Origin of the sequence: Streptomyces sp. NPDC051136 (assembly GCF_044455745.1) — a bacterium.
In the GTDB taxonomy this organism is placed as follows: domain Bacteria; phylum Actinomycetota; class Actinomycetes; order Streptomycetales; family Streptomycetaceae; genus Streptomyces.
This window is the reverse complement of sequence record NZ_JBITFE010000002.1, coordinates 776,381-822,808: the sequence shown is the minus strand read 5'-3', so window position 1 is coordinate 822,808 and position 46,428 is coordinate 776,381. Positions and strand designations below refer to the sequence as shown.

Genomic DNA, 46,428 nt, shown 5'->3' with positions numbered 1-46,428 from the left:
TTCAGCTCACCGTACGACCACTCCACGTCACCGCAGACCACCGCCCGCGCGTCCGGAGCCGACACCACCCGCCGCTCCACCAACTCCACCAGGGATGCGGCCGGCCACGGGGCCCGGGTGTCGTTCACCTCCGTCACCAGCCGCCCGTGCTCACCGGGCAGCAGCACGTCCACGGCGCCCACCGGCACGGCGGGGTCGGTGACGACGGTGCGCAGCACGCGCACGAACCGGTCGGCGAATCCTGCCGCGGTGTCGTGGTCGAAGAGTTCCGTCGCGTACTCGAGCGTGCCGGTGAGGCTCTCCCCCGAGGGGTCGAGACCGAAGGCGAATTCGAGGTCGAACTTGGCGGTGTGCGTGGAGACCGGCTCCATGACGGCGGTCAGCCCCGGCAGGTCGAGGGCGACCAGCGCGGTGTCCTGCCAGGCGAACATCACCTGGAACAGCGGGTGGTAGGCGCTGGACCGCTCGGGGTTGAGGAGTTCCACGAGCCGCTCGAAGGGGGCGTCCTGGTTGTCGTAGGCCGCCAGGGCCTTGCCGCGCACCCGCTCCAGCACCTCGGAGAAGGCCGGGTTGCCCGACAGGTCCGTCCGCAGCACCCAGGTGTTCACGAAGAAGCCCACCAGATCGCCCAGGGCCTCGTCCTCCCGGCCCGCGATGGGCGCCCCGATCGACACGTCCTCGCCACCGCCCAGCCGGCCCAGCAGCACCGACAGGGCGGCCTGGAGCACGATCGGCGCGGAGGCGCCGCGGGACCGGGCGAGGTCCTGGACACCCGCCCAGGTGCCGGGGTCGACGGAGAAGCTCACGACACCGCCCTCGTGGCCGGGCACGGGCGGCCTGGGGCGGTCGGCGGGCAGCTGGATCTGCTGGGGTGCTCCGGCCAGCTCCTTCTGCCAGTAGGCGAGTTGTGCGCTCAGTTCGCTCTCGGGGTCGGACTCCTCGCCCAGCGCTTCGCGCTGCCAGAGGGTGTAGTCGGCGTACTGGACCGGCAGTTCGTCCCAGTCCGGGGCGTCGCCGTCCAGGCGCGCGGTGTACGCGGTCGACAGGTCACGGGCCAGCGGCGCCATCGACTCCCCGTCGAAGGCGATGTGGTGCATGACCAGGACCAGGGCGTGCTCCCGCGTCCCGAGGCGCAGGAGCGTGGCGCGGAAGGGGATCTCGCGGGAGAGGTCGAAGGCATGGCGGGCGGCCTCGGTGACGGCGGCCTCCTCGTCCTCGGGGGCGACCTCGCGCGCCGGCAGGTCCGGCGCCGCCTCGTCGGCCGGGACGACGCGCTGGAACGGCACACCGTCCTCGTCCTCGTCGAACACGGTCCGCAGGCTCTCGTGCCGCTCCACCACGTCCCGCACCGCGGCGGTGAGCGCGTCCACGTCCAGCGCGCCCGAAAGCCGCACGACGACCGGGAGGTTGTAAGTGGCCGAGGGACCCTCGAAACGGTGCAGGAACCACAACCGGCGCTGCGCGAAGGACAACTGGATCATTTCGCCTCTACTTCCTTGGTCATCGTTTCGCGGACGCGGTCGGCCGGCACGGGACAACGGGCCGGCTCATCGGTGGCCCTGCGGATATCGCGGGTTCGGCAATCCGGACAGCGGAAAAGCACGCTGGTTCAGGAATCAGAGAATGTCGTCCGGGTGCGCTCGTCCGGCATTCTCTTCGGACCGCGCACGCCTTGAGAGCTTCCGGTGTTCCCGGCGGTCGGGTCAAGCGCCTTTGGCCCGGGGCATCACCCTCCGTGCCGACGGCGTCCTGTCGACGGGACAGCATGTGCGCCGTCGGCCGGGCACGGGCCCGCCTCGGGCCAGTACGCTGCGTGGACGCGGGGTGGCACCCGGAACGCCGCCGCAATCATCAGGCCGGAGCCCGTCCGGCGCACCTGTTGCGCGAATGCGCCCGCCGCAAGCGGGGCCGTTTCTCGATGCCGGTTCTCGATGCCGGTTCTCGATGCCCCCGCTCTCTGCGCGTTCGGTCGGCGAGCGACGGAAGCTCCGTAATTCCACGCACATTCACATTGCAGTGACGCACGTGTTGACCCAGACCTTGACCCAGACACAGAGGTGCAGGAGATGGCCCGTCAGTCGAATACCACAGCGGTGGCAGCAGCGCACTCGATGCCCGACGCACAAACCGACGAAAGGGGTGCAACCGACCTTCCGCCCGCGGTGGCGGGCGCGCAGAGGGCCGCGCTGAGCAGCGGCATGGACGTTCTGCACCGCACCGACCCGGAACTGGCCGAGATGCTCGACACCGAGGTGCACCAACAGCGGACGACGCTGGCGATGGTGGCCTCGGCGAGCATCGCCGATCCCTCGGTGCTGGCGGCCGGCGGGGCGGCGCTGTCCAACGTGACGGCCGAGGGCTACCCCGGAGCGCGGTACCATCCGGGCGCCGCGCAGTTCGACCGGGTCGAGCGCCTGGCCGTGGCGCGTGCCAAGCACCTCTTCGGCGCCGAGTACGCCAACGTGCAGCCGCACTCGTGCTCGTCCGCCAATCTGGCCGTCCTGGCCGCACTGCTCCCGCCGGGCGGCACGCTGCTCGGCCTCGACCTGGACTCCGGCGGCCACCTCACACACGGTTCGCCGGCGTCGGTGACGGGGCGTCACTACCGCGCGGTGCACTACGGCCTGGACGACAGCGGCCGGATCGACTTCGGCCAGGTGGCGGAACTGACGGCGGAGCACCGGCCCCGCGTGCTGATCGCCGGGGCGAGCGCGTATCCGCGCACACTGGACTTCCCCCGGTTCCGGCAGATCGCCGACTCGGTGGGAGCCTACCTGCTGGCGGACATCTCCCACATCGCCGGCCTGGTCGCTGCGGGTGAGCATCCGAGTCCGGTCAACGTCGCCCACGTGACGACGATGAGCACCTACAAGCAGCTGGGCGGTCCTCGCGGAGGCCTGATCCTCAGCGGACAGGAGCACCGCTCCCCCGGACCCGACGGAGCCACCCCGCTGTACCGGCTCCTCCAGCGGGCGGTCTTCCCGCACACCCAGGGGACGCCGAGCCCGGGGCTGATCGCGGCCAAGGCGCGGGCTCTCGCCCTCGCCTCGGGACTGGACTTCCTGCGCACGGCCCAGCTGATCGTGGACGACGCGCGGCGACTGGCCGCCGAGCTGGAGGAGCTCGGCCACCGGGTGCTGACCGGAGGGACCGACAACCACATGGTCCTCCTCGACGTCCGCCCCCACGGGCTCTCCGGGGTGGTGGCCGAGCGCGCCCTGGAGCGGTGCGGCATCCTGGCCAATCGCAACAGGATCCCCGGTGACACGAAGCCGCCGCTGGTCACCAGCGGTCTGCGGCTGGGCACCAACATCCTCGCGCAGCGCGGTATGGGGCCCGAGGAGATGCGGGAGTGCGCGCGGCTGCTGCACGCGGTGCTGACCGCGACGACGGCCGTGACCGACACCGAGTACCGGCTCGATCCGCGCACGGCCGCCGAGCTGCGTGCCGAGGTCGAGGCCCTGTGCGCCCGCCATCCGCTGCCGGCCGACGCCGGTCCGCTCGCCGCGGCTCCCCTCGCCACGGAGCCGCACGCCACGGAGCCGCACGCCACGCCGGCACGCGCCGCGGAGGCTCTCGCCGCGGGGGCCGAGCAGTGAGCGGGCCGGCGCTTCCCGGGAGCACGACCGCGGCGCTGCCGCCCGTGCTGATGCCCGCGGACCGGCCGCGCCACCCCGCTTACGTGCCCGCCTGTTCGGCCGTGGTGCGCCGCGGACTCGGACTCGCGGCGAAGGAACTGGGCGACGACTGGCCCCGTCTGGTGCTGGCGGGATGGGCCGCCCTGCTGTCCCGTTGCACGGGACTGCCGCGGATCGCCCTGCTCAGGACGGACGACACGGGCCGCGCCGAGGGGACGGGAGTGACCGTCGACCCCGACGCGCCCCTGCGCGCGCAGACCGTCACGGCGGTGGACACGGCGGACGCGGTCACGGCGACGGTGGGCATCCGTTTAGCGGACGCGGCCGGAGCCGCCACCGGCACCCCGGCGGGTGAACTGGAGCTGGTCGTCCGGGCGGAGCAGGACGGCTCGCTGACCGCCGCCCTGCACCACGACCCTCGCCTGTTCGACGAGGCCACCGCCGCGCGCTGGCTCGACCACTTCCGGACGCTGGTCTCGGACGCGGTGGCGCGCCCCGACCGCCCGGTCTCCCGGCTGCGCCTGCTGACCGAGGCGCAGGCGCGGCGCACCCTCGTCGAATGGAACAGGACCGAGGCGGAGCTGCCGCACGACGTCTGCCTGCACGAGGCGTTCGAGGCACACGCGCGGCGGGCGCCGGACGCCGTCGCGCTCGTGCACGGCGGCGAACGGTGGACCTACCGGCGGGTCGACGAGGACGCCAACCGCCTGGCGCACCGGCTGCGTTCGCTCGGCGTGGGCCCGGACGTCCGGGTCGGGCTGTGCCTGGACCGCTCCCCGGGACTGCTGACGGCGCTGCTCGGCGTGCTCAAGGCCGGCGGAGCCTACGTCCCGCTCGACCCGGCCTACCCCGCGGCCCGGATCGAGACCATGGTGGAAGGCACGTCCTGCGCGGTGATGGTCAGCCGCGGCGACCTCGCCGGCAATCTGCCCCGGGCGGGCGCCGACACCCCCCTCGTCCTGCTCGACCGGGACGCCGAGGCACTGGCCGCACTCAGCCCGGCACCCCTCGCCCCCACGGCGGGGCCGGAGAACCTCTGCTACATCATCCACACCTCGGGCTCGACCGGAGTGCCGAAACCCATCGCGCTGCGCCACCGCGGAGTGATGAACAACATCGCGGACCTCAACTCCCGCTTCGGCGTGGGTCCGGGTGACGCGGTGCTCGCGCTGTCCTCACCGAGCTTCGACATGTCCGTGTACGAGTTCCTCGGTCTCACCGCGGCCGGCGGCACGGTCGTCGTCCCGGACCGGGACCGCGTGCAGGACCCCGCGCACTGGGCGGAACTGATCGGGTCGGAGCACGTCACGGTGTGGAACTCGGCCCCGGCCCTGCTCGGGCTGCTCGCCGACCACCTGGAGCAGACCGGTACCGGTCCCCTGCCGTCGCTGCGGCTGGCCCTGCTCGGCGGCGACTGGGTGCCGGTCCCGCTGCCCGACCGGGTCCGGGCCCATGCACCCGGCCTGCGCTTCGTGGTGATGGGCGGCGCCACCGAGGCCTCCATCCACTCCACGCTCTACGAGGTGGAGCGGGTCGATCCGGCGTGGAAGAGCATCCCTTACGGCCGCCCGATGGCCAACCAGCGCACGTACATCCTCGACGAGCACCTCCAGCCGGTGCCTCCGGGGGTGCCGGGCGAGCTGTTCCTCGCGGGCGTCGGGCTCGCCCGCGGCTATCTGGACCAGCCCGAGCGCACCGCGGAGCGGTTCGTCGACTGGTCCTGGGACGACGTCGTGCGGGAACGCCTGTACCGTACGGGCGATCTCGCCCGGTTCGGCGCCGACGGGATGATCGAGCTGCTCGGCCGCACCGACTTCCAGGTGAAGATCAACGGGCTGCGGGTGGAGCTGGGCGAGATCGAGGCGCTGCTGCGCTCGGCACCCGGGGTGCGGCAGACCGCGGTGGCCGCGCGCGACGGACGGCTCGTGGCCTACGTCGTCCCGGACGATCCCGGTACGGCCGGCGAGGACCGGGAGGAGCAACTGCGCGCCCTGGTGGCGGCCCGGCTGCCCGAGTACATGGTGCCGCACGCGATCATGACCCTGGAGGCGCTGCCGCTGACCCCGAACGGCAAGCTCGACCGCAAGGGCCTGCCCGCGCCGCAGCGCACCGGCGCCGTCTACCGGGCGCCCGCGACCGCCGCGGAGAAGGCCCTGGCAGTGATCTTCGCGGAGGTCCTGGGCGCTGACCGGGTGGGGCTGGACGACGACTTCCTCGCTCTGGGCGGCGACAGCATCGGCGCCATCCGGGTGGTCACCCGGGCCGGCGCGCGAGGGCTTGGCCTGACGGCCCGTCACGTACTGGAGCGGCGTACGGTGGCCGCGCTCGCCGAGGTCGCGACGGCGGTCGCCGAGACCGGGACCGCCGGCGGTGCCGCGCCGCGGGAACCGCTGTTCGCCGCCGGCGCCCAGGACGTGGAGGAGTGGCGCCGCGCCCATCCGGGGCTCGCCGGAGTCTGGCCGCTGACTCCGATGCAGTCGGGCATGCTGTTCGACTCGATGCTCCGGGAGACGGGCGAGGACCCCTACCATCTCCAGACGCTGTACCGCCTGTCGGGGCGGATCGACGCCGACGTGCTGCGGTCCGGCGCCCGGGCGCTGCTCGACCGGCACCCGAGTCTGCGGGCCGCGTTCGTGCGGGACTCGGCCGACCACCAGGTGGCGCTCGTGACCGACGGGCTGGAACTGCCGTGGCGCGTCGTGGAGTACGGCGAACTGGACGAGACGGGCCGCGAGGAGGCGCTGCGGCGGTTCCTCGCCGAGGACAGGGCCGAGCGCTTCGACCTTTCCACCCCGCCACTGGTGCGGATGACGCTGCTTCGCTTCGGACCGGGAGCGGCGGTGCTCGTCCTCAGCGCCCACCACGCGCTGTTCGACGGCTGGTCGGAGCAGGTGCTGGCCGGTGATCTGGTGCGGCTGTGCGCCGCGGGCGCCGACGGCACCGCTCTGCCGGCGCCGCGTGGCTTCGAGGACTTCCTGGACTGGCTCTCCCGGCGGGACCAGGAGGCCGCAGCCCGTGCATGGCGGGAGGAACTCGCGGGCGTCGAGGCGCCGACGCTGCTGGCACCCGCCGTCCGGCCGGACGCCCCGGCAGGCGGCACCGGCGAGGCCGTCCTGCCGCTGACGGCGGGCCGGTCGGGGAGCGTGGCGCAGGGAGCCGCCCGTCTGGGCGTGACGGCGAACACGGTGGTGCAGGGCGCGTGGGCCATGGTGCTGTCCGCGCTGACCGGGCGGACGGACGTGGTGTTCGGCGCCACGGTGTCCGGCCGGCCCGGCTCGCTGGCCGGTGTGGAGTCGATGGTCGGCCTGTTCATCAACACCGTTCCGGTGCGCGTGCGGTGCGAGCCCGGACAGCCGGTGGCGCGGCTGCTGACCGAGCTGCACGAGCGGCAGACCTCACTGCTCGACCACCACCACCGCGGGCTCACCGACGTCCACCGGGACGCGGGGCTCGGGGCGCTCTTCGACACGCTGGTGGTCTTCCAGTCGTACCCGGCCGACCGCCCGGGCGCCGAGGCCGTCACCGCTGCCGGGTTCGAGGTCACCGGTGTCGGCTCCGTGGGCGGCGTCAGCTACCCGCTGGCCCTGTTCGTGGAGCCGGACCGGCTGGTGGTGCAGTACCACCCCGACCGGTTCGACCGGCGATTCGCCGAGCTGGTCGCCGACCGCTTCCGCGCCGTCCTCGACCAGGTGCTGACCGAGCCGGACCGTCCCGTGGGGATGGTGGACGTCGCACTGAGCGCCCCCGACGTGCGCGAGCACGTCGCGAACGACGGGCCGCGGCCGGCCTCACCGCCGCCCGGCAGGGACGCCGAAGCGGCCGCCGACGGCCGGGAAGCCGAGGTGAGCCCTCGGGAGGCGGCGATGTGCGAGCTGTTCGCCGAGGTTCTGGGCGTCGAGCGGGTGGGCGTCCACGACCGTTTCTTCGACATCGGCGTCAACTCGCTGATGGCCGGCCGTCTGGTCAGCCGGATGCGCAGGACGCTCGGCCTGACGGTCTCGATCCGGACGGTTTTCGAGCACCCGACCATCGCGCAGTTGGCCCGGCAGGCCGGCACCGGGACCACTCGCTCCCGTCCCGGGCTGCGCCGCATGACCCGCTAGACAGACCACCGGCCCCTGCCCACCGCCCCCGGGGGCCGGGGCCGGGCGACGAGGTGGCCGACGGCGCGATCCGCCGTCGGCCGCCTCGCACGTGATCCGCCACCCTCCCGCCCCGACGCCGGGCCCGGTACGGAGAGGCGGACAACGGCAGCATCGGGAGCCGTCCGCGGGCTTCGCACTCCGGGAAGATCCTGTTTGGCCGTATCTCGCTCCTCGGTCCCCCTGCTCGGGCCGGACCCGCCCGATCACCAGGAAGGGGGTCGGGTCGTGCCGTTGTCCCGCACGGCCCGAGGTGACCGGATTGCAGCGCCGTCACCCGCAGTTTCCGACCCCGTACGGTATGCACTCCCCGGATGGCGCTAATCTGGCACCACGTGGCGTCACCCGCTCCCGGCGGGGCGTCGCCGGCAAGAGGCGCGGGCGCGTGTCCGGCGCGCGCTCCACACGGCTAACGCGAGGTGTCCAACGTGGTGAGGCTGGGTCGGATTCGGATGGGCCGTCCGGCGGTGCACATGCGCGCCCCGGTTGCGCGTGCTCCGGGGATGCAGCTGCGCACACGCCACGCAGCAGGGACCTGTGTCGTTCCGGCCGGCGGCTCAGACTCCGCGGCCGCAGTCCTCCCGGAGGCGGCCCGCGATGCCGACGTTCGACACACCCGCGCCTGTCCGGGTGATGCTCAGCCTGGTGTTCGGAGAGGTGCGGATCATCGCGAGCGAACGCGCCGACACGACGATCGAGGCCTACCCCCGGGAGGCCGGAGACCAGGGGGACGTGCGGACGGCCCGGCAGCTGCGCATCAACTACGCCGACGGCCGGCTGCTGGTCAACGTGCCGGAGACCGACAGCAACGGCGGGGCGGTCGTCGTGGTGATCGCCGTGCCGACCGGATCGAGTCTGCACGGACGGGCCATGGCCGCGGACTTCCACGGTGTGGGTCAGCTGGGTGACTGCCGGCTCTCCACCGGCCTCGGCCACATCCGTCTCGACCGCACGGGCAGCCTGCAACTGACCGCCGCCCTCGGGGACATCACGGTGGACAGCGCCGCCGGCTCCGTCGAGGCCACCGTCGAGCGCGGTGACGTGCGCCTGGGCCACGTGGAGGGCAGGGCCACCGTCAGCTCCACCAGCGAGGGCGACGCCGTCCTGGGCGAGGTGCACGGGGTCGCCCGCCTGCACGCCGAGAGGGGTGACATCAGGATCCGGTGGGCGCACGCCGGGGTGGAGGCCCGGACGTCCCAGGGCGACGTCGACATCGGCAAGGTGGTGCGCGGTTCCGTGGTCGCCGACACCACCTTCGGCAACATCCGTATCGGCGTGGCGGAGACCAGCGGCGCCCGCCTGGTCCTCGACTCCACCGCGGGCACCGTCTACACGTCCCTCTCCCTGCTGGACACCGACGAGTCGGTCGACGAGATGGTGCACGTCCACGCCCGGACCGTCATCGGCGACATCGTGGTGGAACGCGCCGGCTGCGGCGCGGAATGACCGGGCACGGGCGCCTGCGCCCCGCCGGGCCCGGGGCGTACACGCCCCGCCCCGTGGGCTGCCCCTGCCCCCGGTGTCCCATGCGCCGCCACGAGCGAAAGGCCGAGCACCTCCCGGCCTTCGCCGGCGTCGCCGCGGCCGTCGTGGCTGCCGCCGCCCCACCGACCGAAACGACGCCTCGCCTAAGCGCCGGCGGAGCTGCTGTCCCGTCGGCGGGACAGCAGCTCCGCCGACGAATGGCGAGTCACTGACGCCCGAGAAATCGAGAGGGCCTTGAAAGGCCAATCGAGCGCCAGTACGTTGATTCCTTGCCGAGCCCGGGAAATCTCATCGCACCCTCCCAGAATTCTCGGCCCACATCCTCTTCGGCTACCGTCACGGCCCGTAGAAGATTCTTGCAGCAGCCCTGTCACAGCCACGCCAACGGGAGAATTTTCCATGGGTACTTCCGACAACGAGATCTACGACGTGGTTGGCGTCGGGTTCGGTCCGTCCAACCTGTCACTCGCCGTCGCACTGGAAGAACACCGGGCCAGTAACGCCGAAAAGCCACTCAGTGCCGTTTTCTTCGAACGGCAGCCCTCGTTCGGCTGGCACCGCAACATGCTGCTGCCGCAGACGACGATGCAGATTTCCTTCCTGAAGGACCTGGCGACTTTCCGAAATCCGGCGTCCCAGTACAGCTTCGTGTCCTACCTGCATGCCGCAGGACGACTGACGCAGTTCATCAACAACCAGGATTTCTACCCGTCCCGCCATGAATTCCATCAGTACCTCGAGTGGGTCGAGTCGAGTTTCACCCATCAGGTTTCCTACGACTCCGAGGTCGTCGCCGTACGGCTTCCCGAGCACACCGGCGGCGAGGCGGACCACGTCCAGGTGGAGATCCGCCGCACCGGCGGAGGGCAGCCCCGTCTGGTCAACGCACGCAATCTGGTGATCTCCACGGGCCTCGTACCGCGCATGCCGGACGGAGTGCGGCAGGACGAGCGAGTGTGGCACAGCTCGGCGTTCCTGGAGCGGTTCCGCGGCATGAACCCGAACGACCTGAAGAACGTGGCGGTGGTGGGCGCCGGCCAGAGCGCCGCCGAGATCACCCGGTTCTTCCACGACGCTCTTCCGCACGCCCAGGTGACCGCCGTCATCCCGTCCTACGGCTACTCCGTCGCCGACGACACCCCCTTCGCCAACCAGGTCTTCGACCCGAGCGCGGTGGACGACTACTACTTCGGCACGGACCACACCCGTGACGCGTTCTGGCGCTACCACCGCAACACCAACTACTCGGTGGTCGACGACGACCTGATCCGGGACCTGCACCGGCGCGCCTACGAGGAGGACGTGAGCAAGACCAAGCGCCTGCGCTTCATGAACCTCACGCGGGTGACGGCGGTCAAGCGGGCCGGCACCGAGACCCGGGTCACGGTGAAGTCACTGGTCGAGAGCGAGCCCCGGGAACTGGAGACCGACGTCCTGGTCTTCGCCACCGGATACGCCTCCATGGATCCGGGTCGCCTGCTGACCTCGCTGGACGGGCACTTCCTGCGCGACGACGCCGGGCGCTACCAGGTGGAGCGCAACTACCGGCTGGCCGCCGCCTCCCCGCTGCCCGCCGACGTGTACCTCCAGGGCGGCACGGAGCACACGCACGGTCTGACCTCCTCCCTGCTGTCGAACCTGGCCGTGCGCAGCGGTGAGATCGTCGAGTCCATCGTGCAGCGCGGGACCGAACGGGAGCTGACCCGGAGCCTCCCGGTCGCCGCCGAGCGGGCCGCCGGCTGACCCCTCCCCCCATCCGACAGGGCGCTCCCCGATCGTCGGGGACGCCCTGTCGGCATGGCGTCATGTACTCGCCCATGGCGCCACATGGGACCAGGCCCCTCACGGGCTCCCGGCCGCTCGATGGGGGGCAAAGCCCAGGTTCGCGACCGAAAAACGCCGGGGCTTGCACCGGAGCCAAAGCGGTGCCATATTGGTGCCATGGACCTGACCCGGTACATCGACAACTTGCGACGAGAGGTCTCGGTCGCTGCCGAGGCGGAAGGCGAAGAAGGCCGCCTTCTCGCCGAGCGGCTCGTGGCCCAGCTCTCGTCGGCGCTCCAGCTGACCTTGCTGGAAGCACTGTCGGATGCCGCGGGCGAGATCACCCGGGAGCTGGTACCCGGTTCGGTGGAACTTCGGCTGCGCGGACTCGACCCCGGGTTCGTGGTCACCCTGCCGCCGGAGGACCGGGCGTACGAAGCCGAGGCGGACGCCGAGGAGTTCAAGCACGCCCCTTCCTCCGGGACAGCGTCCATGCATCCGGAATCAGTACAGCTGGGCGGCGAGGGCAGTGGCACCGCCCGTATCAACTTCCGTCCTCCGGAGTACCTGAAGACCAAGATCGAGGAGGTCGCGGGCCGGGAGAGGCTGTCGGTGAACGCCTGGTTGATCCGAGCGGTCTCCTCGATGCTGGAGAGCGACGAACACGGACGCCCGGAAAGACGGGCCCCGCGCAGCGGGGCCCTGCGTCAGGTCCAACGCTACACGGGCTGGGTCAGATAGGTCCTCGGCTCCGAGGCCGAGCACCATCCGTCCGTCCATCCTCAGGGACACTCTGCCATCCCACCACGGAGTGCAGTCATGCCTGTTTTCCAGACACCTCTACCAGTCGCCGTGAGTATGGACCTCGGCGTCGGGCACGTGCGGCTGCACGCCGAGCAGCGTGTTGACACGGTCGTCGAGGTCACCCCGACCGACCCCGGTAACGAAGCGGACGTCAGGGCAGCCGACCAGACCGTGGTCGAGTACGCCGACCAGAAGCTCACGGTCAGGGGGCCCCGGCAGCGCGGTCTGTTCTCCCGCTCCGGCTCGATCGACCTGACGATCGAACTGCCGGACGGCTCCGAACTGTGGGCCGGCGCCCGCGAGGCGTCGTTCTACGCGAGCGGCCGGCTCGACAGCGTCCGCATCAAGACCTCGACCGGCGACATCCATCTGGAGGAGGCGGGACGGCTGGTTCTCAACACGGGCGTCGGCGACATCACCGTGGACCGGGCCGGAGGCCCCCTGGAAGCGGCCACCGGATCCGGCACCCTGCGGGTCCGCGAGTCGGCCGATTCCGCGGTGCTGAAGAGCTCCAACGGCATGATCGTCGTCGACAGAGCCCGGGACAATCTCGAAGCCAAGGCGGCCAACGGCGACGTCCGCGTGGGCAGTGTCGCGCGCGGCTCGGTCGTCCTGGGCACCTCGATCGGGCAGGTGGAGATCGGCATCGCGCCGAACACCACCGCCCTGCTCGACGTGCGGTCCGTCTCGGGCAGCATCCACAACTTCATGACACCGGCCGACGCTCCCGATCCGTCCGCACAGACGGTGAAGGTCGTCGCCAACACCACCATGGGTGACGTCGTCGTCCGGCGCAGCGTCTGAGCCGCCGCCCCGCCAGAGCACGGTACCGCTGCGCCCTCGTCGGCGCGTCGGTGCCGGTATCACGGGCCCCGGAGAGGACATCCCCCGCTCTCCGGGGCCTGCGCACCCAGAGAACACCGGCGTACGAGGTGGCCGCCTCGCACGCAAGGGGTCGGGATCGACTCCCTTCCGGTGCTCCCTGCTGTTGCACCGTGCCGGAACATGCCCGCTTGCATCCCGGTCCGTGTCCCGGCACGGTGCCCTAACGCACAAGGAATTCATCATGACAGAAGCAAGCAAGTCAACCACGGAGCACAGCGGTTCCTTAGACGGCGCCGTACCGGCCGCGAGTGCGGGCAAGACGTCCAGAGCAGCCTGGCTGAGTCTCGCCACGGTTGGCGTCGGCATCATGATGGTGCAGCTCGACGGAACGGTCGTGGTGGTCGCGAACCCGGCGATCGCCAAGGACCTCGACGCCGGACTCAACAGCCTCCAGTGGGTGATGACCGGCTACCTTCTGGTCCTGGCGGGCCTGCTGATCCCGGCCGGCACCCTGGTCGACCGGATCGGCCGCAAGAAGGGGCTGCTGATCGGCCTCGTCGGTTTCACGATCGCTTCCGTACTGTGCGCGCTGTCGAACACCATCGAGCTGCTCATCGGCGCTCGCGTTCTGCAGGGCGTGTTCGGCGCCATGATGATTCCGGCAGCCCTCGCGGTGATCAAGGCCGCGTTCCCGCCGGAGAAACTCGCCACCGCCATCGGCCTGTTCAGCGGTGTCACGGCCGTGTCCCTGGCCGGCGGTCCGCTGCTCGGCGGCGTGATGGTGGAACACCTCACCTGGCAGTGGGTGTTCCTGATCAACCTGCCCTTCGGCGTGCTCAGTGTCGTCATGGCCGTGCTCTTCGTCCGCGAGTCGCGGCAGGAGCAGCCCGAACCCCTTGACCTGCCCGGTGGTGTCGCGCTGACGCTGTCGATCGTCAGCCTGGTGTGGGCGCTCACGCACGGCCAGGAGGACGGCTGGACCTCCGTGCGCACCCTCGGCTACATCGGTCTGAGTGTGGTGCTGCTGATCGTCTTCGTGGTCGTCCAGCGGATGCGCCGCTTCCCGATGATCCCGCTGGAGTTGTTCCGCATCCGCTCCCTGTCCGTGGGATGCCTGCTGATGGTGGTCACGATGTTCGCCTTCTACGCGATCATCTACTACCTCAACTTCTTCCTGCAGGGCCTGCAGGGCAAGAGCCCGATGTCCGCGTCGGTGGCCCTGCTGCCGCTGACCCTGACGTTCATCGTCTCGGCGCCGCTGGGCGGCTGGGCCGTGGACAGGTTCGGTGTCAAGCAGTCCCTGGCCTTCGGCGCCCTGTGCATCACCGGGACCTCCCTGCTCCTGCTGCGGCTGGAGGCCGACTCCGGTGTGGTCACCGTGGGCCCGCCCCTGGTGCTGGGCGGCATCGGGGTCGGCTTCATGATGGTGGCCGCCACCCAGGCGATCGTGGGCAGCGCGCCGGTGCAGAAGGCGGGCACGGCCTCGGGCATGCAGCAGTCCATGTCCCAGCTCGGCAGCCTGCTCGGCACGGCGGTCTTCGGCGCCTTCCTGGCCGCGTTCGTCAACAACCGTTTCGCGCAGGACCTGCGGGAGGCGTTCGGCGGCAAGGGTGGCCAGACCGTCGAGCAGCTGGCCGACGACAAGCAGGTGCACAAGCTGATCGAGCTGGGCTTCCCGCCGAGTGCGCAGGAGGCCCTGGAGAAGGAGCTGACCAATGCCGGAATGTCGGCGGGTCAGGTCAAGGAGTTCTCGGCGACCATGACCCAGGCTGCCCACGACACCTTCCTGAACGGCCTGCACACCGTGTTCCTGATCAGCGCGGGCGTCGCGGTCGCCGCCGCCCTGCTCTCCCTGCTGGTGTCCAACGAGGACACCAAGGGCGACCAGATGGCCGCCTTCCTGTAACCACCCGCGGCGAAGCCCCCGCGACACCTGTCGCCGGGGGCTTCGCCGCGCTCCGGCGGGCCTGCTCGTGAGGTGGAGCGCGGAGCGTGGAACGACGGTGTCCTGTACGCCGGCGGACCGGCTTTCCGCGCGTCGGCATGGTGGCCGCACGCATAACCGGCCCTCGAACTGTGTGGTCCCGTCACATGTGCACCTGACCTGCGGATTCCTACGGTGTGGCGACACGCAAACGTCCCCGTCACACCCCAGGAAGTGGTGCCGATGTCGTCGCCCTCAGCCGCTCCACCAGCCTCCGCCGGCCTCAAGCGCGTCGTCGCCGCGTCCCTCGTCGGCACCACGATCGAGTGGTACGACTACTTCCTCTACGGCTCCGCCGCCGCCCTCGTCTTCGGCCGGGTCTTCTTCCCGGAGTCCGACCCGCTCACCGGCACCCTGCTCTCCTTCCTCACCTACGCCATCGGCTTCGCCGCCCGCCCCGTCGGCGCCGTCGTCTTCGGTCACTTCGGCGACCGCATGGGGCGCAAGAAGCTGCTGGTGATCAGCCTGCTGATGATGGGCGGCTCCACCACCCTGATCGGCTGCGTCCCCGGCTACGACACGCTGGGCGTCGCCGCTCCCCTGCTGCTCACCACGCTGCGCCTGATCCAGGGCTTCGCGCTGGGCGGGGAATGGGGCGGGGCGGTCCTGCTGGTGTCCGAGCACGGCGACGCCGGGCGCCGCGGCTTCTGGGCCTCGTGGCCGCAGGGCGGCGCACCCGCGGGCAACCTGCTCGCCGTCGGTGTGCTCTCCCTGATGACCACCGTGCTCAGTGACGAGGCGTTCAACTCCTGGGGCTGGCGCGTGCCGTTCCTGCTCTCCGGCGTCCTGGTCGTGGTCGGCATGTGGATCCGGCTGTCCGTCGACGAGTCCCCGTTGTTCAAGCAGGCGCTGGCGCGGTCCAAGGAGCGCGAGGCGGAGCGGAAGGCCGAGCGGCTGCCGTTCGTCGCGGTGGTCCGCGACCACTGGCGGGACATCCTGGTCGCGATGGGCGCCCGCATGGCGGAGAACATCTCGTACTACGTGATCACGGCGTTCGTCCTGACGTACTGCGTGGAGCACCTCGACATCGCCAAGCAGACGGCGCTGAACGCGGTACTGATCGGCTCGGCCGTGCAGTTCTGCCTGATCCCGCTGTTCGGCGCCCTCTCCGACCGGGTCGGGCGCAAGCCGGTGTACCTGGTGGGCGCGATCGGGGTGGGGGTCTGGTCCTGGGCCTTCTTCGGGCTGCTGGACACGAAGTCCTTCCCGGCGCTCGTCCTCGCGGTCACCGTCGGACTGGTCTTCCACAGCGCGATGTACGCCCCGCAGGCCGCGTTCTTCTCCGAGCTGTTCGCCACCCGGATGCGCTACACCGGTGCCTCCATCGGCGCCCAGCTCTCCTCGGTCGCGGCCGGCGCCCCCGCCCCGCTGATCGCCACGGCGCTCCTCGGCTCCTACGGCTCCTCCGTGCCGATCTCGGTGTACGTCGCGCTGTCGGCCGTGATCACGGTGATCGCCGTGATCGCCGCCCGGGAGACCCGCGGCACGGACCTGGCCGCGGTCGGGCCGGACGACGGTGACGCCGGGGCTCGTGGGGCCGCCGGTCCGGTCGGTCCGAAGGAGACCGCGTCCACCTGATCCGCCCCGGTCACCTTCCGGGGCAATCCACCACCGAGGGGGCGGGCTTCCCGTCCCCTCGTGCCGTCGCGGTTGCGGGGGCTGCCCGCCTTCCTCACAATGGTCCGCCCATGCCCAAGAACCCGTCCGTCGCCGCCCACCTGCGCCGGCTCCTCGAACTGCTCGCCTCCGGCGCCCCCGCCGAGGACCTCGGCACCGTCGCCGCCGAGGCGCGGCGCGGCGGTGCGGGCGCCGACGACCTCGCGGAGGTCGAGCGGGCCACCCGGGCGGCGTTGCGCGTGCACAGCGCGCTGCGGCAGCACCAGCGCCGGGAGGCGGAGCTCACCGCCCTGTTCGACACCGCCGGCGACCTCGCGGCGCTGCGCGACCTGGACGCCGTGCTGCGGTCCATCGTGCGCCGCGCCAGGATGCTGCTCGGCACCGACACGGCGTACCTGACGCTGCCCGACGAGGAGGCGGGCGACACCTTCATGCGGGTCACCGACGGCTCCGTGTCCGAGCTGTTCCAGAACCTGCGCCTGCAACTGGGCGAGGGGCTCGGCGGCCTGGTCGCGCAGACCGCGCGTCCCTACGCCACGCCCGACTACCGCACGGACGAGCGCTTCCACCACACGCACAGCATCGACGCCGGTGTGCTGGACGAGGGTCTGGTCGCGATCCTCGGCGTCCCGCTTCTGCTGGGATCGGGGAGCGGCGGCAAGGTGATCGGCGCCCTGTTCGCCGCCGACCGCACGCCGCGCGCCTTCTCCCCGGACGAGGTCGCCCTGCTGTGTTCGCTGGCCAACCACGCCGCCATCGCCATCGACACGGCGAAGGCCATGACGGACGCGCGGGTGGCGCTGGCCGAACTGGCCGAGGCGAACGCCGTGATCCGGGAGCGCTCGGCCGCGATGCAGCGCGCCGAGGAGTCCCACGACCGGCTCAGCGACCTGGTGCTGAGGGGCGGCGACGTGGCCGACGTGGCCGCCGCCGTCGCCGACCTCCTCCAGGGCGACGTCACGGTGTTCGACGCGGGCGGGTGGCCGCTCACCCCGACCGCGCGCGGCACCGACCGCCCGGCCGGGAACACGGCGAGGGGCCGGAACGCCGCGCACGCCCCGGACGACGCGGGCGGCCCGAGCGGCGCGCAGGACCCGCGCGGCACGCATGGCGCGGATGACCCTGGCGGCGCGGACGACTGGGACGACTCGACGGGCACGGACGGTGCGGCTGCCCTGGTGCGGGCCGCGGAGGAGTCGCGCGCCACCGCCCACGCGGTGGTCCACGACGGGCGCTGGGTGTGCGCGGTGCTGGCCGGGCAGGAGATGCTGGGCAGCCTGGTGCTGTCGGGGCGGCCGGACCTGGACGGCCCCGACCGGCGCCTGTTCGAGCGGAGCAGCGTCGTCACCTCGCTGCTCCTGCTGCTGCGGCGCTCGGTTGCCGAGGCTGAGAACCGGGTGCGCGGCGACCTGATCACCGACCTGCTCACCGCGCCCGACCGCGACCCCGCCGGTCTGGTGGCCCGCGGACGCAGTCTCGGCATCGACCTGAACCGTCCCCACCTGGTCCTGGTGGCCTCCTCGGACGCGGACGTCCGCGACCGGCTGGCCGTCGCCGCCGTGCAGTACCTGTTCGGCGGCGACGGTGTCAGCGCGGAACACGCCGGTACGGTCATGCTCGTCCCGGTGGGCGGCGCCACGCCGGGCGAGGCGGCCCGCTCCGCCGCCGAGCAGCTCACCCACCTGGTGGGCGCCCCGGTCACGGTGGCCGGCGCCGGGCCCGCCGCCGGACCGCGCGCCCTCGCCGACGCCCACGCCGAGGCCTCGCGCTGTCTGCAGGCGCTGCAGGTGCTCGGCCGCCGGGGCGCCGGGGGCAGTGCGGGCGAACTGGGCTTTCTCGGCGTGCTGTTGGGCAAGGACCACGACGTGGAGGGCTTCGTCAGGGCCACCCTCGGCCCGCTGCTCGACTACGACGAGCGGCGCGGCACCCAGCTGGTCCGCACCCTGGCCGCGTACTTCGGCTGCGGCGGGAGCCTGACCCGGGCCAAGGAGGAGCTGCACGTGCACATCAACACGGTGGTGCAGCGCCTGGACCGCATCCAGGCGATCCTCGGCCCGGGCTGGAACAGCCCGGAGCACGCGCTGGAGCTTCAACTGGCGCTGCGTCTGCGACTGTTGTCCCTCAGCTGACGCCCGCCGCGGTCAGCAGGTGCTCGGCCACCACGCGGGCGCCCGCGTCGCCGACGACGATCGTGTAGTGGTTGGTCCCCGGGACGGGCAGGGGCCGCAGCGGTGTGCGGTCGACCCCGGCGGCGGCGAGCCGCTGTTCGTCGTACAGGCCCTGCGGCTCGTCCATCAGTCCGCGTTCCGCCCACAGGAGTGCGGCCGAGCGGGGCAGCCGGTGCACCGCGTCCGCCGCCTCGCCGCCGAGCTGGCCGGTGCCGTCGACGCGGACGGCGTCGAGGCGGCACGAGGAGCGCAGGGCGGGTTCCTCGCCGACCAGGTCGCGCTGGATGTAGGCGTCCACCCACGGCGACCAGGCTCCGGCGAAGGCCGGGTGGCGCTGCCAGAACTCCCGGTAGGCCGGACGGTCGGGGAACGTCATCGACAGCCGCCGCATGGCGGGACCGATCACGGCGGCGACGAGGTCGTCGGGGTCGAGGCCGGCCGGCACGGGGAAGCTCACACCGCCGTCCACCAGCAGCAGGGCCGACGGCAGGTCCGGGTGGCGTACGGCGGTCAGGGCCGCGGCGAAGGCGCCCATGGAGTGACCGGTGAGGACCACCGGGCCGGTGTCCAGCGCCCGCACCAGGGCGGCCATGTCGTCGGCGTGCGCCGCGATGCCGTACGGGCCGGGGAGCGTGCCGCTGCCGCCCCGGCCCCGCAGGTCAGGCGCGAGCAGGGTGACCCGGCCCGCGAGGTGGTGGGCGACGCGGGCCCAGGTCAGGCCGTTGGCGGTGATGCCGTGCAGGGCCAGGACCACCGGCGCGGCCGGATCCGCGGCCGGCCAGCGCAGGACGGCCAGTTCACCGCCGGCCACCGGCACCCGCAGTTCCTCGTACGGCGGGAAGCCGGGCTCGTCGGGCCGCGTGCCGTCGGGCGTGTGGGTCATGCTGTGGGAGCCTCCTCGCGGTCGGTCGCGGCGCGCGGGGCACGGGCGGCGCGCAGCCGCGCGGGCAGCCGGACGACACCGCCGGGCAGCAGGTATATCACCGCGACGAACAGCGCCCCGAGCAGGAACAGCGGCTGGGACAGCGGCACGCGCAGCACGGCGGGCAGGTCGGCGACGCCGCCGGAACCGGCGAGGTCGCCGAGCCGGTGGTCGGCCCAGGTGTAGAGGACGCCGCCGGCCATCGGTCCCCAGCGCGTGCCGGAGCCGCCCAGCACCACCATCACCAGCAGGGAGAGGGTGAAGTCGGAGGTGGTGGTCTGCGGGGTGGCGCCGCCGGTGAGCAGCAGGTAGACGATGCCGCCGAGCGCGGCCAGGGTACCCGCGAGCACGAAGGCGACCAGTTTGAAGCCGTAGGGGCGCAGCCCCAGCATCTCCACCCGTCGCTCGTTCTCCCTGATGCCCTGCCAGACCCGTCCGGTGGGCGAGCGGACCGCCCAGTGCACGGCGGCCAGGACGACGACCAGGTAGGCCAGCGCGATCCAGTACAGGTTGGCGGTGTGGTCGATGCCGACGAGCGAGGCGGGCAGCCGGTCGGCGGGTGCGGCCCGCCCCTCCTCGCCGCCGGTGACGCCGCCCGGGTCGCGCTGGACGAGGATCGAGCCGGCCTGCGCGAAGGCGAGGGTGACCATGGAGAACCCGATGCCGCCGACCCGCAGGCTGACCGCGCCCAGCAGGGCGGCCAGCGCCACCCCCGCGAGCAGGCCGAGTACGGCGGAGACGGCGAACGGCAGGCCCGCCTCCAGCATGACGGTGTTGGTGACGTAGGTGCCCGCGGCGAAATAGAGCGCGTGACCGAAGGAGAGCAGCCCGGTGCGGCCGAGGAGCAGGTCGTAGCCGGTGGCCAGGGCGCCGAAGAGCAGGCAGAGGGCCAGCAGTTGGAGGTTGCCGGGGCTGCCGACGGGCCCGTCGAGGATCCCCGGCAGGGGCAGCGCGCTGTACGGGGCGACGAGCAGCACCGCCAGCAGCGGGGCCGGCCACCAGCGGGCGGTACGGCGCAGCGGTCCTGCGAGACGGGGGTCCGCCGGGCGGACCGTGCCGCGCGGCTCGGTGGCGGTGGTCATGCGAGCCTCCCGGTCAGCCCACGCGGCCGGACGAGCAGCAGGGCGGCGAGCAGGACGACGACGGCGAGGTCGCCGAGGCCGTCGGTGGTGTAGTAGTTGGCGAACTGCTGGACGAGTCCGACCGCGACGGAGGCCAGCGCGGCGCCGGTGAGCGAGCCCATGCCGCCCATCACGACGACCACGAACGCGAAGATCAGCAGCGAGGTGCCCTGTTCGGGGTCGACGGAGCCGAAGTAGAGGCCGCCGATGGCGCCGCCGAGGGCGGCCGCCGCCCCGCCGATGGCGAAGACCAGGGTGAACGCCTTGCGTACGTCGATGCCGAGCGCGGTGACCATGGCCCGGTCCTCGACGCCCGCGCGGACCACGAGGCCGTGCCGGGTGCGGCCGAGGAACACCTTGAGCGCGGCGAGCACCACGACCGCGGCGGCGATCAGTACCAGCCGGTTCACCGGCACCTGGGCGCCCAGCAGTCCGAAGGTGCCGGACAGCGCGTCGGGTGAGGGGAAGGGCCGGGCGTCGGCGCCCCAGATCGCGGAGAGCAGCGCGGGCACGGCCAGGCCGACGCCCACGGTGGCCAGGATCTGTTCGCGGGGGCGGGTGTAGAGGGGGCGGATGACGGCGAGTTCGAGGACGACCGCGGCGGCCGTGCCCACCAGGGTGCCGAAGGCGACGGCGAGGACGAAGCCGGGACCGCCGGGACCGGCGCCGGGGAGGTGCCCGGAGGCGGCCCACCAGGTGCCGTAGGCGCCGATGGACATCAGCGCGCCGTGCGCGAAGTTGAGCACGTCCATCAGCCCGAAGATGAGCGACAGGCCGGAGGCCACCAGGAAGTAGAGGGCGCCCAGGCCGAGGCCGGTGAGGACGAGCAGAACGACGGTGGACATCAGGCTTCCGCCTCCTGGTCGAGGACGGCCCCGGGCCGGTGCGCGTGTCCGACGCCGAGCAGCCGGCGGGCGGCGTCCGCATCGTCGAGCAGGCCGGCGGCGGGGCCGCGGTGGACGCTGCGGCCGTCGGCGACGACGACGCAGTGCCGGGCGAGGCGGCGCACCACGGCGAGGTTCTGTTCCACCAGCAGCACCGGCACCGCCTCGGCGGCGTGCTCCAGCACCCGGGCGACCTCGGTGACGACCTTGGGCGCGAGGCCCTTGGTGGGTTCGTCGGCGATGATCAGACGGTTGCCGTTCAGCAGCGTGCGGGCGATCGCGACCATCTGCTGCTGGCCGCCGGAGAGGGTGCCGGCGGGTTGCCGGGCCCGGGTGCGCAGTTCGGGGAAGAGCTCGTACACCAGGCCGTACGCGGGGTCGCCGGCTCCGGTCCGTTCGGCCAGCCGCAGGTTCTCCGCGACGGACAGGGCGGCGAAGACTCCGCGGTCCTCGGGGGCGTAGCCGATGCCCCGGCGGACCAGGGCGTGGGTGGGCAGGTGCGTGGTCTCCTCGCCGTCCAGCCGTACGCTGCCGGTGCGCGGGACGAGACCGAGGACGCCGCGCACGGTGGTGGTCTTCCCGGCGCCGTTGCGGCCGAGCAGGGCGGTGGTGCCACAGGCGGCGACGTCGAGGTCGACGCCGTGCAGGATGTGCCGGCCGCCGATGACGACCCGGAGGTCGCGCACGGTCAGCAGCGGCGGGGGGACGGCGGCGGCGGCCGCGGCGGCGTGGGCGGCGGCGTCGTGGGCGGCGGCGTCCGCGTCGTGGGCGGCGCTCACAACCCCTCCCCGAGGTAGGCCCGTTGCACGGTGGGGTCGTCCATCACGGCGTGCGGTGTGTCCAGGGCGAGCAGGGTGCCGTGGTGCATGACGGCGAGCCGGTCCGCGAGGTCCAGCAGGACGTCCATGTGGTGCTCGACCATGAGCACCGTGCGGCCCTCGTCCCGGTGCAGGGAACGGATCAGCTCGGTCAGTGCCGGCACCTCCTCGGCGCTGACGCCCGCCATCGGTTCGTCCAGCAGCATCAGCCGGGGTTCGCCGACGAGCAGCACGGCCAGTTCCAGCTTGCGCTTCTCGCCGTGGGACAGGACGTCGGCGGGGGTGCCGGCGCGGTGCGCCAGCTCGGTGCGGGCCAGTACGTCGGCGACCTGCCGCGGGTAGCCGTCGGCACGGCGCCAGACGCGGTACGAACCGCCTTCGGCGGCCTGGGCCGCCAGCTCGACGTGGTCGGCGACCGTCATGCCCGGCCAGAGACTCGACGTCTGGAAGGTACGCCCGAGTCCGCGCCGGGCCCGGGCGTACGCGGCCTCGCGGGTGATGTCGGCGCCGTCGAGCGCGATCGACCCCCGGGAGACCGGGTTGATGCCGCTGACCAGGTTGAACAGGGACGTCTTGCCGGCCCCGTTGGGACCGATGAAGGCGAGGAACTCGCCGTCGTGGACGTCGAAGGACACGGCGTCGACGATGGTGGCTCCGCCGACGGTCCAGCCGACGTCGCGCAGCCGCAGCACCGGGCCGGCCCCGGGGTGCGGGGCCGAACCGTCGGCCGGGGTGCTCTCGGAGGTGGTGTCAGGGGTGGTCATCCGCTCAGCCCGCCGTCTTCCGCACCGGCGGGGCGACCGACGCCATCGGAACGGTGTCGATCACCTCGGGCCGGGCGTCGGCGCCGGTGCCCTTCAGCCGCGCCGTGAACATGGGTTGCAGCAGGGCGTGGTCCTCGGCGCGGATCTGCTGCCTGCCCTTGGGACCGTCGAACGTCCAGCCCTCCAGGGCGTCGACCATGGCGGAGGTGTCGGTGGCGCTCCCGGACTCGATGGCGCGCACGATCATCTGGGCGGCGGTGAAGCCGTCGGGGCTGAACAGGTCGGGGGTCCCGCCGGCCTCGGTGATGCCGTCGAGCATCGCCTTCTCCACCGGGTTGTCACCGGCTCCCGGGAAGTAGTGGGCGAGGAAGGAGATCTTGGCCGCCCCGCTACCGAACACCGGGTACGACGCGGTGCCGGCGAGCCCGGTGACGACCTTGGCGGCGTCCAGTACGCCCTGCTGGTTCAGTGCCGTCCACAGCGCGGGGGCGGTGGCGCCGGCCCAGGCCACGAACACCAGGTCCGGACCGCCGGCCTTGACCTGGCGGGCGAAGGGGGTGAGGTCGGTGGCGCTGGGCGGCGCCAGGACCGAGCCGACGGTGGCTCCCTTCTTGCCGAGGACGTCCTTCACGGCGGCCACGTTGGCCTGCCCGAAGGCGGAGTTCTGGGCGAGGACGGTGACCTTCTTGCCCTTTGCGGCGCCGAGTTGCGCGCTGACGGTGAGGATATCCTGGTAGGACTGCCTGCCGGAGCGGAAGGTGTAGTCGTTGACGCCGGTGAGCGCGTCGGTGGCGGCGTCGCCGTTGAGGTACAGCACCTTGTTCTGGGCGGCCAGCGGGGCCATCTGGAGGGCAACGCCGGAGTCGGTGGTCCCGGCGATGATCCTGTGGCCCTTGCCGATGAGGGTCTTCGCGGCGGCGACGGCCTTCGCCGGATCACCGGCGTCGTCCTGTTCGGTGACCTCGATCGGGTGGCCGCCGGCCTTGTTCGTCCCGTGTGTCGCGTAGGCCAGGCCGGCCTTGAAGCCCTCCTCGTACTGCTTGCCGTAGGCCGCGAGCAGTCCGCTGCGGGAGTACACCAGGCCCACCTTGACCGGGCTGTCGCCGCCCGATCCGTCGGCCTCGGTGCCGGCCGTGCCGGCCGAGGAACAGCCCGCGAGCAGGGTCGTCGCGACGAGCAGGGTGAGCGCGCCGAGCGCTCTGCCGCTGGGGGTGCCTGTGACGCTGGAACGCATGATGACCGGCTCCTTGGAAGGTGAAGCGGCGCGTGGTTGCCGGAACGATAGGGGGGCCGCGCGGCGGGCGGCATGTGGCCGCTCACCGCTCCTGGAAACGCGGTCATGGCATGGGCGCACATGGCCGGGGGCGACCGCCGCCGCAAGGGGGGAGAACACCCGTCGAACGCCCATGGAGCGCCCGTCCCGTGCCCGCACGGCGCACCGGCGCAGGGCACGACGGCTCGTGTGCGAGAAGCACCCCGGTGCGGAGGTGCGGACGGAGAAGGAAACGGCATGGACAAGGTGGTGGAGTCGGCCGCACGCGCGGTGTCGGACATCCCCGACGGCGCGGTACTCGCGGTCGGGGGTTTCGGCCTGTGCGGCATCCCCTCGACGCTGATCGGCGCGCTCGTGGACGCCGACGCGACCGGACTGCGGGTGGTGTCCAACAACTGCGGGGTCGACGACTGGGGCCTGGGCCTGCTCCTGGCGGCGGGCCGGATCGCCCGGATGACGTCGTCGTACGTGGGCGAGAACAAGGAGTTCGCCCGTCGGTACCTCGCCGGTGAACTGGAGGTGGAGCTGACCCCGCAGGGCACCCTCGCCGAACGGCTGCGGGCGGGCGGCGCGGGCATTCCGGCGTTCTACACGCCGGCCGGTGTCGGCACGCAGGTGGAGGAGGGCGGCCTGCCCTGGCGCTATTCCCCGGACGGCCAGGTCGCGGTGGCCTCGCCGCCCAAGAGCGTCCGGGAGTTCGGCGGTCGCCGCTACCTGCTGGAGGAGGCCATCACCGCCGACTTCGCCCTGGTGCGGGCCGCGGTCGCGGACCGGCACGGCAACTGCGTCTTCCACGCGGCGGCACGCAACTTCAACCCGCTGTGCGCGACGGCGGGCCGCGTCACGGTCGTGGAGGCCGAGCGCATCGTGGCGCCGGGCGAGATCTCCCCGGACGCCGTCCACCTGCCGGGCGTGTACGTGGACCGGGTGGTCGCCGCCGACCCGTCCCTGGACAAGCGCGTCGAACGCCGCACGCACAGCGGCCCGCGCCCCGCCGCCACCGAGACCGCCGGGACCGCCGGCACCGAGGGGATCTGACCATGCCGCTGAACCGCGAACGACTCGCCGCCCGCGCGGCCCGTGAACTGCGCGACGGCCAGTACGTCAACCTGGGTATCGGCCTGCCCACCCTCATCCCCAACCATCTCCCGGACGGGGTGCACGTGGTGCTGCACTCCGAGAACGGCATCCTGGGCGTCGGCCCGTACCCGTACGCCGGTGAGGAGCACGCCGACCTGATCAACGCCGGCAAGGAGACGGTGACCACCGTCCCCGGCGCCTCCTTCTTCGACTCGGCGTTTTCCTTCGGCATGATCCGCGCCGGCCGCGTCGACGTGTCCGTGCTCGGCGCCATGCAGGTCTCGGCCGACGGCGATCTGGCGAACTGGACGATCCCCGGCAAGATGGTCAAGGGCATGGGCGGGGCGATGGACCTGGTCCACGGCGCCCGCCGCCTGATCGTCGTCATGGAGCACACGGCCAGGGACGGCTCCCCCAAGATCGTCACCGACCTGACCCTGCCCGCCACGGGCCGCCGGGTCGTCGACCGGATCATCACCGACCTGGCCGTCCTCGACGTCACCCCGGAGGGGCTCCGCCTGGTCGAGACGGCTCCCGGCGTCTCGGTGGACGAGGTCCGCGGGGCGTCGGACGCGGAGATCCTGGTCGCCGGGGCCGTGACACGGGGCTGAGGGCGGGCGCCGACCGGGGGTGCCGAGCCACCGGCTCACCCGGTTCAGAAGGCGTGCGCCATCAGCTCCGCGAACAGCGCGTGCTCGTCGACATCGAGGCCCCGCGAGCGGAACCAGCCGCAGATGTTGGCGCAGTCCCGCTGGAGGAAGGTCATCCCGTTCAGGTTGCCGACCAGGTCGACGATCTGCGGCAGGTCGATGATGACCAGCCTTTCACCCGCCGCCAGGATGTTGTACGCCGAGAGGTCGCCGTGCACGAGGCCGCTCTGCACCATCGTCGCGAGCGCGTCGGTGAGTTGCTCGAAGTAGGCCGCCAGCAGTTCGGGCGAGGGCCGGGTCTGGGCGAGCCGGGGCGCGGTCGCGACGGCGCCGTCCTCGTCGACGACGGTGATCCACTCCATGAGGATCTCGGTGCCGTCGATCTGGACCGGGTAGGGAACCGGCAGCCCGAGGTTCCAGAGCCGCACCAGCGCACTCCACTCGGACACCGCCCACTCGCCGGCCGCGACCTGCCGGCCGAAGGTGCTCTTCCGCTTGACGGCCCGCTCGTCGCGTGAGCGCTTCATCGAGCGGCCCTCGGTGTAGGACGCGGAGCGGTGGAAGGACCGGTGCTCGGGAGAGCGATACCGCTTCGCCGCCATGACCACGCCGCCGGCGGGGTCCAGCGGGTCGGCACGCTCGACGAGGTGGACGTCGGCCTCCTTGCCGGTCTTCAGGACGCCGAGCTCCGTGTCGATCGCGCCCTGCGAGGTCACCACCCAGCCCGGCCGGGGCTCGGGACCTCGGCAGAGGGGTTCGACGCTGAGCCAGGTCGACCAGCGCCGGCCGTCCTCCAGGTCGTCGTAGGAGCGGAAGTCGAAGACGAACCGGTCGTCGATGTCGCCCGGATCGTCCCGCGGCGGGACGTGGCGGCGGGCGTCGGTGGTGAAGTCGTCAGGAAAGGAAGGGTGTTGCGAGAGAGGGTCGCGAGACATCGCTGGAGGTGCTCCATGAGGCGTGAGGGAGTCGGTCTGCGGGCAGGCCGAGGACAGTCGTGGTCACGGTCGTGCCTCCTCTCGTGGAGCACCGGGCGGCTCCCGGTGTCCCGCCCATGGTGGGGGCGGGCGCGGGGAGCGGCAACCGAATAAAAGCGGGGCCGCGCCGGGGGGCTGCCGGGGCCCGGCAGGCCTCTGCGCCTTCGGTTCCGGAACAAGTGGGCGGCCTGTGGGACGCATGCCCGGCCGGATGGCGGCAGACGAGTCGGGCTGTACGCCGGGTTCTGTTCCGGAAGGTCCTCGCGGGCCTTCCGGCGACGGCCATCCATCTAGGGCCGGCGTTGCCACCGGCCTCCAGCGGTCTACCCGCGGACTCGGGCGGGCAGCCCTCGATCGTCCGCGCAGAGCGCGTGTTACGGCGCTCCTCTTGACCTTGCTCCGGGTGGGGTTTACCTAGCTGCCCAGGTCACCCTGGGCACTGGTGGTCTCTTACACCACCGTTTCACCCTTACCGGGGGCCGAAGCCTCCGGCGGTCTGCTTTCTGTGGCACTGTCCCGCGGGTCACCCCGGGTGGCCGTTAGCCATCACCCTGCCCTGTGGAGCCCGGACGTTCCTCGGGAAGTCCCGTGAGGGACTCCACGCGGCCGCCCGCCCGGCTCGTCTGCCGTGCCGACCATGGTACCCGGCGCACCTCCCGCCTCGGACCGGCGGCGGCCGTCGCGAGGACCGAGCCGGCCAGGATCAGGGAGAAGGCGACGCCGATGCCGAGGGTCAGCTCCTCGCCGAGGAGGAGGGCGCCCGCGGCGACGGCGACCGCCGGGTTGACGTAGGTGATGACGCCGGCGCGCACCGGGCCGACCTCCTTGATCAACTCCAGGAAGGCCACGAAGGCGACCGCGGTGCAGACGACGCCGAGGCCGGCCAGGGCCGCCAGGGCCTCGCCCGAGGGCAGGGTGGAGGGGCGGGTCAGGAAGGCGGCGGGGGCGTAGACGACGGCGGCCAGGGTGAGGCAGGGGGTGATGAGCTGGAGGGTGGGAACGTCCTTGAGGTGGCGGGCGGCTATCAGGGGGGCCGTGGCGTAACCGACGACCGTCACCAGCACCTCGGCCAGCGAGCGGGCGTCGCCGCCGGTGAGGTGCGGCACGGTGAGCACGGCGACGCCCCCGAGACCGAGGCCGAGTCCGGCGACGCGGCGGGCGCCGACCCGTTCCCCGGCGCCGAAGAAGCGGGCCAGGAGCACGCCGACGATCGGCACGCCCGCGATCAGCAGCCCGGCGGTGGAGCTGGACAGGTGCCGTTCCGCGTCCGTCAGGGTCCACCAGGGGCCGACGATCTCGATCAGGGCGAAGGCCAGCATGGGCTTCCAGTGGGTTCTCACAGTGCCGAGGAGGTCTCCCTTGCGCAGGGCGAAGGGCAGCAGGAGGGCCGCGCCGAGGGCGCAGCGGGCGAACACCACGCCGGACGGGGACACCTCGTCCACCGCCACCTTGATCATCAGGTAGGGGATGCCCCAGACCACTCCCATCAGGGAGAACAGGAACCAGCCGCGTGCAGTCATGCGGCGAGTCTCGGCCGCCTCACCGGGTGCGGTCTTGAACGCTGTTGCGGTACGCCGCCGGGGTCACCCCGAGAACCCGGCGGAACCAGCGGGTCAGGTGGGCCTGGTCGGCGAAGCCCACCAACGCCGCCACCTCGGCCGGGCGCAGGCCGCCCTCCAGGAGCCCGCGGGCCCTGGCCACCCGGTGCTGGGCGAGCCAGGCGTACGGCGGCATTCCCGTCGCCGTACGGAAGGCGCGCAGGAGTTGGTAGCGGGACAGGCCGAGGTCGGTGGCGAGTGCGGCCAGGGAGGGTGGGGCGAGGAGTTGGTCGACGAGCCGGTCGCGTACGACACGGGCGATGCGCTCGGAACCGGGGACGGCGTCGGCGGTCGCGCGGGCCGTGGAGTGGCGGCGGGCGAGCGCCGTGAGGAGCCAGGGCAGGCGGGACTCCGCCTCCAGGGGGTCGGGGCAGCGGGCCAGGTCGGTGTGCGCGGCGCGCAGGGCGGCGGCGAGTTCGGGGTCGTCGAGGACGGGCTCGCGGAAGTGCGGCGGGGCGGCGGCCCGGGTGCCGTCGGCGAGGAGGTCCGGGGTGGCGTACAGAGCGCGGTAGGAGTAGCCGTCGGGGGCGGCCGGGCCGCCGGTGTGCACCTCGCCGGGCTCCAGGACGACGAGGGAGCCCGGCCCGGAGTGGATGTGCCCGCCCCGGTAGGCGATGACTTCGAGGCCGCCGACCGTGACGCCCACCGTGAACTCGTCGTGGGCGTGCGGGGCGTAGACGTGCCGGTCGAAGCAGGCGGTCAGCAGGTCGACGGGCGGACCGGCCGCCCCCAGCCGCGCCCTCGTCCAGCGTGCCTGCTCACCCCGCGCGTCCATCGCCGCCCACCCCCTGCCCATACGGGATCAGAGGAAGTCGGCGGTGTCCAGGCCGGAGGAGGAGGAGCGGCCCTGGGGTGGGTGGAGGTCACTTCCCGCGCCAGTGGCCCTCGTACGGGCCGTCGAGCGGGCGCGGGAGGGGTACGCCGTACCCTGATCCGGGGGCCCGGAGCCTGTCGTGAAGGAGTACGTGTGCTTGTCCTGCTGCCGCCGTCCGAGGGGAAGGCCGCGTCCGGCCGGGGCGCCCCGCTGAAGATCGGGGCGCTGTCCCTGCCGGGGCTCACCGCGGCCCGGGAGGCCGTCCTCGGCGAGCTGGTCGAGCTGTGCGCCGGCGACGAGGAGAAGGCCCGCGAGGTGCTCGGGCTGAGCGAGGGGCTGCGCGGCGAGGTCGCCAAGAACGAGGAGCTGCCGGCCGCGGGCGCGCGTCCGGCCGGAGAGATCTACACCGGTGTGCTGTACGACGCCCTGGACCTGGCTTCGCTGGACGCCGCCGCCAAGAGGCGGGCCGCCAGGTCGCTGCTGGTGTTCTCGGGGCTGTGGGGTGCCGTGCGGGTGACGGACCGGATCCCCTCCTACCGGTGCTCGATGGGCGTGAAGCTGCCGGGGCTCGGGGCCCTCGCCGGGCACTGGCGGGCACCGATGGCCGAGGTGCTGCCGGAGGCGGCCGGGGCCGGGCTGGTCCTCGACCTGCGTTCGGCGGCGTACGCGGCGGCCTGGAAGCCGCAGGGCGAGGTCGCCTCGCGGACGGCGACGGTGCGGGTGCTGCACGCACCGACCCGGAAGGTGGTCAGCCACTTCAACAAGGCGACCAAGGGCCGGATCGTACGGAGTCTGCTGGCGTCGGGGACCTCGCCCGCGGGACCGGCGGAGCTGGTGGAGGCGCTGCGGGACCTGGGGTACGCGGTGGAGGCGGCCGCGCCCGCGAAGGCCGGGAAGCCGTGGTCGCTGGACGTGCTCGTGGACGAGGTCCACTGACCCGCCCTTTCGCCCTGCCCGAGTGGTGTTGCATGTACTGCAACGGTGATTGCAGAGAGTGCGTTTCGGCGGCACGATGAGGGCATGAGTTCTCCGCTGCCCTCCTCCCCCGCCGCCTCGGTGCTGGATCTCGCGCCCGTCGTGCCCGTCGTGGTCGTCGACGACCTCGCCGACGCCGTGCCGCTCGCCAGGGCGCTCGTCGCCGGCGGGCTGCCCGCGATCGAGGTGACGCTGCGGACGCCGGCCGCCCTCGACGCGATCCGGGCGATCGCCGCCGAGGTGCCGGACGCGGTGGTCGGCGCGGGCACCGTCATCACGGCGGAGCAGGTCGGGGAGGTCGTGGCGGCCGGGGCGCGGTTCCTGGTCAGCCCGGGGTGGACGGACACGCTGCTGGAGGCCATGCGGGCGTCCGGGGTGCCGTTCCTGCCGGGGGTGTCGACCACCTCGGAGGTGGTGGCGCTGCTGGAGCGCGGGGTGCGGGAGATGAAGTTCTTCCCGGCCGAGGCGGCGGGCGGCACCGCCTACCTCAAGGCGCTCGCCGCGCCGCTGCCGCAGGCGCGCTTCTGCCCGACGGGCGGCATCGGTCCTGACTCCGCCCCGGAGTACCTGGCGCTGCCCAACGTCGGGTGCGTCGGGGGCAGTTGGATGCTGCCCAAGGACGCGGTGGCCGGCCGCGACTGGGGGCGCGTCGAGGCGCTGGCCCGTGCCGCGGCCGCGCTCAGCGCAGGTGGGACGTCTCGTTGAACAGGCGGACGCTGGCGCCGCCGTCCGCGTAGTACGCCACCGCCGACAGGGACGCCGCCGACAGTTCCATCCGGAACAGGGACTCGGGCGGGGCGCCCAGGGCGAGTTGCAGGAACGTCTTGATCGGCGTCACGTGCGAGACGAGCAGCACGGTGCGGCCCGCGTACGCGGAGACGAGCCGGTCGCGGGTGGCGGCGATCCGGACGCCGGTGGCCGCGAAGCTCTCGCCGCCGCCGGTCGGTTCCGCGTCCGGGGAGGCCAGCCAGGCGTCCAGGTCGGCGGGGTAACGGTCGCGCACCTCGCCGAAGGTGAGGCCCTCCCAGGCGCCGAAGTCGGTCTCCCGCAGGCCCTCCTCCACCGCCACGTCCAGGCCCAGGCGGGCGGCGACGATGCCGGCGGTCTCGCGGGTGCGGGCCAGGGGGGAGGCGACGATCGCCTCGATCGTGCCGCGCCGGGCGAGGCTCGCGGCGACCTTCTCGGCCTGCTCCCAGCCGACCGGCGACAGGGACGGGTCGCTGCCGCCGCTCCCCGAGAACCGCTTCTGCGGGGTGAGGGGCGTCTCCCCGTGCCGCAGCAGGACGAAGGTGGCCGGGGCGCCCAGGTCGGGGGGTCCCCAGCCGGGCGAGGCCACGGCCTTCGCGGCGCGCACGTCGGCGTCGGCCGTGCCTGCTCCGGCGCCGGTGTCCCGCGCGTCCCCGGCGCCGGTGTCCCGCGCGTCCGTCCCGGCCGCTGCGGTCTCGCCGCCGGTCCGGGCCGCCTGCGCGAGGCGCTCTCCCGCGGCCTCGGTCTCTCTGCCTCCTCCCGCGGCGGCACCCGCGGACGCCGACGCGTCCACGTCGCGGCGGGGCCCGGCGTCACGACCGGTTGAGGCACCCCGCTCCCCCGCCCCGGAGACGACGCCGCCGCCGGGGCGCGCACCCGCGGCCGCCTCACCGCCCCCGCCGACGGCGGCACCGGCGGCCGACCCGTCACGGTCACCAGCGGGCCCGGCCTCACGACCGGCCGGAGCACCGTCCGCCGCACCGCGGCCCCGGACCTGGACGCGGGCGGTACCGCCCGCGTCCAGGTCCGCCGTCGACTCGGACGGCAGCCACTGCTCACCGCGCGCGCCCGCGTCCATCGCCTCGTTGGCCAGGCGGTCGGCGTGCTTGTTCTCCGCGCGGGGGATCCACTCGTAGGTCACGCGGCCGGGCGGGAAGACGCGGGCCGCCTCGGTCGCGAGGGGCTTCATGTCGGGGTGCTTGATCTTCCAGCGGCCCGACATCTGCTCGACGACGAGCTTGGAGTCCATCCGGACGTGCACGGCGGCGTCCGGGTCCAGCTCCCTGGCCGCGCGCAGGCCGGCCAGCAGGCCCCGGTACTCGGCGACGTTGTTGGTGACGACCCCGAGGTATTCGGCGGCCTCCACCAGGGTCTCCCCCGTCACCGGGTCCAGGACCACCGCGCCGTAGCCCGCGGGCCCCGGGTTGCCCCGCGACCCGCCGTCGGCCTCGACGACGAACTCCCGCGCGGGACGCGCCGCCCCATCCGCCACCGGACCGGCTCCCTACAGACCCGAGTCGGCCGTACGCACCAGGATGCGGCGGCAGTTCTCGCACCGGACGACCGTGTCGGGCGCCGACGAACGGATCTCGCTCAGCTCGGTGATGGCCAGCTCCTGGCGGCACCCCTGGCAGCTGCGCTGGTACAGCTTGGCCGCGCCGACGCCGCCCTGCTGCTCGCGCAGCTTGTCGTAGAGCTTCAGCAGGTCGTCGGGGACGGAGCCCGCGACGACCTCGCGCTCCTTGGTCACCGAGGCCGCCTCGCCGTCCAGCTCCTCGACGGCCGCGTCACGGCGCGCGGTGGCGTCGTCGATCTTGCCCTGGACCGCGCCGACCCGCTCGGTCAGCTCGGCGACCCGCTCCTGCGCGGACTCGCGGCGCTCCATCACCTCCAGGACGACGTCCTCGAGGTCGCCCTGGCGCTTGGCGAGGGAGGCGATCTCGCGCTGGAGGTTCTCCAGGTCCTTCGGCGAGGTGACGGCACCGGAGTCCAGGCGCTGCTGGTCGCGGCCGGCGCGCTGGCGCACCTGGTCCACGTCCTGCTCGGCCTTGGTCTGCTCGCGGGCGCAGTCGCTCTCCTCGGTCTGCGCGGCCACGAGCAGGTCGCGCAGCTGGGTGTGGTCCTTGGTCAGCGACTCGATCTCGGCGTGCTCGGGCAGGGACCGGCGCTTGTGCGCGAGCTGCTGGAGCCGCGTGTCGAGGCCCTGGACGTCGAGGAGTCGGATCTGGTCGGCGGGCGCGGCTTTCAGTTGGGGGCTCCCATTGTGTCGGAGGTCGGTGCGGACGCCGCGTGGGCGGTCCAGGGGTCGGTGACCGTCTTCGAGACGTGGACCCTGAGGTCCCAGCCGTTGCGGTCGGAGATCTCGTCGAGCTGGGCGGCGCCCAGCTCGCACCAGGGCCACTCGGTGGCCCAGTGCGCCGCGTCGAGCAGCGCGAGGGGACTGTGGGCGCGGGCTTCCGACACGGGGTGGTGGCGGAGGTCCGCGGTGAGGAAGGCGTCGACGCCCGCCGCCCGTACGTGGTCGAAGAGGCTGTCGCCGGAGCCGCCGCTGACGGCGACGGTGCGGACGACCGCCTCCGGGTCGCCGGCGACGCGGATGCCCTGCGCCGTGGCGGGCAGCCGCTCGGCGGCGCGGGCGGCCAGCTCGCGGACGGTCAGCGGGTGCTGCAACTCGCACACCCGGCCCAGACCGCGGCGCCCCTCAGGGTCGCCCGGGTCCGGCACCAGGGGCCGTACGACGTTCAGGCCGAGGGCGCCGGCCAGCGCGTCGGAGACGCCCGGGTCGGCGGTGTCGGCGTTGGTGTGGGCGACGTGCAGGGCGATGTCGTGCTTGATCAGCGTGTGCACCACGCGGCCCTTGAAGGTGGACGCCGCGACCGTCGTCGTCCTGCGCAGGTACAGCGGATGGTGGGTGACGAGCAGGTCGGCGCCCAGCTTCACCGCCTCGTCGACGATCTCCTGGACGGGGTCGACGGCGAACAGGACCCGGGTGACCTCCTGGTCGGGGTCGCCCACGACGGTGCCGACCGCGTCCCAGGACTCGGCCCGCTCGGCGGGCCACAGGTTGTCCAGCGCGGCGATGACTTCTGACAGACGGGGCACGCGTGCAAGGCTACCTGGAGGTTCTGTGCCGTTGTACCCGCAGCCGGGACGCCCGGCCGTGCCTGCCGCCGCGCCCTCCGCGTCACCGCCGCCCCGCGCTCCGCGTCCCCCTGCCCCTCGCTCCGCGTCACCGCCGCCGTGCCCTCCGCCGTGGGGGCCCGGCACAGCACACGCCGTGCCCTTCCTTCAGGCGAATCGTTCCTGTGACACACGTACGTGTGACGGGGCCCGTCGGCGGTCCCACGTCCGTGCGTGCGAAAACTAGCTTCGTCGCCGGAGGTGACCGAACGATGACGGCCTGTGCGATCGAGCCTTCGGCGGGCCCCGGCGACAGCCGGGCGCCGCGGGTGGGCTGCAGCATCACCGCGGAGGGTGCCTACGCCGCGCGTCTGACCCGGCGCGGGGAGAGCGGCGAGGCCTGGTACCCGGAGCGCTGGACCCTGGACGGCCCCGAGCCGTACGCGGTGCCGCTGCCCGGCCACCAGCCGGAGGAGCCCGGCACCGAGGTGCAGCCGATGGGCGACGGGCGGGTCCTGGTCCACCGCGTCGCGGCCGGCCGGCACGTCTTCGCGCTGCTGTACCCGACCGGACCCGGGACCGGTGAGCTGCCGCTCGGCGCGGTGGAGTGCCCGGCCGACACCACCGGACTGCGGCTGTTGCCGCCGGTTCCGGGCGGCGAGCGGGCGTACGCCCTGGCGGCCGGTCCGCGCTCGACGGTGCTGTGGCAGGTGGTCGGCGGAGCCTTCGGGCCGGAGCGCGTGGCCGAGATCCCCGGCCGCTGCTCGGGCGGGGTCTGGCTGGACCGCGCGGCCCGGATACTGGCCGTGGACCGGGAGACCGGCGGGCGGACCAAGGCGGTCGTGGTGGATCTGGAGCGGGGCGGCGAGGTGTCGCCGCTGCTGCAGATCGCCCCGGACAGCGACGACCGGATCCTGCTGGCCGACCCCGACAGCGGGCTCGTGCTGATCCGCTCGGACGCCCCCTCGCCGGGGCGGGAGCGGCTCGGCTGGGGCGTCCTCGGCAGCACGCTGCCGGTGCGCTTCCCGGAGTGCCTGCGACTGCCGGACTGCGTCGTGACGCCGTTCGCCGTCCAGCCGGGGCAGGTGCTGACGCCGGAACGCTGCGCGGTGGCCCTGCGCGTGGACGGGGCGTTCGGCAGCTGGGTCGGGGTGTGGCGTCCCGCCGAGCGGCAGGTGCGGCATCTTCCGGCGCCCGAGGGGTGGTTGACGGGCGCCGGGCTGTGGACGCCGGACGGCGAGCTGCGGCTGCCGTGCTCCACATCCCGGTCGCCGTGCGTCGTGGCCCGGTTGCTCCCGCCCGGCTCGCCCCGCACGGAAGGCACGGGGGCTGCGGACGGCGGGAACGCCACCGGCGGCACGGGCGCCCCCGGCGGCACAGGCGACGCGGGCGACGCGGGCGACGCGGGCGACGCGGGCGACGAACGGCCCGCGAATCCGGAGGAATCGACTCCGGGCGAGTCCGGCGAAAGCGGCACGGCGGACACCCCCGCGCCCGCTCAGCCGCGTCCCGTACCGCTGCAACAGGCGCCGCTGGCACGGCTTGTAACGAAGTAGTGCCGGTTGGCGTGGCCGCCTGGATCCGGCCCGAGGCGTGCCGGTTAGACTCGCCCGGCTGCAGGAAAGATCATGTTGACGGGGTGAATTCCTTCCGATGAACGACACCAGCACGACCCAGCCGATCCAGGCCGCCGGTGCCGACGTTTCCGAGATCGACACCGGGCACGGCAAGCACCGCGGGCCGGTCTCCAGCCAGGTGGGCGAGGCGACTCCACAGGGTCGCCACCGCAAGCCGGCCGAGGAGTCCGGGACGGCCGCCTGACGGCGGACAGGGCCCGCCACAGCCACCGGCACAGGCGCGGCGACAAGCGCCGGTGCAGGTACGGGCACTGGCACTGGCACTGGCACACGAAAGCAAGCGGCTCCGGCCCCGTTCGTCGCATCCGGCGGACGGGGCCGTCGTCGTCCCGCCCCGGCCCCGGATCTCGTCCTCGGCCCGGATCTCGGCCCCAGCCCCGGAACTCGGCCCCGGTTCCCGGCTCTCACGCGTACCGGACGACCGTGTCGGCGAGGACGGACGCGTCGCCGCGCTCGACGACGCTCACGGCCACCCGCACCTCCCGCATCTCCCGCATCTCCGGCACCTCCCGCACCTCCCCGGTCCGGGCGCGCGACCACATCCGCACCCGCAGCGTCTCCCCCGGGTACACGACGCCGGCGAACTTCGTGCGGTACTCCCGGACCCGGGTCACCTCGCCGTCCAGCAGCGTGTCGACGACGGCCTTGAGCGCGGCGCCGTACGTGCACAGCCCGTGCAGGACGGGCCGCTCGAAGCCGGCGCGCGCCGCGAAATCCGGGTCGGCGTGCAGCGGGTTGGCGTCGCCGGAGAGCCGGTAGAGGAGTGCCTGGTCCTCGCGCAGGGCCCGTTCGACGACGTGGTCCGGCGGCCCGGCGGGCGGTGGCGAGGGGCGCCCGGACGGGCCCCGTTCACCGCCCCAGCCGCCTTCCCCGCGTACGAAGACCTCGGCCTCGTCGGTCCACAGCGGGCCGTCAGCGTCGGTGACCTCGGTGCGCAGCACGAGGACGGCCGCCGTTCCCTTGTCGTACACGGCCACGACGCGCGAGGCCGCGCTCGCCCGGCCTCGCGGCGGAACGGGCCGGTGCAGGCGCAACCGCTGCCCGCCGTGCAGCACATGGGCGAGGTCGACGTCGACGCCGGGCGCGGACAGCGCGCCGATCACACCCGGGGCGCCGGCGCCGGCCACCGTCGCGAAGCTCGGCAGGACGTGCAGCCGGGACTCCAGGGTGTAACGCAGCTCGCGCGGGTCGGTGGCGGGCAGGCCGGCGCCGATGCCCAGGTGGTAGAGCTGGACGTCCTTGCGCTCCCAGGCGATCTCCCGGACCCGGGGTGCGGCGGCGAGTGCCTCGGCTGCGTCGACCGGCATGGCCCCCCCACTCGTCCCCGCTGTTCCCGGTCACCGTACGGGACACCGGCCCGCCCATGACATTTGTCCTGCGGAACTCCGGACAACCGCCTCTGCCGCCCGCCCCCGCGCCCTCCGTAGCGTCACCGGTATGACACCGACAGAGGGCACCACCCCCGCCGGCACCTCCCCGGCCGTCTCCTTTCGCGGAGTGGTGAAGGCGTACGGCGACATCCGTGCCGTCGACGGCGTGGACCTGCGCATCGAGCGCGGTGAGACGGTCGCGCTGCTCGGCCGCAACGGTGCGGGCAAGTCCACGGCGATCGCGCTGCTGCTCGGCCTGTGCCCGCCCGACGCGGGCTCCGTGGAGCTGTACGGTGCCGTTCCGGAGCGTGCCGTGCGGGCCGGCCGGGTGGGGGCCATGCTCCAGGAGGCCCGGGCGGTGCCCCGGGTCACCGTGGGTGAGCTGGTGGCCTTCGTGGCCGGTCGCTATCCGGCGCCGATGCGGGTCGGGCAGGCCCTGGAGCTGGCGGGGATCGCCGCGTTGGCGGGGCGGCGCGTGGACCGGCTTTCGGGCGGACAGGTCCAGCGGGTGCGGTTCGCGGTGGCGCTGGCCGGACGCCCCGACCTGCTGGTGCTGGACGAGCCGACGGCGGCCCTGGACGTGGAGGCCCGGCACGCCTTCTGGGAGTCGATGCGGGCCTACGCCGGGCGCGGCAGCACGGTCCTCTTCTCCACGCACTACCTGGAGGAGGCCGACGCGTACGCCGACCGGATCCTCGTCGTCGACCGGGGGCGCGTCGTCGCGGACGGCACCGGTGACGAGCTGCGCCGGGCGGCGGGCGGCAGCCGTGTCGCCGTCGACGTGGCCGGCCTGCCCGCCGGGGACCCGGCACTGCTGCCCGGGGTGCGTTCGGTGGAGATACGGGGCGACCGGGCGCTGCTGCGCACCGAGGACTCCGACGCGACCGTGACCGCCCTCGCGGAACTCGGCGCGATACGCGGCCTGGAGGTGGCCCCCGCGTCCCTGGACGACGCGTTCCTGGCCCTGGCGACGGCGACACCGGCGCCGGAGAAGGCGAAGGAGAAGGAGAAGGCGAAGGAGAGCGTGCGATGAAGGACTACCTGATCCTCGAGACGCGCCGTACGCTGCGCGACCCCGGCTTCGTCATCGGTGGCGTCGCCATGCCGGTCCTGATGTACCTGCTGTTCACCAACCTCGGCGGCGACGCGGGCGAGTGGAAGACCGGGGCCATGGTCGGCATGGCCGCCTACGGCGCGGTCGGTTCGGCCCTGAACACCGGTGGCGGGGTCGCCGAGGACCGGGCGATCGGCTGGCTGCGGCAGCTGAGGGTGACGCCGATGCCGCCGCACCAGGTGGTGGTGGGCCGCGCCCTGACCGCCTCCGTCACCGTGCTGCCCGCGCTCGCGGCCGTGCTCGGCGCGGGCGGTCTGGTCAACGGCGTACGGATGGAAGCCTGGCAGTGGGCGGCGCTGGCGCTGCTGCTCTGGCTGGGGTCGGTGCCCTTCACCCTGCTGGGGCTCGGCAACGGCTACCGGCTGACCGGGCAGACCACGGGCGTGGCGAACATGATGGCCAACCTGGGCCTCGCGGTGCTCGGCGGGCTGTGGTTCCCGCTCGCGCTGTTCCCGGAGTGGCTGCGCACGCTGTCGGCGTACACGCCGACCAACCGCTTCGCGCAGCTGGGCACCTCGGTCGCCACGGGGCACGCGCCGCCCGCGGGTGGGATCGTCGTCCTGACGGTGTGGCTGCTGGTGTTCGGGGCGTACGCCGTACTGTCCTACCGCCGCGGCGCGGGAGACAACTGAGCGCCCCGGGCGCCGGAGCGGAAGGGAGCCGATACCCATGACCGGGATCCGAGGGCGGGTGCGCGCGGTGTCGTGCCGCATGGACGCGTGGCAGCTCGCCCGGCAGTCCGAGGCCGGGCAGGCCGGTGAGCGGCCGGAGCGGGTCGGCCCGCCTCCCACCGGCTTCACGCTGCTGCCGTGGCTGCTGATGGGCCTGGGCAGCCTCTCCAACATCCTCCAGGGGGACACGTCCAGCCCCTGGATCGGCGGCGCGGGACTGCTCGCCTTCAACTCCCTCTACGTCTTCGTCGCGTTCCGCTCCTTCGACAAGGCGTTGCGCGAGTCGCCGTCCACGCGTCTGGCGCTGGCCGTCATGGCGCTGCTGACCTGCGGTCTGGCCCTGGCGTACGGCGGCAGCTGGCTGCTGTTCTTCCCGCTGCTCGGCCTGGCCGCGGGGGCTGCGCTGCGCGGCCGGTGGCTGGGCCGGTGGGGCTGGGCGCTGGCGGTGCTGGCGGGGGTGGTGGCCGGCGTCAAGGACGGCTGGGACGGTCTGAGCATCGCCTACGGGACCTTCCTCTCGACGATGGTGACGGCCGCGATCCTGAGCCTGTCCGACGCCGTACGGCAGCTGCGCGCCGCCCGGGAGGAGCTGGCCACGCGGGCGGTGGCGGAGGAGCGGCTGCGCTTCTCGCGGGACCTGCACGACCTGCTGGGGCACACGCTGTCGGTGATCGTGGTGAAGTCGGAGGCCGCCCGGCGGCTGGCGCACCGGGACCTGGACGCGGCGCTGACCCAGATCACGGACATCGAGTCGGTGGGCCGTCAGGCGCTGACCGAGGTGCGGGAGGCGGTCACCGGGTACCGGGAGGGCAGCCTCGGCACCGAGCTGGACCGGGCGCGTTCGGCGCTGAGCGCGGCGGACGTGGAGCCGGTGGTCCGCCGCTCGGGGCCGCCGCTGCCGCCGCAGACCGAGGCGCTGCTGGGGTGGGTGGTGCGGGAGGCGGTCACCAACGTCGTACGGCACAGCGGGGCGAGCCGGTGCGAGATCGCGGTCGCGGGCGGCGCGGACCGGGTCCGGCTGACGGTCACCGACAACGGCACCGGCGTGGCCGGATCCACGCAGGGTCCGGGCACCGGCCTGACCGGCCTCACGGAACGCCTCGCCACGGCGGGAGGGTCGCTGACGGCGGGGCTGGAGCCGCGGGGCGGCTTCTCGGTGACGGCTGAGCTGCCGGTACGGCGGGAGGAACGCCCGGTGGGCGCCTCGGCGTGACCCCAGCGGGGCGGCGGCCCCCGCCTTCCGGCACGCGACGGCCGGCGGGCCGCCCCCTAACCTTGCCCCGTGACCGACGAGACGCCCCGCACCCGCCCCGTCCGCGTCCTCCTCGCCGAGGACCAGGGCATGATGCGGGGCGCGCTCGCGCTGCTGCTCGGGATGGAGGAGGACCTGGAGGTGGTCGCGCAGGTGGCGGCCGGGGACGAGATCGTCGCCGCCGCGCTCGCGCACCGCCCGGACGTCGCCCTCCTCGACATCGAACTGCCGGGACTGAGCGGCCTGGACGCCGCCGCCGAGCTGCGGGAGCGGGTGCCCGGGTGCCGGGTGCTGATCCTGACCACCTTCGGCCGTCCCGGGTACCTCAGGCGGGCCATGGAGGCGGGTGCGGCCGGGTTCCTGGTGAAGGACGGGCCGGTGGAGGAGCTGGCGGGCGTGATCCGCCGGGTGCTGGCCGGTGAGACGGTCGTCGACCCGGCGCTCGCCGCGGCCGCGCTCAGTGCGGGGCCGAGTCCGCTCACCGGGCGGGAGTGCGAGGTGCTGCGGGCCTCGGCGGACGGGGCGACGGTCGCGGACATCGCCGGGGCCCTGCACCTGTCCGAGTCGACGGTCCGCAACTACCTCTCCGCCGCCATCGGCAAGACCGCCACGCGCAACCGGGCGGAGGCCCTGCGGGCGGCTCGGCAGCGGGGGTGGGTCTGAGGGGGTGGGTGGGTGACGTAGTACGTCGGGTGCGGGCCGGTGGGGGGTGCTCGCGCAGTTCCCCGCGCCCCTGGGGTCGGTGGGAGTGCCTGTAGTGCGTCGGGTGCGGCCGGTGGGGGGTGCTCGCGCAGTTCCCCGCGCCCCTGGGCCCCTGGGCCCTGGGGTGGGTGTCCGGGAGCGTGCGTTGGGTGGGGGCTTCGGGGTCAGTCCTCGGTGGGTGTCTTCGGGAGCCACGTCCACATCAGCAGGGCCGCCGCCACCAGGACCGCCGACGCCGTGCGGAACACCAGGGCGTAGCCCTCCGTCAGTGCCGCCGGACCGGCGTGCTCGCCTCCCGACCTGGACGCCGCGAGCGTCGACATCACCGCGAGTCCCAGCGAACCGCCCATCGTCCGGGAGGTGTTGATCAGCCCGGAGACGAGTCCGGCGTCCCCGGGGGCCGCGCCGGAGATGGCCAGCGAGGCCAGGGGGGTCGCCGCCGTGCCCGCCCCCAGCATCATCAGCACGCCGGGGATCATGATGGCGGTCAGGTAGCCGCCGTCCGCGGTCATCGTCGACTGCCAGCCGAAGCCGACGGCCGCGATCAGCGTGCCGAGCACGGCCACGTTCCGGGCCCCGAGCACCGGCAGGAACCGCGGGGCCGCCTTGGAACCGATGATCACCGCGAGGGAGCTGGGCACCAGGGCGAGGCCCGCCTCCAGCGGGGAGTAGCCCAGCACGTTCTGCGCGTACAGGGTCATGAAGAACCACATCGAGAACATGGACGAGCCGGACACCAGCATCGCCACGTTCGCCGACGCCACCGACCGCAGCCGCAGCAGCCCGAGCGGCATCAGCGGTGCCGCGGTCCGCGCCTCGACGAGGAGGAAGCACCCGAGCAGCGCGAGACCGGCGAGCAGCGGCACCAGCGTCGCGCCCGCCGCCCACCCCCGCGACTCGGTCTGCGAGATGCCGTAGGCCAGCGTGGCGAGACCGGTGGTCACCAGCAGCGCGCCCGGCAGGTCGAGGCGGTGGCGCGCCCCGCCCCGGCTCTCGGTGAGCCACAGCACGGCCCCGGCCAGCACGACCGCGCCCACCGGCACGTTGATCAGCAGGACCCAGCGCCAGGACAGCCCGTCCACCAGGGCCCCGCCCACCAGTCCGCCCGCCGCGCCGCCGCCCGCGCCGACGGCGGTCCAGGTCGCGATGGCGCGGGCCCGGGCCGCCCCCTCCGGCACCGCGGCGGTCAGCAGGGTCAGCGTCGAGGGGGCGAGTACGGCCGCGCCCAGGCCCTGCACGGCCCGTGCGGCCAGCAACTGCCAGCCCTCCTGGGCGAGGCCGCCGCCCAGCGAGGCCAGCGTGAAGAGACCGAGCCCGACCAGGAACATCCGCTTGCGCCCGTACAGGTCGCCGGCCCGGCCGCCCAGCAGCATGAAGCCGGCGAAGGCGATGGCGTAGGCGTTGACCACCCACTGGAGCCCCTGCGCGCTCAGCCCGAGGTCGGTCCGCATCGACGGCAGGGCGACGTTGACGACGGACACGTCGAGCACGACCAGGAACTGTCCGGCGCAGGCGAGCGCGACGACCAGCCAGGTCGGCGGCGTGCGGCGCGGGGACAGGCGTCGGGCGGCGGTGGAAGCGGCGGCGGTCGTGCCGGTGGTCTCGGGCATAGGTGTCATGGTCTCAACCCGGGTACGCCCCTTGCATCGGATTTTGGCCCCGGTCCGCCCCGGGCCCGACCTAGGACTCAAGACGTAGGCGGAGGGGAGAGCGGTGGGCCCCGTGCGGGGGCGGCCGGCCGGTGAACCGCGCGTAGGCGGGATCCCAAGAGAAGGTCAAGAAATAGTTAGGGACTCGAAGCAACGGAATAGTTGCCCCGGCGCACGAGGTTCAGCCTGCACACACCACACGACCGTGCACGCGTTTTCGCCGACTTCCGGCCTGGAGGCCCCACCCCATGTCCCACACGACGACCGACGAGCCCGTGCGGCGAGCGAGCGGGGCCACCGTCCCGGTGCTCGCGTTCGCGGGCATCGTCGTCGCGGTGATGCAGACCCTGCTGGTCCCCGTCATCAAGGACCTGCCCCGACTTCTGGACACCTCGCCCAGCAACGCCAGCTGGGTACTGACCTCCACGCTCCTGTCCGGAGCCGTGGCCACGCCGATCATGGGCCGGCTCGGCGACCTGTTCGGCAAGCGCCGCATGCTGATCGCGAGCCTTTCGGTGATGGTCGTCGGCGCGCTGCTCAGCGCGCTCACCGACACCCTGGTCCCGATGATCGTCGGCCGTACGCTGCAGGGCTTCGCGATGGGCGCGATACCCCTCGGCATCGGCCTGATGCGCGACATGCTGCCCCGCGAGCGGCTCGGCTCCGCGATGGCGCTGATGAGTTCCTCGATCGGCGTCGGCGGCGGCCTCGCGCTGCCCGCCGCGGCCCTGGTCGCGCAGCACACCGACTGGCACGCCCTGTACTACGGCGCCGCCGGCCTCGGCGTCCTCTCCATCGCCCTGACCCTGCTGGTCGTGCCGGAGTCCCCGCTGCGTGCCGAGGGCTCCTTCGACCTGCCGGGCGCGCTGGGCCTCACCGCCGGTCTGATCCTCTTCCTGCTGCCGATCAGCAAGGGCAGCGACTGGGGCTGGTCCTCGCCCACGACACTCGGCCTGTTCGCCGCGGCCCTCGTGGTCCTGCTCCTGTGGGGCCTGATGGAGCTGCGCGTCGCGGCCCCGCTGGTCGACCTGCGCACCACGGCCCGCCGCGAGGTGCTGCTCACCAACCTCGCCTCGATCATGGTCGGCGTCTCCTTCTTCGTCATCTCCCTGGTCCTGCCGCAGCTGCTCCAGCTGCCCTCCGAGACCGGCTACGGCCTCGGCCAGTCCATGGTCGTCGCAGGTCTGTGCGTGGCCCCGCTGGGCCTGACGATGATGTTCACCGCGCCGGTCTACGCCCGCCTGTCGGCCCGCTACGGCCCCCGCACCACGCTGATCATCGGACTGGTGATCATCGGGATCGGTTACGCCGGCGGCCTCGGCCTGATGGACGCCGCCTGGCAGACCGTCGTGACCTCGGTGCTGATCGGCGCGGGCATCGGCCTCGCCTACTCCTCCCTGCCCGCGCTGATCATCGGCGCGGTCCCGGCCTCGGAGACGGGCGCGGCCAACGGCCTCAACACGCTGATGCGGTCCATCGGCACGTCGGTGTCGAGCGCCGTCATCGGCATGGTGCTCGCCAACACGGCGAACGACGTGGGCGGCACCGCCGTCCCGACCATGCAGGGGTTCCGCGTCTCCTTCCTGATCGCGGCCGCCGCCGTCGCCGTCGGCCTGGTGCTGGCCTTCTTCCTGCCCCGCCGCAACCCGGCGGCCTCGGTCACGCAGCTGCGCGCGAGCAGCGAGGAGGACGCCAACCTGGCCCGCGCCGAGCAGGCCCTCGCCGGGGACGGGCAGCCGCCGCACGGCTTCCGCGGCCGGGTCCTCGCCGCCGACGGCGTCCCCGTCGCCCGCGCCAAGGTGACGCTGATCGACCGGCACGGACGGCAGGCGGGCGCGACCCTCTCCGCGGGCGACGGCAGCTACACCCTCGCCGTGCCCGCCGGGGGGCCGTACGTCCTGGCCGCCCGCGCGGCGGGCCACGCCCCGCTCGCCCACGCCGCCACCCACGGCGGCGACCGCCCGGTCGACCTGGACCTGTCCCTGCCGGGCGAGACGGTCCCGGCCTGACGGCCCGGCCGCCCTTCCTCCCGGCCCTCGCACCCCCTGTCGCGGCACGCGGCGGGGGGTGCGGCAGCATGGGGCGCCGGACACTCCGCCCGACCGTCGAAAGGCCCCCATGACCGCGGCCCCCGCCTCCGCACCCTTCCCCTCCCCCTCCCCCGGCGTCCTGGCCGCCTTCGAGGCCGCGAAGGGGTTCATGCCCGCGCACGAGGGCCGCGCGCTGTACGCCGCCGCCGTGGAGGCCGGCGGGCTCGGGCTGCCGCTGCTGGAGGTCGGTACGTACTGCGGGCGGTCCACCGTGCTGCTCGCCGACGCCGCCCGCCGGGCCGGGGTCACCGCGCTCACCGTCGACCACCACCGGGGCAGCGAGGAGCAGCAGCCCGGCTGGGACTACCACGACCCGGCGACGGTCGACCCGGAGCTGGGCGTGATGGACACCCTGCCCACCTTCCGCCGCACCCTGCACCGCGCCGGTCTGGAGGAGCACGTGGTCGCCCTCGTCGGCCGCTCCCCCCAGGTCGCCGCGGTCTGGAACGCCCCCCTCGGCCTCGTCTTCGTCGACGGCGGTCACACCGACGAGCACGCGAACGCCGACTACGAGGGCTGGGCCCCGCACGTGGCCGACGGCGGGCTGCTGGTCATCCACGACGTCTTCCCGGAGCCGGCCGACGAGTTCACCGGCCAGGCCCCGTACCGCGTCCACCTCAGGGCCCTGGCGTCCGGCGCGTTCACCGAGGTCTCCGCGACCGACTCGCTGCGCGTCCTGCGGCGAACGGGCACGGGGATCTGAGGGCGCGGTTAGAGTCGCTGACGTGTCGTACACAGGCCCGGACTTCGAACCTTCCCAGCCCCGCCGCTCCCCGCTGCGCCGCCCGTTGACCGTGGCGGTCGCCGCGCTCGTGCCCGGGGCGCTGATCGGGTGGGGGGTGTACGCGGCGGTCGGCGGCTCCGGTGACGGGGGCGGCGGCGACACCGACCGCGCGGCGGGCGTACGGAGTTCGGCGGCGCCGTCCAGCGGAGCCCCCTCGTCCGCGGGCGGCGACGACGGCAAGAGACCGGCGGGTTCCTCGCCCGCCCCCGCGTCGGAGAAGCCGTCCGCGTCCCCTTCGCGGTCGGGGCCCGCGGTCTCCGGTGCCCTCAAGGGCAAGGTCGTCGTCATCGACCCCGGACACAACCCGGCCAACTTCCGGCACCCGTCCGAGATCAACCGCAAGGTGAACGTCGGCACGCACTGGAAGGAGTGCGACACCACGGGCACGGCCACCAACGCGGGCTGGCCGGAGGCGGAGTTCACGCTCGACGTGGCCCACCGGCTGCGCACCCTGCTGGAGAAGCAGGGCGCGACCGTGAAGCTGACGCAGGACGGCGACCGTTCGTTCGGTCCCTGCGTGGACGAGCGGGCCCGGATCGGCAACGAGGCGCAGGCCGACGCCGCGATCTCGATCCACGCCGACGGGTCGGGGGCGGGCAACCGCGGCTTCCACGTGATCCTGCCCGGCCCGGTGCACGACGGGAACGCCGACACCCGCGCCATCACGGCTCCCTCCGCCGAACTGGGCGAGCGGATCGCGGGCGCCTTCGTGCGCGTCACGGGCACCGCGCCCTCCAACTACCTCGGCGACGGCACCGGTCTGGTCACGCGGACGGACCTGGGTGGTCTCAATCTGTCAACGGTTCCGAAGGTGTTCATCGAGTGCGGCAACATGCGGGACGGCACGGACGCGGCACTGCTGACCAGCGGCGGTTGGCGGCAGAAGGCGGCGCAAGGGATGTCTGAGGGAATCGTGAGTTTCCTGGGCGGGTAGCGACCGGCGTCCCCATCCCTGCGGACAGCCCCGAGGTCCGGACGATAGTGTCGTCCGT

36 protein-coding genes, 1 other RNA gene and 1 pseudogene are annotated in these 46,428 nt (G+C 73.4%); 22 read left to right on the top strand and 16 right to left on the bottom strand.

Annotation, left to right across the window (positions count from 1 at the left end; translation table 11 throughout):
* On the bottom strand, positions 1-1,481 hold a 1,481-nt coding region (locus tag ACIBCJ_RS09200; protein ID WP_365979264.1), incomplete at its 3' end, for a condensation domain-containing protein.
* A gap of 717 nt (positions 1,482-2,198) precedes the next feature.
* Here ACIBCJ_RS09200 and glyA point away from each other — a divergent pair.
* The 9 genes from glyA to ACIBCJ_RS09155 all read left to right on the top strand — a co-directional run bounded on the left by glyA (position 2,199) and on the right by ACIBCJ_RS09155 (position 18,388).
* Entirely contained in the window at positions 2,199-3,599 is a 1,401-nt protein-coding gene (gene glyA / locus ACIBCJ_RS09195; RefSeq protein ID WP_365979263.1) for a serine hydroxymethyltransferase, read from the top strand.
* A gap of 83 nt (positions 3,600-3,682) precedes the next feature.
* On the top strand, positions 3,683-7,741 hold the full coding sequence (locus ACIBCJ_RS09190; RefSeq protein ID WP_365979262.1) for an amino acid adenylation domain-containing protein: 4,059 nt from the start codon (positions 3,683-3,685) through the stop codon (positions 7,739-7,741).
* A 636-nt stretch (positions 7,742-8,377) separates the two neighbouring features.
* Complete coding sequence (locus tag ACIBCJ_RS09185) at positions 8,378-9,226, top strand: DUF4097 family beta strand repeat-containing protein (RefSeq protein WP_362098769.1); 849 nt, start codon at positions 8,378-8,380, stop codon at positions 9,224-9,226.
* A gap of 438 nt (positions 9,227-9,664) precedes the next feature.
* A complete protein-coding gene (locus ACIBCJ_RS09180) occupies positions 9,665-11,008 on the top strand; it encodes a SidA/IucD/PvdA family monooxygenase (protein WP_362098772.1) in 1,344 nt (447 codons plus the stop codon).
* Positions 11,009-11,206: 198 nt separating this feature from the next.
* Positions 11,207-11,770, top strand: a complete 564-nt coding sequence (locus ACIBCJ_RS09175) for a hypothetical protein (RefSeq protein ID WP_365979261.1) — start codon at positions 11,207-11,209, stop codon at positions 11,768-11,770.
* A 117-nt stretch (positions 11,771-11,887) separates the two neighbouring features.
* Positions 11,888-12,637, top strand: a complete 750-nt coding sequence (locus ACIBCJ_RS09170; RefSeq protein WP_362099299.1) for a DUF4097 family beta strand repeat-containing protein — start codon at positions 11,888-11,890, stop codon at positions 12,635-12,637.
* Between the two features lie 262 nt (positions 12,638-12,899).
* Positions 12,900-14,564: an MFS transporter gene (locus tag ACIBCJ_RS09165; protein WP_365979260.1), complete on the top strand. Its 1,665-nt coding sequence runs from the start codon at positions 12,900-12,902 to the stop codon at positions 14,562-14,564.
* A 261-nt stretch (positions 14,565-14,825) separates the two neighbouring features.
* Positions 14,826-16,220 carry an MFS transporter gene (locus ACIBCJ_RS09160; RefSeq protein WP_362098779.1) on the top strand — a complete coding sequence of 465 codons (1,395 nt, stop codon included), beginning with the start codon at positions 14,826-14,828 and terminating at the stop codon, positions 16,218-16,220.
* A gap of 110 nt (positions 16,221-16,330) precedes the next feature.
* Positions 16,331-18,388, top strand: a complete 2,058-nt coding sequence (locus ACIBCJ_RS09155; protein ID WP_365979259.1) for a GAF domain-containing protein — start codon at positions 16,331-16,333, stop codon at positions 18,386-18,388.
* On the opposite strand, the gene ACIBCJ_RS09150 is transcribed toward ACIBCJ_RS09155, so the two are convergent.
* The 6 genes from ACIBCJ_RS09150 to ACIBCJ_RS09125 form a co-directional block, all read right to left on the bottom strand.
* Positions 18,381-19,310 carry an alpha/beta hydrolase gene (locus ACIBCJ_RS09150; protein WP_365979258.1) on the bottom strand — a complete coding sequence of 310 codons (930 nt, stop codon included), beginning with the start codon at positions 19,308-19,310 and terminating at the stop codon, positions 18,381-18,383. The two genes, ACIBCJ_RS09155 and ACIBCJ_RS09150, sit on opposite strands and share 8 nt — an antisense overlap.
* Positions 19,307-20,431 carry a branched-chain amino acid ABC transporter permease gene (locus tag ACIBCJ_RS09145; RefSeq protein WP_365979257.1) on the bottom strand — a complete coding sequence of 375 codons (1,125 nt, stop codon included), beginning with the start codon at positions 20,429-20,431 and terminating at the stop codon, positions 19,307-19,309. Before ACIBCJ_RS09145 ends, ACIBCJ_RS09150 begins: the two co-directional genes overlap by 4 nt.
* Positions 20,428-21,315 (bottom strand): branched-chain amino acid ABC transporter permease, encoded by an 888-nt coding sequence (locus tag ACIBCJ_RS09140; protein ID WP_365979256.1) that lies wholly within the window; start codon positions 21,313-21,315, stop codon positions 20,428-20,430. The genes ACIBCJ_RS09145 and ACIBCJ_RS09140 overlap by 4 nt, the downstream gene beginning before the upstream one ends.
* Positions 21,315-22,040 (bottom strand): ABC transporter ATP-binding protein, encoded by a 726-nt coding sequence (locus ACIBCJ_RS09135; RefSeq protein WP_365979284.1) that lies wholly within the window; start codon positions 22,038-22,040, stop codon positions 21,315-21,317. The genes ACIBCJ_RS09140 and ACIBCJ_RS09135 overlap by 1 nt, the downstream gene beginning before the upstream one ends.
* Before the next feature lie 89 nt (positions 22,041-22,129).
* Positions 22,130-22,936, bottom strand: coding sequence for an ABC transporter ATP-binding protein (locus ACIBCJ_RS09130; RefSeq protein WP_365979255.1), 807 nt, complete (start codon positions 22,934-22,936; stop codon positions 22,130-22,132).
* Positions 22,937-22,940: 4 nt separating this feature from the next.
* Positions 22,941-24,170, bottom strand: coding sequence for a substrate-binding domain-containing protein (locus ACIBCJ_RS09125; protein WP_365979254.1), 1,230 nt, complete (start codon positions 24,168-24,170; stop codon positions 22,941-22,943).
* Between the two features lie 276 nt (positions 24,171-24,446).
* Between ACIBCJ_RS09125 and ACIBCJ_RS09120 the strand changes: the two genes are divergently transcribed.
* Positions 24,447-25,247, top strand: a complete 801-nt coding sequence (locus ACIBCJ_RS09120; RefSeq protein WP_365979253.1) for a CoA transferase subunit A — start codon at positions 24,447-24,449, stop codon at positions 25,245-25,247.
* A 2-nt stretch (positions 25,248-25,249) separates the two neighbouring features.
* On the top strand, positions 25,250-25,900 hold the full coding sequence (locus ACIBCJ_RS09115) for a 3-oxoacid CoA-transferase subunit B (RefSeq protein ID WP_365979252.1): 651 nt from the start codon (positions 25,250-25,252) through the stop codon (positions 25,898-25,900).
* A gap of 44 nt (positions 25,901-25,944) precedes the next feature.
* Here ACIBCJ_RS09115 and ACIBCJ_RS09110 read toward each other — a convergent pair whose 3' ends face one another.
* From ACIBCJ_RS09110 to ACIBCJ_RS09095, 4 genes and pseudogenes are all read right to left on the bottom strand, one after another.
* On the bottom strand, positions 25,945-26,874 hold the full coding sequence (locus ACIBCJ_RS09110) for an RIO1 family regulatory kinase/ATPase (protein ID WP_365979251.1): 930 nt from the start codon (positions 26,872-26,874) through the stop codon (positions 25,945-25,947).
* 257 nt (positions 26,875-27,131) lie between these two features.
* Positions 27,132-27,535: RNase P RNA component class A (gene rnpB, locus ACIBCJ_RS09105), an RNA gene on the bottom strand.
* Positions 27,536-27,605: 70 nt separating this feature from the next.
* Positions 27,606-28,433: pseudogene (locus tag ACIBCJ_RS09100) on the bottom strand (DMT family transporter); the annotation flags it as partial.
* Positions 28,434-28,452: 19 nt separating this feature from the next.
* Positions 28,453-29,286, bottom strand: coding sequence for an AraC family transcriptional regulator (locus ACIBCJ_RS09095; protein ID WP_365979250.1), 834 nt, complete (start codon positions 29,284-29,286; stop codon positions 28,453-28,455).
* Positions 29,287-29,478: 192 nt separating this feature from the next.
* Here ACIBCJ_RS09095 and yaaA point away from each other — a divergent pair, with 192 nt between their 5' ends.
* Positions 29,479-30,261, top strand: coding sequence for a peroxide stress protein YaaA (gene yaaA / locus ACIBCJ_RS09090; protein ID WP_365979249.1), 783 nt, complete (start codon positions 29,479-29,481; stop codon positions 30,259-30,261).
* 84 nt (positions 30,262-30,345) lie between these two features.
* Positions 30,346-31,005 (top strand): bifunctional 4-hydroxy-2-oxoglutarate aldolase/2-dehydro-3-deoxy-phosphogluconate aldolase, encoded by a 660-nt coding sequence (gene eda, locus ACIBCJ_RS09085; protein WP_362098813.1) that lies wholly within the window; start codon positions 30,346-30,348, stop codon positions 31,003-31,005.
* Here eda and ACIBCJ_RS09080 read toward each other — a convergent pair.
* From ACIBCJ_RS09080 to ACIBCJ_RS09070, 3 genes are read right to left on the bottom strand one after another with little or no spacing between them, the layout of a single operon-like run.
* Positions 30,980-32,539 (bottom strand): histidine phosphatase family protein, encoded by a 1,560-nt coding sequence (locus ACIBCJ_RS09080; protein ID WP_399282106.1) that lies wholly within the window; start codon positions 32,537-32,539, stop codon positions 30,980-30,982. The genes eda and ACIBCJ_RS09080 overlap by 26 nt on opposite strands.
* Positions 32,540-32,551: 12 nt before the next feature.
* Positions 32,552-33,295, bottom strand: coding sequence for a zinc ribbon domain-containing protein (locus tag ACIBCJ_RS09075; protein WP_166661667.1), 744 nt, complete (start codon positions 33,293-33,295; stop codon positions 32,552-32,554).
* Positions 33,292-34,149 (bottom strand): Nif3-like dinuclear metal center hexameric protein, encoded by an 858-nt coding sequence (locus tag ACIBCJ_RS09070; protein WP_365979246.1) that lies wholly within the window; start codon positions 34,147-34,149, stop codon positions 33,292-33,294. Before ACIBCJ_RS09070 ends, ACIBCJ_RS09075 begins: the two co-directional genes overlap by 4 nt.
* 290 nt (positions 34,150-34,439) lie before the next feature.
* Between ACIBCJ_RS09070 and ACIBCJ_RS09065 the strand changes: the two genes are divergently transcribed.
* Both ACIBCJ_RS09065 and ACIBCJ_RS09060 read left to right on the top strand, forming a co-directional pair.
* A complete protein-coding gene (locus tag ACIBCJ_RS09065) occupies positions 34,440-35,723 on the top strand; it encodes a hypothetical protein (RefSeq protein WP_365979245.1) in 1,284 nt (427 codons plus the stop codon).
* 97 nt (positions 35,724-35,820) lie between these two features.
* Complete coding sequence (locus ACIBCJ_RS09060) at positions 35,821-35,988, top strand: hypothetical protein (protein WP_362098824.1); 168 nt, start codon at positions 35,821-35,823, stop codon at positions 35,986-35,988.
* Positions 35,989-36,208: 220 nt separating this feature from the next.
* Here the strand turns inward: ACIBCJ_RS09060 and ACIBCJ_RS09055 are convergent, their stop codons facing one another.
* Complete coding sequence (locus tag ACIBCJ_RS09055; protein WP_365979244.1) at positions 36,209-37,111, bottom strand: MaoC/PaaZ C-terminal domain-containing protein; 903 nt, start codon at positions 37,109-37,111, stop codon at positions 36,209-36,211.
* A gap of 130 nt (positions 37,112-37,241) precedes the next feature.
* On the opposite strand from ACIBCJ_RS09055, the gene ACIBCJ_RS09050 reads away from it, so the two are divergent.
* The 4 genes from ACIBCJ_RS09050 to ACIBCJ_RS09035 all read left to right on the top strand — a co-directional run bounded on the left by ACIBCJ_RS09050 (position 37,242) and on the right by ACIBCJ_RS09035 (position 40,874).
* Complete coding sequence (locus ACIBCJ_RS09050) at positions 37,242-38,207, top strand: ABC transporter ATP-binding protein (protein WP_365979243.1); 966 nt, start codon at positions 37,242-37,244, stop codon at positions 38,205-38,207.
* Entirely contained in the window at positions 38,204-38,920 is a 717-nt protein-coding gene (locus ACIBCJ_RS09045; RefSeq protein WP_365979242.1) for an ABC transporter permease, read from the top strand. The genes ACIBCJ_RS09050 and ACIBCJ_RS09045 overlap by 4 nt, the downstream gene beginning before the upstream one ends.
* A 37-nt stretch (positions 38,921-38,957) precedes the next feature.
* Positions 38,958-40,172 (top strand): sensor histidine kinase, encoded by a 1,215-nt coding sequence (locus ACIBCJ_RS09040; RefSeq protein WP_365979241.1) that lies wholly within the window; start codon positions 38,958-38,960, stop codon positions 40,170-40,172.
* Between the two features lie 69 nt (positions 40,173-40,241).
* On the top strand, positions 40,242-40,874 hold the full coding sequence (locus ACIBCJ_RS09035; RefSeq protein ID WP_362508912.1) for a response regulator transcription factor: 633 nt from the start codon (positions 40,242-40,244) through the stop codon (positions 40,872-40,874).
* A gap of 203 nt (positions 40,875-41,077) precedes the next feature.
* On the opposite strand, the gene ACIBCJ_RS09030 is transcribed toward ACIBCJ_RS09035, so the two are convergent.
* The gene (locus tag ACIBCJ_RS09030) at positions 41,078-42,532 is read right to left on the bottom strand and encodes an MFS transporter (RefSeq protein ID WP_393523193.1); all 1,455 of its coding nucleotides are present in this window, start codon (positions 42,530-42,532) and stop codon (positions 41,078-41,080) included.
* A gap of 278 nt (positions 42,533-42,810) precedes the next feature.
* On the opposite strand from ACIBCJ_RS09030, the gene ACIBCJ_RS09025 reads away from it, so the two are divergent.
* The 3 genes from ACIBCJ_RS09025 (at position 42,811) to ACIBCJ_RS09015 (ending at position 46,370) form a co-directional block, all read left to right on the top strand.
* A complete protein-coding gene (locus tag ACIBCJ_RS09025; RefSeq protein ID WP_365979240.1) occupies positions 42,811-44,571 on the top strand; it encodes an MFS transporter in 1,761 nt (586 codons plus the stop codon).
* A gap of 109 nt (positions 44,572-44,680) precedes the next feature.
* Positions 44,681-45,355: a class I SAM-dependent methyltransferase gene (locus tag ACIBCJ_RS09020; RefSeq protein ID WP_365979239.1), complete on the top strand. Its 675-nt coding sequence runs from the start codon at positions 44,681-44,683 to the stop codon at positions 45,353-45,355.
* A gap of 22 nt (positions 45,356-45,377) precedes the next feature.
* Positions 45,378-46,370 carry an N-acetylmuramoyl-L-alanine amidase gene (locus ACIBCJ_RS09015; protein ID WP_365979238.1) on the top strand — a complete coding sequence of 331 codons (993 nt, stop codon included), beginning with the start codon at positions 45,378-45,380 and terminating at the stop codon, positions 46,368-46,370.
* The last annotated feature ends 58 nt before the right edge of the window (positions 46,371-46,428 follow it).

Bases quoted from the DNA above. Each gene is read 5' to 3' on its own strand.
- glyA (WP_365979263.1), top strand. From the start codon at position 2,199: ATGGACGTTCTGCACCGCACCGACCCGGAACTGGCCGAGATGCTCGAC.
- ACIBCJ_RS09185 (WP_362098769.1), top strand. From the start codon at position 8,378: ATGCCGACGTTCGACACACCCGCGCCTGTCCGGGTGATGCTCAGCCTG.
- ACIBCJ_RS09180 (WP_362098772.1), top strand. From the start codon at position 9,665: ATGGGTACTTCCGACAACGAGATCTACGACGTGGTTGGCGTCGGGTTC.
- ACIBCJ_RS09175 (WP_365979261.1), top strand. From the start codon at position 11,207: ATGGACCTGACCCGGTACATCGACAACTTGCGACGAGAGGTCTCGGTC.
- ACIBCJ_RS09170 (WP_362099299.1), top strand. From the start codon at position 11,888: ATGGACCTCGGCGTCGGGCACGTGCGGCTGCACGCCGAGCAGCGTGTT.
- ACIBCJ_RS09165 (WP_365979260.1), top strand. From the start codon at position 12,900: ATGACAGAAGCAAGCAAGTCAACCACGGAGCACAGCGGTTCCTTAGAC.
- ACIBCJ_RS09160 (WP_362098779.1), top strand. From the start codon at position 14,826: ATGTCGTCGCCCTCAGCCGCTCCACCAGCCTCCGCCGGCCTCAAGCGC.
- ACIBCJ_RS09155 (WP_365979259.1), top strand. From the start codon at position 16,331: ATGCCCAAGAACCCGTCCGTCGCCGCCCACCTGCGCCGGCTCCTCGAA.
- ACIBCJ_RS09150 (WP_365979258.1), bottom strand. From the start codon at position 19,310: ATGACCCACACGCCCGACGGCACGCGGCCCGACGAGCCCGGCTTCCCG.
- ACIBCJ_RS09145 (WP_365979257.1), bottom strand. From the start codon at position 20,431: ATGACCACCGCCACCGAGCCGCGCGGCACGGTCCGCCCGGCGGACCCC.
- ACIBCJ_RS09140 (WP_365979256.1), bottom strand. From the start codon at position 21,315: ATGTCCACCGTCGTTCTGCTCGTCCTCACCGGCCTCGGCCTGGGCGCC.
- ACIBCJ_RS09130 (WP_365979255.1), bottom strand. From the start codon at position 22,936: ATGACCACCCCTGACACCACCTCCGAGAGCACCCCGGCCGACGGTTCG.
- ACIBCJ_RS09125 (WP_365979254.1), bottom strand. From the start codon at position 24,170: ATGCGTTCCAGCGTCACAGGCACCCCCAGCGGCAGAGCGCTCGGCGCG.
- ACIBCJ_RS09120 (WP_365979253.1), top strand. From the start codon at position 24,447: ATGGACAAGGTGGTGGAGTCGGCCGCACGCGCGGTGTCGGACATCCCC.
- ACIBCJ_RS09115 (WP_365979252.1), top strand. From the start codon at position 25,250: ATGCCGCTGAACCGCGAACGACTCGCCGCCCGCGCGGCCCGTGAACTG.
- ACIBCJ_RS09110 (WP_365979251.1), bottom strand. From the start codon at position 26,874: ATGTCTCGCGACCCTCTCTCGCAACACCCTTCCTTTCCTGACGACTTC.
- ACIBCJ_RS09095 (WP_365979250.1), bottom strand. From the start codon at position 29,286: ATGGACGCGCGGGGTGAGCAGGCACGCTGGACGAGGGCGCGGCTGGGG.
- eda (WP_362098813.1), top strand. From the start codon at position 30,346: ATGAGTTCTCCGCTGCCCTCCTCCCCCGCCGCCTCGGTGCTGGATCTC.
- ACIBCJ_RS09065 (WP_365979245.1), top strand. From the start codon at position 34,440: ATGACGGCCTGTGCGATCGAGCCTTCGGCGGGCCCCGGCGACAGCCGG.
- ACIBCJ_RS09060 (WP_362098824.1), top strand. From the start codon at position 35,821: ATGAACGACACCAGCACGACCCAGCCGATCCAGGCCGCCGGTGCCGAC.
- ACIBCJ_RS09055 (WP_365979244.1), bottom strand. From the start codon at position 37,111: ATGCCGGTCGACGCAGCCGAGGCACTCGCCGCCGCACCCCGGGTCCGG.
- ACIBCJ_RS09050 (WP_365979243.1), top strand. From the start codon at position 37,242: ATGACACCGACAGAGGGCACCACCCCCGCCGGCACCTCCCCGGCCGTC.
- ACIBCJ_RS09045 (WP_365979242.1), top strand. From the start codon at position 38,204: ATGAAGGACTACCTGATCCTCGAGACGCGCCGTACGCTGCGCGACCCC.
- ACIBCJ_RS09040 (WP_365979241.1), top strand. From the start codon at position 38,958: ATGACCGGGATCCGAGGGCGGGTGCGCGCGGTGTCGTGCCGCATGGAC.
- ACIBCJ_RS09030 (WP_393523193.1), bottom strand. From the start codon at position 42,532: ATGACACCTATGCCCGAGACCACCGGCACGACCGCCGCCGCTTCCACC.
- ACIBCJ_RS09025 (WP_365979240.1), top strand. From the start codon at position 42,811: ATGTCCCACACGACGACCGACGAGCCCGTGCGGCGAGCGAGCGGGGCC.
- ACIBCJ_RS09020 (WP_365979239.1), top strand. From the start codon at position 44,681: ATGACCGCGGCCCCCGCCTCCGCACCCTTCCCCTCCCCCTCCCCCGGC.